The sequence below is a fragment of the Bradyrhizobium sp. IC4060 genome (genome assembly GCF_020193715.1).
Taxonomy (GTDB): Bacteria; Pseudomonadota; Alphaproteobacteria; order Rhizobiales; family Xanthobacteraceae; genus Bradyrhizobium; species Bradyrhizobium yuanmingense.
On sequence record NZ_JADYVJ010000007.1, the window covers coordinates 56,482 to 111,675 of the forward strand.

Genomic DNA, 55,194 nt, shown 5'->3' on the forward strand with positions numbered 1-55,194 from the left:
TTGAGCGTGCTCCATGCATTCCGTTGCCCTGCTGACTGCCAGCTACGCCAAGGATATCGAACGCTTTTCGCTGCTCAGCGAGAGCATCGACACCTGGCTGTCGGGATACACGCGCCATTATGTACTCGTTAACGATGAGGACGTGCCGCTGTTCGCGCGCTTCGCCTCCGACAAGCGGGTCATCGTTCCGGCCTCGCGCTATCTGCCGAAATGGCTGTTCGCGCTGCCGCCGGCACTCCAGTTCGGCAGCCGGCGCGTCTGGCTGTCGCTGCTGTCCTCGCCCGTGCACGGCTGGCACATCCAGCAGATCCTGAAGATCGCCGGCGTCCTCAACGCGCCCGAGCAGCGCGTCTGCATCCTGGATTCGGACAATCTGTTCTTCCGCGAGTTCGACGTCAGCCGATATGCCGGCGCCGAGACCACGCCGCTGTTCGTCACGCGCAAGGCGATCGCCGCCGACCACCCGTTGCACGGCCTGTGGCTGCGCACCGTCGATCAGCTTCTCGGCATCAAGGAGCGCTCATTCCCGGCCGACGATTATGTCGGCAACGCGCTGGTCTGGGACAGGGACACGGCGCGTGCGATGACGGACGCGATCAAGTCGGCGACCGGCCTGAGCTGGGCGCTGGCGCTGTGCCGGAAGAAGAAGTTTTCGGAGTATCTGCTTTACGGAAACTTCGTGGCGACCTCGCCGGAACATCTGGCGCGACATCGGCTCACCGAAGACAGCATCGCGGTCTCGCACTGGGACGACACGCCGCTCGACCGCCCGGCCATCGAAGCGATGATGCGCACGGCCTCGCCCGAGCAGGTCGCGCTTTGCATTCAGTCCTATTCGTCGACGTCGATCGCCGACATCCGCGACGTGTTCCGCCTGTCGTCGCGCGAGCGGCGCGCGCCGAGCCTGGCCCCCGATCATATCGGCAATGTGGCCGCGTTCGAAACGCCGAAGACACGCTGATTTCTAAAGCATGATCCGGAAAAGTGCATAGCGGTTTTCCGAAAAGATCATGCTCGAACAATAATCTAAAGCGCGATGACGATTCCCTAATCGCATCGCGCTTTAGCCGTCCTTCGTGAACTTGCTGATGACGTCCATGAACGGCTTCGGCTTGAACTCGCCGTCGAGCGGCAGGGGGCGGTTCGGCTGCTTGTCCTTGCGGGCAAAGGTGCCGTTGATCCAGCTGTAACGGTCCGAGATGCCCCAGGTCAGGATCGACTGCACCGGGCCGCTCGCGGCAACGGCCGTCAGCAGGTCGTCGACGCGCTTGGCGACGACGGCGTCGCGCTCCGCAGGACTTCCCGCCAGCTTCTGGTCGTCGACGTCGAGCTCGGTGATGAGAACCTCGAGCCCCCAGGAACGCAGCTCGGTGACGAATTCGGCGAGCCCGTGCGTGTCGATCTCAAGCTCGGCGTGAAGATGCGCCTGCAGCCCGACGGCGTGGAGCGGAACGCCCTGATCGAGCAGGTCCATGATGAGGGTGCGATAGGCCGCCCGCTTGGCGATGAACGAGTCCTTCGCCGACTCGATGTCATATTCGTTGATCGCGAGCTTGACGAAGGGGTCGGCCGCGGCCGCCGTGCGGAACGCCAGCGGAATCCAGCGATCGCCGAGATGTTGCGTCCAGAAGGTGTCGCGCCGGTCCTTCGGGCTGCGCGGATTGTCCGGGATCGGCTCGTTGACGACGTCCCACGACGTCAGCTTGTCCTTGTAGTAGGAAACGACGGTGCCGATGTGGTCGAGATAGGCGCGTTCGACGCCCTTGCTGCCCTTGATCTGCTTGGTCCAGTCCGGAATGTCGTGATACCAGGCGAGTGCGTGGCCGCGCATGGTCAGATCGTTGTCGCGCGCGAAATCCAGGATCGCGTCGGCGCGCTCGAAGGTGAACGTATGGGCGTCCGGCCGCAGCATCGGCCATTTCAGCTCGAGCACCGGCACCACCTGCGTGCAATAGGTGCTGATGGCCTCGCCGAGCCGCGGATCGGCTTGCAGGTCCCAGAGCGTGGCGGCTGCGCCGTAGCCCGGGCGGCGTTGGACGCGTTTCGAGGCCGGCACCGCGGACGCCGATGCGCCCGCCGCGAGCGTTGCGACACTGCCGAGCAGGAATTCGCGTCGGTCGAGCCCGGTCACGCGTGCCGCTGCATCGCGGCTTCCGCGATTTCGTAATAGTGAAGCGCGCCCTTCTCGAGCGTCAGGTGGTCCAGCACATAATCGCGCGGCGCGAAGCCTCCCGCCTCGACCTCTGACCAGAAACGGCCCCAGCCCGCCGCGAAGCTGCCCGCGTCAGTAAAGGTCATGCCGCAGCGTGCGTCGAAATAGGGCACCGAGGACACGTTACCCTCGTATCGCACCTTGTCCGGGAAATATTTCGGATCCTGCCAGGGCCCGCCGCGATCCCAGGCGAAGACGGGCACGCCGCTCGACAGTGCTTGCTGGCAGGCGATGCCCTGGCTCTCGTGCTCGCAGAGGAAGATCATGCTGCGGCAGCGCGCCAGCGCGGTCTTGTAATCCTCTTCCTTGTAGTGCCCGTAGCGGATCGTTTCGACCGTGCGTCCGCTGGCTTCGAGAAACTTTCGGATCGGCTCGATCAGCTCCGGTTGATACCGGTCGTAATCCCAGCGGACCTTGTCGTAGAGCAGCACGTCGATCTTCTTCTGCGCGGCCGGCGCCGGGACCCACAGATCCGTCTCGATGCCGACGGGCCAAGCACCGACATGGGGCCAGTGCGGACGGAACATGTCGGCATACCAGGCGCACGGCAACAGCACCTGCCTCACGTCGAGATCCTCTAGAGTTTCTGGTGCGTCGATTGGATGGTCATACATGGCGACGCCAAGCAGCAGTGGATTCTTCCACTTGAACCAGTCGAGCACGAACGGCCGGCCGATGATGCAGGCCAGTTCCTCCGGATGCTTCCGAATGTAGCGATAATTGTTGACGCGGTAGCGAATGCCAAGCCGATCGAGACCTGCGCACAGATTGAGCAGAACGCGCCGCTGTCCGCTGATGAAGGACTTGCCCAGCAGCAACCGGCGCAGCAGCGGCCGAAGGTGACGGTCGCCGGGAAACCAGCGGTCGTCTCGTTCCTCGAAGAAGAGGTTGAGGACCATCCTGTCGCGGCCCTTCGCGCCGGGATACGCCGGAGCCGCGGGAGCAGTGGCGGTTCGACGCGGGAGGGAGGTCGATCTCGCCCGTGTTCGTTCGACAACGTCCATATCAGTTACATCAGTGCGTCGGAGGAGTCGGGCGACGTTTCGCTATCATTGCTTCTTTTCTGTGATCGCGCCCGCTCCTTCAAGGACAGGGCAAATTTAACGCTAACGCGCGATAACCGCGTGCTCGCTCCATTAGCGATCCGATTTGCAGGGTTATCCGGCTATCCTTGACTTGTCCTTGACCTATCCTTGGCAATGCCAGCGGCGAGCCCCGATTGTCGCACCCAATCGTCTTAACGATCCGTTAATCCTGATGGCCGCCCACGGTCCCGTGCTCGCATGCTGAACCGCCATTTCTCGATCTATCTCGTCGCCTACATCCTGCCTGCGGCGGTGGGCTTCTTCGCCGTCACGGCCTATACGCGGCTCCTCAGCCCGGCGGAGTACGGCGTCTATGTCGTCGGCATCAGCCTTGCCGGGATTCTGGGCGCGATCTTCTTCGCCTGGATCAAGCTGTCGGTGTCGCGCTATCAGGCGATGTCGGCGGAGGTCGATTTTCGTGGCACGGCAATCGTCGCCTTCGCGCTCACGGCCGCGGTGCTCTGCGCCACCACTCCGCTGGTCGTCCTGTTCCGCAGCGATGTCAGCGTCGAGCTGCTGCTCGCCAGTATGTTCGTCGCGATCATGGCCAATGCGGTCGATGTCGGCCAGGAGTTCGAGCGCGCTAAATTGCGCCCCTACCGGTTCGCGGCGATCTCGATCGTGCGCAGCGTCTCCAGCGTCGGCTTCGGTCTTCTCGGAATCTGGCTCGGCTGGGGTGGATTGGGGCTGCTCGCCGCATTCGGCCTGGGGTCGCTCGCCGGCATCATCCTGAACCTCGTCGGCGACCGCACCGGGATCGCGCGATTCCAGCGCAGCCAGTTCATGCAGCTGGCGCGCTACGGCCTGCCGCTGACGCTGGCGGGATTGTCCGTGGCGGTCTATTCGGCCTGCGACCGCCTCATTGTCGCTTATCTGCTCGGCAAGGACGCTGCCGGCATCTTCGGCGTTGCCGCCGATCTGCCGCGCCAGTTCATGGTCATGATCGCATCCAGCGTCGCCGCGGCGACCGTGCCGCTGGTGTTCCGGTCGTTGTCCGAGAACAACGGCGAGACGACGCGGGAGCGGCTGACCGAAAGCCTCGAGCTGCTGCTCGTCGTGGTGGCGCCCGTTGCGGTCTGGCTTGCGCTTGCGGCGGACCAGGTGGCCGGAACGCTCGTCGGGATCGACTTCCGCGCCGGCGTCTCGGCCCTGTTGCCGACACTGGTGCTTGCGCGGCTTTTCGGCATCGCCAATCAGTTCTACGTGCAGATCAGCTTCCAGCTCGCCGAGCGGCCGTTCATGCTGGCGGCGCAATCTTTCCTCACGCTGGTGATCAGCGTGATCCTGATGTTCGCGCTAATCGGCGGCTACGGCCTTTACGGCGCGGCGCTGGCGACCCTGGCAACCGAGGCGATCGGCTTCCTGGTCGCACTCGTCCTGATGCATCGGGCCCATCCGGTCCCGTTCGAGCTCAATCGCCTCGCCGGCGTCGCTGCCTCCGCGGCATTGATGGCGGCGGCGATCCTTGTTGCGCGCGCGCAAGTGGGCGGCACCGGCCTCGCCTCGCTCGTCATCGTCAGCCTCGCCGGCGGCCTTGCCTATGCGGCCGCGGCCTGGCTGCTCAATGTTGCGAACGTGCGAACGTTGTCGCTGCGTTTCCTGCGAACGTTGAACCGCAAGGCTCTCGGCGTCTAGCGGAAGGGCTATTCGCGCGTCCGTACGGTCGCACCAAAAGGTGATCCGGACATTCTGCCGCAGCGATTGCGGCCAGCTCCGGCTGCCCTCGGCTGACGGCCGCCTTCCGCCTCCGCGAGGCGTCGTATATGAGAGATTTGTCGTCCGAACGTACCGAATCCCGCCACAGACGGAACGTAAGGCGACTGCAATTTCTTAATGCAACGATTCCAATCTGACACGTGAGCGATACCAGCCGACTGGCAGCTCGACCGAGGATGGCATGAAAAACCGATCGACGACGGCGCAATCCATCAGGGCGGTGGGGCGCCGGGGGCCTGCCGGAATCATGGCGCTCGTGGCGGCGGCGACCCTTGCGGCGGCCACCCCGGCGATTGCGGCCAAGCAGCAGCGCCAGGTGGCCGAGGCAGTCGCGCCGCGGGTGGCCGGCGATCCGGTCATGGCGATCGTGTCGATCAAGAGCCAGCAGGTCACTTTCTACGATGCCGACGGCTGGATCGTGCGCGCGCCGGTATCGACCGGCACCACCGGACGCGAGACGCCGGCTGGCGTCTTTGCCATCCTCGAGAAGAACCGGGAGCATCGCTCGAGCCTTTATGACGATGCCTGGATGCCGCACATGCAGCGCATTACCTGGAACGGCATCGCCCTGCATGGCGGACCGCTGCCCGGCTATGCCGCCTCGCACGGCTGCGTGCGAATGCCGTTCGGCTTCGCCGAGAATGTGTTCGACAAGACCTATATCGGGATGCGCGTGATCGTCTCGCCGCATGACACGGTCCCGACGGAATTCTCTCATCCCTCGCTGTTCGTGCCAAAGCCGGAGGCCATCGCGGCCGTGCCCGGCCGGGCCGACAAGCTCTCCGCCGAGGCGGAGGAGGCCACAAGGGCGGCCGACGAGGCCAAGAAGGCTGCGTCCGCCGCCGCGAAGGAAGCCGCCTCGCTCCCGGCCGCGTTGCGCAAGCTGGAACAGCAGAAGACCCGCGCCGATGCCGAGCTCGCCTTCGCCGACAAAATGCTCGCAAATGCCAAGACGGATCAGGCCCGCGCCAAGGCCGAGGAGCTGAAGCAGAAGGCAGCAACCAAGGCTGCCGACGCGGCGACGCAGCTCGAGGCCGCCAGGGCCGCCGCGCAGCCGAAACGCGATGCGGTGGCTGCGACCAAGGAAGCCGCGAAGACCGCTGCGGCCAGAAAGACCGAGGCCGTGAAGGCGGCGACCGACGCGAAGCTCGCGGGCGAGCCGGTCTCGGTCTACATCAGCCGGGCGACGCAGAAGCTCTATGTGCGTCGGAACACGCACAAGCCGGCGCCCGACGGCGGCGGCGAGGTGTTCGACACCAGCATCGAGGTCCCCGTCACGATCCGCAATCCCGAGCAGCCGATCGGCACGCATATCTTCACGGCGATGGCGAAGACTGGGACGGGCCTGCGCTGGAGCGTTGTCACGATCGAGAACGGCGATGAGGCCCGCAACGCACTCGACCGCATCACCATCCCGCAGGACGTATGGGACCGCATCGGGCCGACCGCGTTGCCGCGCTCCTCGATCGTCGTCTCGGACGAGCCGCTGAGCAGCGAGACCAATTACCGGACCGAGTTCGTCGCGGTGCTGAGCAACGAGCCGCAAGGCGGCTTCATCACGCGCAAGCCGACCGCGCCTGCCATGATCGCCAGCGATGACGGCTGGGACAACGGCTTCGGCTTCTTCTACCGCGATCCCTACGTCCAGCCGGCCAACCCGCGCCGGCGCAGCCAGTATCAGTATTATCAGCCGGCGCAACCGATGCAGCGGGGCTTCTGGTAAGGAAGCCGGGCTTGCCTGCGGCGCAGGCTTATGGCCGCGCCGTAATCACCAGCGCCTGGATCTTGGCTTCGACCGGTCCGGACCCGTGGCGCGCGCGGATTGCAGCGGCGACAGCGTCCGTCGCGGCCTGAAGATCGCCGCCGCTTCTCGCCTCGATTTCGCCGCGCAGCGGCGTACCCTGGCAATACGCTAACGCCACGAGGTCGGGCGAGGCGGCGCGGCTGGTGGCTGCCAGTATTTCGATCGAGACGTTGCCGAAACCTGCGCGTGCGAGATCGGCTCGTATGATCGCCTGGTCGAAATAGCCGTGCGGTGTCCGCGTTAGGAAGCGGGGCGGATCGTCGGGAAACAGTTTGCCCAGGGCGGTCGTTGCGTCATCGGCGAACACGTTCTCCTCGATGCTGTCCCAGACATTGAAGAGAAACGCGCCGCCGAGCTTCAGGACGCGCTTTGCTTCCGAATAGCCCTTGACGCGGTCCGGAAAGAACATCGCGCCGAACTGGCAGCAGACCACGTCGAACTCGGCGTCGCCGAACGGAAGCGCCAACGCATCCGCCTGGCGCCAGGAGATGCGGTCATCGCCCGCCTGATGCTGCGCCGCGACCGCGAGCATCGGCTCGTTGAGGTCGGTCGCAACGTAGCGGACGTTGCGCGGCAAAGCCGCCGCCACGGCGCGCGTCACGGCGCCGGTGCCGGCCGCGATCTCGAGCAGCGCGGAGGGCGAGAGCGCGGCGACGCGTCTTGCGATGTCGTCGGCGTATCCGGCGAAGATCATCGGGACGAGATGCTCATCGTAGAGTTTTGGGATGGAGCCGGCGAAAACCTTGTCAGTGTCTGACATGCCTGCCTCGCTGAAGGTTCGGAACGTGAGGCCCAACGTTACCACGGATGCGCCGGCAAGGCTGTGAAGGAGACCGGCTCAGCACGGCGTTGTGTGCTCAGCGAACATCGGCAAAACCGGTCAGCGAGCCTTACGATCTCCCGCCGTCGACCTCGCGGATCGGCCGCGTGCCGTCCCAGTTCAGTGCGGCGTGCCGCACCTTCTCGAAGAACGGGCCCTTGGTGCCGCTGATGTCGGAGATTTCGATCACCGTGCCCGGATGCGCCTGCGTGTCGAAATAGGCAAAGCGTCCCTTGTTGCCGCCGATCTGGCCCTCATGGCCGATCCGATAGCCGAGCCCGAGCGCCTTGTCGTAGAGCGCCTGATAGTCGTGGCTCCAATACGACATGTGCTGGAGCCCTTCGTGCCCAGCATCGAGGAATTCCCTGTAGAGCGAGCGCGCGTCGTTGCGCTGCTGGATCAGCTCGATCTGGAGATCGCCGGAATTCGCCAGCGCAATGCTCATCTCGACGGCCGAATCCCGGCCGCGATGCCGGAACCAGTCGGTCTTGACCCGGTCCATGTAGTACCAGGGGCCGACGCCCATCACCTCGATCCAGTGCTTCATCGCGGCGTGGATGTCCCGCACCACATATCCGTTCTGGCGCACCGCGCCGAAGATGCGGCTCATGTCCGCGCTCCTGTCGTCAGCTTGCTCACTTGACCTCGATGCCCGCGTCCTTGGCAACCTGCTTCCAGGCCGTGATGTCGCGCGCGTTGATGTCGCGTTGCTCCTCGCCGGGCACGAATTGCGGGGTGATGCCGAGCGCCAGCAGCTTCTGCTTCACCACCTCATCGCCAAGGGTCTCCTTCAGGGCCGCCGACAGCTTCTGCGCGATCGGCGGAGCCACGCCGGCGGGCGCATACATCGCCCATGACAGGCTGCGGTCGAACGCGACGCCCTGCTCCTTGTAGCTGGCGATTTCGGGCAGGCTCGGCGACCGCTCGCCGCAGGCCGCCAGCGCCTTGATCGAGCCCTCCTTCACCAGCGGCGTTGCGGTGGCGACGTCGAGCGTCGCCAGGGAAATGTGGCGGCCGAGCAAATCGCCGGCCAGCTTTGCGATGCCGTTGAACGGCACGTGGTCCATCTTGATGCCGGTCTGCTGCATCAGGATTTCCGCGCAGAATTGCCCGGTCGAGCCGACGCCCCAGCTGCCGTACTGGATCGGCTCGCCCTTCTTGGCCAGCGCGACCAGACCCTTGATGTCATTGGCGGCAAAGTCCTTGGTGGCCACCAGCATGATGGAGGAGACACCGACGCGCCCGATCGTCGTGAAGTCCTTGATCGGATCGTAGGGCAGTTTTGGATAGATCGCGGGCGCCAGCACATGCGTGGTCATGCCGCCGACGGTGATGGTGTAGCCGTCATTGGCGGATGTCGCGACCATCTGCGTGCCGATCGTGCCGGCGGCGCCGGTGTGGTTCTCGATATAGATGCTCTGCCCGAGCGTCTTGCCCATCCTGTCCGCAAGCAGCCGGCCGACCACGTCGCCACCGCCGCCGGCCGCGTAAGGCAGCAGCATTCTGATCTTGCGGGTGGGGTAGGCGGCAGCATCCTGGGCGCGGGCGGACGGCGCCGCTGACAAGATCAGCAGCAATGATGCGACGATGCGAAGCGCTGCGATGGTTTGCGCGGGCAAAAGGCGAGCGTGGCTTGCCATGGCGTTCTTCCCCAAATTGCTCTCGCTTATCGAGCGGAGTTGAAACGAACGATCGTTCGTACGGTTGACTAGCGAACGATCGTTCGTTAGTCAAGCATCATGGCTGTCCACACCTCAAGCGCGGCGGACGCGCCCACGACGCGCGAGCGCATCCTCGCCGAAGCGCTCAATTTGTTCGCGCAGAGCGGCTATGGCGGCGCCTCGATGCGCGAGCTCGCGCGCCGCGTCGGCATCCGCGAGAGCAGCCTCTACAACCATTTCCCCGGCAAGGCGGCGATCCTCGAGGCGATCGTCAGCGAGCATGGCCCGGCCAGCTCGGCGAGCCGGCTGGAGGAGCCGCGCTACAAGCAGCTGGCGCGGCAGCCGGCGGAGTTCTGCCGGCAGTTCGCGCTCGACCTCGTCGAGCAATGGTCCGATCCGCGCGAGCACCAGTTCCAGAAGGTCATCACCGCCGAGCGCAACCGCGTGCCAGGCATTCGCGCCAAATTCGCCGATCATTTCTACGCGCGCGAGCAGAGCCTGATGACGGATTATTTCCGCGGCTTCGCGCTCGCCGGCCTGATCTCGACCACTGATCCGCGCGAGACCGCGCGGCTGTTCGCCGCCGGACTGATCTACATCCGCCTCGAGCATTACGTGATGGGCGCGGTGCCGTCGCCGCGGCCGAAGGTGATCGAGGCGATCGACCGCTATCTCGCCTTCTTCCTGTCGCTGATCGCTGCAGGTCAAGACGCCGACAACAAGAAACGAAAGCCCAAGGGAGAAATGCGTGGCAAGGCTGCCCCTGATTGATCCGGAGACGACGAGCGGCGACATTCGCGCCTCGTTCGACCGCATGCCGGTCAAGCTCAACATCTTCCGCATGATGGCCCATGCCGAGGCCAACATGATTCCGGCGATGCGGCTCGGCAATTCCATCCTGCACAAGCAGAAGCTCAGCGCGGTCAACCGCGAGCTTCTGATCCTCCAGTCCGCCCAGCTCGAAGGCGGCGCCTACGAGTGGCGCCAGCACGTGCCGATCGCGCTCGGCGTCGGCTGCACGCAGGACCAGATCGACGCCGTCGAGCGTAGTGACTACGACGCCGCCGGCCTGAGCGAGGCCGAGCGCGCGCTGCTGAAGTTCGGCCGCGAAGTGGTCGAGAACGTCCGTGTCCCCGAGACCATCTTCGCGGCCGTGCGAAAACATTTCAGCGACCAGGAAATCGTCGAAGCCATCGTCGCGCTCGGCTTTTACATGATGATGGCGCGCCTGACCGAAGCAACGGAAACCGATCTCGATCCCGCCGCCGGCATGAAGGTCTATGACGGCGGCAAGAAGCCAGGCGGCTGAGATGGCGGACACCGAGAGCAAGCCGGAGCGTTACATTCGTCCGCCGAGCGCGGAATCATCCGGAGAAGCGCCGGGCAGGGGGCGCCTCAAAGGGCGCCGCATCCTGATCGTCGGCGGCGGCCAACGCGTGTTCGACGCAGCGAGCGATCCAATCGGCAACGGCCGTGCCATGAGCATCCTGTGCGCCCGCGAGGGCGCCAAGGTCGCGGTCGCCGATCTCAACCGCAGCTCCGCCGAACAGACGGTGAAGCGCATCACGGATGAAGGCGGCGAGGGTTTTGCCATCGCGGCCGACGTCACCTCGGAGGCCGACGTCGTCCGCATGATCGACGAGGCGCGCCGCGCCATGGGCGGGCTCGACGGCATGGTGCTGAACGTCGGCACATTCGGCAAGGTCGGGCTCGATGCCGTCAGCCCCGAGGAGTGGAACAAGATCTACGACGTCAATGTCCGCGGCCCCATGCTGTGCTGCCGCGCCGGCTTGCCGAAATTCGACGATGGCGGCGCCATCGTCTTCATCTCCTCCATCGCCGCGCTGAAGGCGGGCTCGCAGATGGCGGTGTACGATTCCTCGAAAGCCGCGCTCGGCGGTCTGATGCGCAACATCGCCCATCTCGGAGCCCGCCGCGGCATCCGCGCCAATCTCGTCTATCCCGGACTCGTCGACACCCCCAACGGCCGCGAAGCCGGCGCCGGCCGTCCCTCCCGCGGCAAGAGCCACATCCCGTTCGGCCGCCAGGCGACAGCCTGGGAGATTGCCTATGCCGTGCTGTTCTTCCTCTCCGACGAAAGCGTCTACGTCACCGCACAGACCCTCGCAGTCGATAGCGGCCTGAGCGGGATGTAAGTGCTCTTCTGTAGCCCGGATGGAGCGCAAGCGTAATCCGGGACCGATGCCTCACCGCGCAACCTGCCCCGGATTGCGCTGCGCTCCATCCGGGCTACGGATGCGACAGATCAGATGATCGAGCGAGATGTGCCCCGGCCCGTAAGCCATGACGGCAAGTGCCATCGCTGCCCAGGTGAGATGGATCGGCCAGCCGTCGGGCACCGTGAGCTCGACGATCACCGTCATCACTAGCAGTCCGAGCGCTGCGAACCGCGTGCCCAGCCCCAGCACCAGCAGGATCGGGAACATGATCTCGCCGGAGCCCGAGAGAAAGGCCATCACCGTCGGGGCCGGAAAGTGATAGGGACCGCCGGGCAGATGCAGCATGAATTCGTCGCTGAACAGCGTTACTGCCGTGTCGTTGAGCCTGAGGAAGCCGTCCCATTTGAGCAGGCCCGAGCGCCAGAACGGCACGGCCAGCGCGAGGCGCAGCACCAGCTGGACCAGCGATGGTATCGCGAGCGCCTGCACCAGATGATTGGCTCTGTCGATGAGTGCTCCGAGCGACGGCAGGCCGCTGGCGGGCGTCATGGGTTGCTCCGTGATCATGATGGGTCTCCGCAACAGAGCGAGGTGAAGGCGCCGGCTTCGATCAGCCCGGCGATGTTCGCGGCAATGTCGAATTCGCTTGCCGCCTCCAGCGCTGCCGCGGCGGCTTCGCCGAGCGGCCGGCCCGACATGAGATGGTGCGCGAAGACCGCACCGCCGGGTGGAAGGCGGCGCACGGCGACGTCGAATTCGCCTCGCGTGATCAGGGCATCTTCCGGCGTCGAGGCATCGATCCGCATGACCGGTGCGTCGTCGCGGTTGGCCGCAAAGATCGTCACGGCGGCATAGTCCGAACGCAGGCATCGCGCGGCCGGGTGCGGAATGAACACCACATCAGCCAGGCGGTCGGGTGTCACCGCCGAGAGCCGGGCCGGCGACAGCGGGACGGCGTCCGCGGCGTGATAGGCATCGAGCCAGGCCCGCTCGAGACGCGCGACGTCGGCGAGCCAGGGCATACCTTGCGCATGCTCGTAGGCTTCGATGAAATCCGGAAAATCGCGGCCGTATTGGAACAGCAGCGGCGATGTCGGCGGATTGCTGCGCACATGCAAGCGCGCCATGGCGCGGAAGAAGTCGGTGCCGGTGATGCGCTGCACCGCCGGATAGATCGCGGCGAGCGCGTCGATCAGGCTGACCGTGACGTTGTTGCGGTAGACGTCATAGCGCCGGCCAGCGGCCTTGCCGTTGGGGCCGGTCACGAATTCAGGCGTGCTGCGCTCCGGATCCAGCAACGCCGGCGCGAACGATGCGGCAAAACACAGGCCGGGTTCAGGCGGCATGACGCTCTCCTGCCGGTATGACGGACTGATGGCGGTCGAGGATCGCCTGGGCGGCCGCGGCTTCCGCTTGCAGCACCGGCCAGTCCGGAATCTTGCTGTCCCATTCGATCAGCGTCGGCACCGGCCCGCGGCGCCGGATCACGATCTCGTAGAGCTTCCAGACGGCGTCGGCCACCGGGCCATCGTGGCTGTCGATCAACAGCAGGTCACCTTCGTCGTCGGCCTGCGCGGCATGCCCGGCGAGATGAATTTCCTCGACGCGCGACAGCGGGAAATCAGCGAGGTAGTCGAGCGCCGAATATCCATGGTTGGCCGCGGAGACGAACACGTTGTTGACGTCGAGCAGCAGGCCGCAGCCGGTGCGCTCCGCAACAGCGCGGATGAACTCGGTCTCGCGCATCGAGGATTCGCGAAAGGCGAGATAGGTCGACGGGTTTTCCAACAGCAGCGGCCGCCGGATCGCCTCCTGCACCTGATCGATGTGATCGCAGACGCAAGTCAGCGTCGCCGCCGTGTAGGGCAGAGGCAACAGATCGTTGAAGAAGCTGGTCTCGTGCGTCGACCAGGCGAGATGCTCGGAGACCAGCGCCGGCTGATAGCGCGCGACCAGGCCGCGGAAGCGCGCCAGATGCGCCTTGTCGAGCGGCCGGGGTCCGCCGATCGACATGCAGACGCCGTGCAGCGAGAGCGGATGGTCGCGGCGGATCGCCTCCAGCGCGCGATGCGGCGGCCCTCCGGCGCCCATGTAGTTCTCGGCGTGGACCTCGAAGAAGCCGCGCTGATCCTTTGCCTCGAGGATTGCCGGGAGGTGCTCGGGCTTGAAGCTCGTCCCGGCAACGCCGCCGATCGGCGTTGCGAAGCGGAGCGGCAGCGCTGCTGGCGGGGCCGGCCTGATTGTGCTCATTGTGCTGCTCCGTTCGCGCCTGCCGTTGCGCCGGCGGTTACACCGGCTTCAGCGAACCCTTCTTGCCGCCCGGCAGCTCGATGCTGGTGCAGGTGCCGCCCTTGACGAATTTCCAGGCATTGCCCTGGTAGTCCACGGTCGAGGTGCCCTGGCAGGTGGTGCCCGGTCCCGCCGCGCAATCGTTCTGGCCTTTCAGTGCGACGCCGAAGCACTTCTCTTTTTTGGCGGCGACGGCGGCATCGGCTTCGGCCTTGCTCAGAGGGGCGGCGGAGGCAAGGGTCGCGAGGGCGGTCGACACCGCACCGGCGAGGACGAGGGAGGTGACGGTATGTTTGGCAGACATCGAGGTTCTCCTGTTCGAGGTGGCATCGCCTGGGCAGGGATGCGCGCATGGTCTCCTTCGCTCCGCGCGCCGCCCGCGTTACGGCGGGCTGCTCACAAATCCGTGAGACCGGTTGGGATCGGGCGCACGGACGGTGCGCTTGGGTGAGGAGTAGCGGGCAAGTGGGCAGCCAATCCAATGCCTTGGCGCTATCGACACGTTAGAGCGAGAGCATTGGATGCGTCCGACCAAACTTGGCAGAGGTAACGGACGGTAGGAAATCTGCGTAGAGCGATGACAGGAGTCGCGCCCACCCAAAGGCGGATAAAACCATGAACGTCGATCCCGGACGCCAGCTTCGCGCGATCGCTAGGATGACGGTGAGCATCCGCCTTGCGGTCTCCGCACTGGTCCTCGCCGCGATCCTGCTGACCGCGGCGCTCTGCAGCCTGCTGTGGTGGCGCACGGCGGAGGCGGCCAGCCGGCAGCTCGCCTCGACCATCAACGAGCAGATCGTCGCGGCGGTGCGCAAGGAGGTCGCGGCCATCGTCGACGAGGCGCGGGCCGCGCACACCGCGATCCGCACGCTGTTCCTCCAGAACGTGCTCGACACCCGCGAGGCCGACAAGCGTGAGTTCGTGTTCCTGTCACAATTGCAGTCGCAGGCGACGATTTCCTGGGTCGCGTTCGGCTGGCCCGACGGCTCCTTCTTCGCCGCGCACAAGCTCGGCGATCGGCGCCTGGAGATGATGGAGATCTCGCTGACGGATCATCCGGGCGAGCGCCGGGTCGACGAATATGACGTGGTGCCCGGCGACATCGAATTTGCCAACCGCCGCTTCGAGCCGACCGATTTCCGCGTCGCCGATCAGGCCTGGTTCAAGGCCGGCCTCGGCGCGGACGACCCGCAATGGTTCAGGGTCATGAACCACGCGACCGGCGAGCGGCCGTCGATCGCCTTCGCCGGCCCGATCGACGTCTACCAGGAGCGCCAAGGCGTGCTTGCCGTCATCATCGAATATACCAGGCTTGCGCGCTTCCTGTCGCAGCTGGAGGTCGGGCGCACCGGCACCGCCTTCATCGTTGACGGCAGCGGCGAGCTTGTCGCTGCGCCGGATAAGGACGCCGACGAGCTCCATCCGGCGCACGGCGACACCACGCTGCTGCCGCTGGCGCGCGCAGCGCTCGACCAGGCCGGGGAGGCCGGCCGCAAGGAGGCCTGGCGCAGCCGGCTCACCTCGGGCGGCGCGGCCTATGAGGTCGCGCTGACGCCGCTGCCGTTTCCCGGCTGGTCGCTCGCGACCGTGATCCCCGAGGCCGAATTTCTCGGGCCGGTCGAGACGACATTGCATCGCCTGATCCTCGGTCTCGCCGTCGGCGCCGTGCTCGCGGCGCTGGCCTCGGCAATGCTGGCGCGGTCCGTCATCGCCGCGCCGCTGTCGCGCGTCGTCGGCGAGCTGCGCCATGTCGAGGCTTTCGCGCTGGAGCAGGTCCGCCGTCATCCGTCGCGGCTCAAGGAGATCGCAAGCCTGTCGGGTGCGATCGCGGAGATGGCATCCGGCCTGTCCGCATTCCGCAAGTTCATCCCGGCCGATCTCGTCCGCGGCCTGCTGCGCCAGGGCGTCGAGGCGAAGCCCGGCGGCAGCGTTCAGGAGCTCAGCGTGATGTTCATCGACATCGCCGGCTTTACTGGATTGTCGGAGCGGCTCGGTGACCGCGTCGTGCCGCTGCTGTCGAGCTATCTCGACCTCACCTCGGAGATCATTGCCGCCAATGGCGGCACCATCGACAAGTTCATCGGCGATGCCGTGATGGCGTTCTGGGGCGCGCCGCAGCCGCAAGGCGATCACGCCGCGCGATGCTGCCGTGCCGCGCTCGCCTGCCACAAAGCGATCGACGAGTCGGGCCTCGTCGACGATCTCGGTCAGCCGCTCCAGATCCGCATCGGCATCAATTCCGGCCGCATGCTGGTCGGCAATATCGGTTCGGAGCTGCGGCTGAACTACACCGTGATCGGCGATGCCGTGAATGTCGCGAGCCGGCTCGAAGGCGCCAACAAATCTTACGGCACGCAGATCCTGGTCGGCGCGGCGACCGAACGTCTGGCGCGCGGCGCCGTCGTCACGCGCGAGGTCGACAGCATCGCGGTCTACGGACGCGAGGAGGGACTCTCCGTTCACGAGCTGATCGGGATGGCGAACGAGATGGCGGTTGGCAGCACCGGCTGGATCGCCGACTACGAGCGCGGACTCGCCACCTATCGCGCCCGCCGCTTTGCCGACGCGCTGGCCGATTTCGAGGCGGTGCTGAAGCAGCGCGGCGACGATCGCCCAGCCGAGCTGATGCGGGACCGCTGCCGTCGGCTCGCTGCAGCTGCGCCCGACGTCAGCTGGCGGCCTGTGGCGGCATTGGCGTCGAAATAGCGGCGGATTCCACGACGTCATGGCTGCCCGCGCAACCTGCAGGCCGAGCCCTTGAGCTCGCCGGGTCCCTATAGTATGGGACCGCTTGGGTCTGCAGTTCACCCAGGCGTCAGCGTCCCGCGAAGGTTCTGCGTCATCTCAAGGCCGGCGCACCCGAGGGCGCGGAAGGCGCGACATGACCGCAAATCCGGATGCATTGCCGCTCGCCGGGCCTGCACCGGTCTCGGTGCAGACCTCCCGCGGGATCATCCAATGCGCGGTCGCAGGCGAGGGGCCTGCGATCCTCGCCATCCATGGCGGCATGGGCGGCCACGACCAGTCGTGGCTGCTCGCGCGTGCGCTCACTTCGACGCTCGGCGGCAGGCGGGTGCTGGCCGTGTCTCGCCCGGGCTATCTCGGCTCGCGCCTGGAGCTGGGCGCCTCGCCTGATGAACAGGCTGATCTCTATCGCGAGCTGCTCGACGCGCTCGGGATTTCCAGCGCGGCGGTCGTCGCGGTCTCGGCCGGCGGCCCCTCGGCGCTGCAATTCGCCGCGCGGCATCCCTCGCGCTGCCGCTCGCTGGTGCTGATCTCGGCCTGCACGGGCCGGCTGCAAACACCGCCGGACATCGCCGCGCGCCTGCGCATGATGCGCCATCTTGCCCGTCTTCCCGGATTGCCAGGGGTCCTAAAGTGGCGGGCTGAACGCAATCCGCAATCTGGTGCGCGCCGCGCGATTCCCGATGACGCGATGCGCGAGCGAACCTTGCGCCATCCCGAGGCAGGCCTCTTGTTGCGCATCTTGCAGTCGAGCGTGTTCCAGCATCTAGCCGCCAGGATCCCCGGCACCGTCAACGACATCGCGCAATTTGCCGCGCTCGAGCAGCTGCCCGCAGGAACGGTCTCGGCGCCTGTTCTCGTCGTGCACGGCCGCGCCGATGATGTGGTGGCGTTCTCGCATGCCGCGAACGTCTGCCGGGCAATCCCGCAGGCGAAGCTGCTGGCGCTCCCCGATGGCGGTCACGTCTCGCTGTTCACGCATCTGGACACGGTGCGCAAGGAGGCTGAGCCGTTCCTGGACGGGCGCGCCGATGCTCCGCACCCTCATCGCATTAGGAATCTCCATGAAGACCACGCTGCTCAATCCTGAAAACTACACCCGCTCGCCGTGGAAGAACGGCGGCGGCGTCTTCACCGACATCGCGGATGCGCATCGGGCCGATGCGCCGCGGAAGGACTGGGACAGCCTGCTCTGGCGCTTTGCGTCGACGCCGATTCTTGCGTCCGGTCCGTTCTCCCACATGCCCGGCATCGACCGCTTGCAAATGGTCGTCGAGGGCCGCGGGCTGGTGCTGAAGTCGCCGACGCAGGAATTCGACGAACGTGAACCTTTTACGACGGTGCGTTTCACCGGCGAGCTCGAGATCGTGACCGAGCTCGAGGCCGGTCCCGTCGAGGTCGTGAACCTCATGGCGCGGCGCGGCGCGGCCGAGATCGATCTCCTCGCGTTGAAGCAGCCCGGCGACCGGCACCTCGCCGCCGGCACGCATCTGGTCTACGCCCCGCGCGGCGAATGCCGCATCCGCCTCGACAACGAGGAATTTGCGATTCCCCGCACCGGCACGTTGAAGGTCGAGCTGGCCGGGCCGTCGCAGCTTGCGCTCGTCGCGGGTCTGGCGGTGCTGGGGTCGATCCGGCTTCTGGTCTAGAACCTCGGACCGATGCGCACAATCCATGCAACTCGCTAGGTTGACGCCGCCGGGCCGGCGCACGATATCTGCTGGCTAAACCGCAGCTCGAGGGGCAGGATATGAATGCGCCACACACATACGCCCCCACGCAGGCCGACGGCGTCATCGACTGGCTGACCAACGGCACGCGCGACGAGCGCTACATCGATAATATCTTTGCGCAGATGTGCATCCGCCTGCAGCAGGCGGGCATTCCGCTCAAGCGGTCGACGCTTCACGTGATGATCCATCATCCGCAATGGCTGGGCGCCCGCATGATGTGGTCCGACGGCAAGCGCGAGGCGGAGATCACGCTGGCCGACTATGACGTTCGCGAGCGGTCCGAATATATCGGCAGCTCCGCCAACGAGATCCATGACGGTGCCGACGAGGTCCGCGAAAAGCTCGAGCAGGATACCTCGCTCGGTCGCAAGCATGCTCTCTATGACGACATGCGGTCGCTGGGCATGACCGACTATGTGGCCTGGCCGCTGCTGCACACGCTCGGCAAGCGCCACGTCGTGACCTTCGCCACTGATCGTCCCGGCGGTTTCGAGGATGTCCACATCGCCGGCCTGAAGAAGCTGTTGCCGGTGCTGGCGCTGGTCAGCGAGATCCGCATCAAGAATCGCCTGGCGCGCACGCTGCTGGAAACTTATGTCGGCTCCCATGCCGGCGAGCTGATCCTGGCCGGCGCCACCAGGCGCGGCACCGGCACGACGGTGCGCGCCGCGATCATGATCTGCGACCTCAGGGACTTCACCAAGATCTCCGACAACTGGCCGCGCGACGATGTCATCGACCTTCTCAACGACTATTTCGACGCGATGTCGGAGCCGATCGCGCGGCACGGCGGCGAGATCCTGAAGTTCATCGGCGACGGGCTGCTCGCCATCTTCCCGCTGCATCAGCCGAACGCCTGCGCCAATCTTCTGCATGCGGTGGCCGAGGCGAGGGGAGCCATGGCCGCGCTCAACGATCGGAACAGCGCGACCGGCCGCGCGCCGCTGAACTACGGCATCGGCGTCCACGTCGGTGATGTCATGTACGGCAATATCGGATCTGCCCAGCGGCTGGATTTCACGGTGATCGGCCCGGCCGTCAACATGGCCTCCCGCCTGGAGGCGCTGACCAAGACGCTCGGCAGGAATGTGCTGCTGTCACGCGATTTCGCCGAGCTTGTCGAGAAGGAGTTCGCATTGGAGCATGTCGGCCGGCACGAGGTGCGCGGCTTCAACGCCCCGATCGAGCTCTATGCCTATCCGGCTCGCGCTATTTCCGGTTAGTTCCGGGGGCGTTCGGCAGGGCCTGTTGGCCCCCCTGGGTCTGCCTGGCCGGATCGTTGTCGCCCGGCCTCACCGTTGACGACTTCGCCGGTGCATTGGCGCCGCCGTTGTTGGCGTCCGATGACGTATTGAGGCTGGAGGCGCCCGCGCCGGTCGTGCCGCCGGTGCCGGTCGAATTGATGCCGGAGCCCGTCCTCGACGGCCCCGCGCCGCTTTGCGCGAAGGCGGAAGGGGACGAGGCGAGCGCCGCGATGAGCCCTGCTATGACGAGTGCTTTCATGTCCGCTCCTGTGCTCGGCCTGGTGCATGATCCGGACCCGGAGGGCCGCACAGCGCAAAGTGCGCAGCGGTTTTCCGAAAAGATCATGCTCAAACAATAACCTGGAGCGCGATGACGGTTCATCCTAATCGCATCGCGCTCTAGGCGGCCCCGGCCCGGCATCCGGGGGCGGGCTTGAGCCGGGGCCGCCATTTGCCGGAATGGTGAGACGCCGGCGAAGGGCCAATGCGCAGGAACGCGTGGTCGTTCCAAATCCGATGGTGCGGCCGCAAACCCGCTGAACTACGCCGACCAGCGATCCTGCTCTTCCTGGTGGGCCTGCTCGTTCAGCCGGTCGGCGATCTCGTCCGCGATCTGCTCGGTCTCGGCCGAGGCCACCGGCTCGCCCTTGTGTGTCTTCAGCTTGTCCTTGTCGGCTTCGATCGGAAAATCGTCGGGTCTCAGTCCGTTCGTCTTGTTCATGGTGCGCCTCACTGTCTCCAGTTGGGGAAAACACACGTGAAGGGCCGATCGTTGCTTTGAGGGTGAAGCCGCTGGACCAGGCGGCGTCAGGCGCCGCCGACTGCCCGCGTGATGGTGCCGCTCCCGCCGCAGGTGGCGCAAGGCGCGCCGTCGATGCGTCCCTTGCCGTGACAATCGGGACAGACGTCGTCGCCGGTGCCCTTGGTTCCGGGCGGAGCTTCGTCACCGGGATTGAGCGCTGCTTGCGTGGGAATCTTGGCGTCTTGTGCGTGGGCAGCCTTGGTCTTGGTCATCTGCGCCTCCTCGACAACACCGCAACGCGCCTTGCCGCAGAAAGTGCCAATCGGAGTTCGCAGCGCAGTCAACGGAACCGCGCCGCTGTTCTCGCTACTTCTCGACTGCGCCCGTCCAGTCCTTGAAGCCGCCGACGTTGTAGACGTTCTCGTAACCCATATCCTTCAAGAGCTTGCCGGCCAGCGCCGACCTGCCGCCGGATGCGCAATAGAGGATGACGGTCTTGCCCTTGTCGAACGCCTTGTCGTGATAGGGCGACTCCGGGTCGGCGCGAAACTCCAGCATCCCGCGCGAGACGTTCACGGCGCCGGCGATCTTGCCGCTGGCGGCGACTTCCGGCGCATCGCGAACGTCCACGACCAGCGTGTTGCCCTTGTTGATCATCTCGGCCGCCTGCTCCGAGGTGATCTTCGGGACCGCCGCGTTCGCAGCTTCCAGCATTTGCTTGACACTCGTTGCCATAAATTCTCTCCGGATTTTCTTCTGCCGCCCCATAGGAGGATAGCACATCGATCTGGACATCGCTCCTGGATAAGCTTGTCCCGCCGGAGTCAGAGGCCGGAGGTCCGGTTGCCAAGGCCGGATTGTCCGACTAGCCTTGCCGAAGCTACGCCCAAACGGTCTCTGGCCGCACCTTCATGCCCAAATTTCTCCGCATCGGTGTCCATCAGTCCAACGTCTCCGGATACACCTCGAAGGCGTGGTGCGTCAGACGCGTCGGCGCGGCGGTCTTCCTGAAATGGGGCGCGGTGGAGGTGCAGGGCGCCGGCGCCGGGCGCAAGGTCTACTGGTCGCGGTCGCCGCAGGAGAAGACGATCCGTTGCGGCACCGCGCAGCGCGCGCAGGAGTACACGAAAGCCGCGATCGCGCGGCGCCGCAATCACCGCTATGAGCCGCTGACCGGACCCATCGCGAACCGGCGCCGGTCGGCTGCCCGCGCCGCCGAGCTCAAGCAGGCGCTCGCCACCATCCTCATCGTGGACATCGTCGGCTCCACGGCGAAGGCAGCCAAGCTCGGCGATGCGCGCTGGACCAAGGTGATAGGCCATTATTACGCGGCGGTCCGCAAGGAGCTGAAGACGTGCCGCGGCAAGGAGGTCGTGACCACGGGGGACGGCGTGCTGGCGACCTTCAGGAAACCCGCTGCCGGCATCGCCTGCGCGGCCGCGATTCAGAAAGCCGTGCGCACGCTCGGCCTCGAGATCAGGGTGGGTCTCCACGCGGGCGAATACACCATCAGCGGCGGCGAAATGGTCGGCCTCGCGTTCCACATCTGCACCCGGGTTGCAGCGAAAGCACGCGCGGGCGAGGTGCTGGTTTCGAGCGCGGTAAAGGAACTGATGGCGGCGCAGTCCGCAATCAACCTGAGGGAGCATGGCCAGCACCGGCTCAAGGGGGTGCCCGAAAGGTGGCGGCTGTACCGGGTGGAGGGCTGAGGGCATCGCGGCGCAATAAGCCTTGCGAGGCTGCGCCTCAGTCACAGCCCCTGGATTCAAGCTTCCGCCTTCATGTTTGCGAAACGGTCCCGCAAATAGGCGGCGAAGGGACGCCTTCCCTCATCCTGGCTCCAACTGTCGATCGCAAGGCGAAAAGCTCCGATTGAGACCATCGCGACTATGCGGAGTGCCGTTCGCCGCTTGGGCTGCGGCCACATCGTGCAGAGCGCGTCGAAGACCGCCTGTTCCTGTTGGGCGTATTTGGTGGCCTCGCGGGCGCGAAGCGTCTCGTTGGTGCGGATGAACCGGTCGATCTCCATCATTTGTTTCCGGGCCTGGACGTCCTCGTAGGACGCCGTGAGTCTGACCAGTGCATTCTTCACCGCTTCGAGCGGCGGCTGCTTGGTCGATTGCTCCAGAACGGCGCGCCCTATGGCTTCGGCGAGACCGCCCTGCCAGGCCAGGATGATGTCTTCCTTCGACTTGAAATAATAGAAGAAGGTCCGACGCGAAATTCCCGCTGCCTCCGCGATGGCATCGAGCGTCGTCGCCTCATAGCCGTTCCGAAGGAAGAGCCTCAGACCGGTGTCGGTGATCCGTCGCAACGTTTCGCGGCGCTTTTGCTCCCTCAGTCCCTCGCTTTTCGGTGATGGGTCGTCTCCGTCCTGTTTCGACACACAACGGCCTCATTCAAAATTACACTCAGTGCGATAAAATTCCGCATCAAGTGCGAAATTACTGCATGTGAGGCCGGCCAGCAAGGCTCGGGCCGATTCGAGGCGTCCAAGACCAGCGAACTGGATCAAGATGACTGCAGACAGGGACGGCCCGGCGAACGACCGGGATGCCGATGCTTCGCGTTGCGATTTCCACGATGCCGAGGCCGGCTTGCTGCAAGCGGCGGCCGGGAAGGACCAGCGCACGCGCAGCTCCGGCAACATCGAGCTTCTACGCCGCAATCCTGCCGGTTACGTCGCCTCCAGCCATCGCCAGGGCGCGCCGCACCGGCCTCGCCGTGCAATCAGCAGACCTCGCAGGAGCCTGCAATCCGTCCCCCGGACGATACATGACGCGCGAGCCCGTCATGCCGGCGAGCAGCGCCTCGACGGCGCCGTGCAAGGCTCGCCAAGGGAACGTGACCAGCGTCGATTTGTCGCTCGGACCCTCGCGCGCGCGGTGAAGGCCATACGTTCGCCGTATCTCGGCAATTTCGGCGTTCTCATCCTGCTGTGCGCCATCTCGTTCCATCCCTGCTTCGATCTGGCGAACGTCGTTTCGAACAGCTTCCTCTGTCTCGGTGCGAAGGCGGCGTTCGCCGCGACCGTCAATCTCGTGGTGGACGACTGGACCCCGACGATCCAGGCCTTTCTGGCCGGCCGCCTTCTGCGCTGGATTGGCCTCAGCCTTCTGCTCGCGCTGCTCCCCGTGCTGACCGTCATCCGCGCCGGGACGCTGGCCAAGCTGCGGGCGCTAGCCGCCCTCTTGCTTGTCCGGCTGCGCGGGATCCTCAGAGCTTCGCTGCGGCCACTGAATCGCGCAGCGCGGGAGGGCCGCGGCGCAGGTGTCGTTCACGAGAAGGTCAACAGGCTCGGGCGGCACAACGCTTGAAAATTACACTAGGTGTAATTTAACTGGCCCGATGTGATGTTGTGCCGTGGGAGATGGCCCGATGCCTGGTTGGAGTGCGAGCGATATTCCGTCCCAGCGGGGGCGTTGCGCCGTTGTCACGGGCACGGGTGGCCTGGGTTACCAAGATGCGCTGGCGTTGGCGCGTGCGGACGGCGAAGTGATCATTGCCGGTCGCAATGCCTCGAAGGGAGCAGACGCCGTCGCGCGGATCCGATCCCGTCAGCCCAACGCGAACGTCCGGTTCGAACGGCTCGACCTTGCGGATATTCATTCGGTGCGGGCCTTCGGCTCCCGTTTGCGTGGCCAACGGGACAGTCTCGACCTGCTCGTCAACAATGCCGCGGTCATGATGCCCCCTGTCCGGCAAGTAACGGCCGACGGGTTCGAAATGCAGTTCGGCACGAACCACCTCGGCCATTTCGCGCTGACGGCCGAGCTTCTGCCGCTGCTGCACAAGGGCGTCGAGCCGCGCGTCGTCACCGTGTCCAGCCTGGCAGCGCGCAGCGGAGCGATCGAGTTCGACAATCTGCAGGCTGAGCGTCGCTACCAGCCGATGCCGATCTACAGCCAGTCCAAGCTTGCGAACCTGATGTTTGCGTTCGAGCTGCAGCGACGCAGCCGGAGGTTCGGCTGGGGCATCACCAGCGTTGCGGCCCATCCCGGCGTATCGCGGACCGACCTCATTCCGAATGGCGCCGGCCGGATGAGCCTTCCCGGCCTGGCGCGGACCGCCCTCTGGTTCCTGTTTCAGCCGGCGGCGCAAGGTGCGCTGCCGACGCTGTTCGCGGCGACGTCGCCGGACATCGTCCCCGGCGGCTATTACGGTCCGGACAAGTTCGGCGAAATCCGCGGTTCGCCGTCCGTGGCCCGCGTGCCGCCGCAGGCCGATGACGATGCGGTGGCGTCTCATCTGTGGGATGTCTCGGCAAGACTGACCGGCGCTCGCTTAGCGACGGAGTCGTCCCGCACCCAGGCGAGGACGGATCTGTGCACTTGAAGCGGCCTCGCGCAGGTCCGCCATTCCGAGGCCCGGCGGCCGCGTAGAAAGACGAAGCAGAGGACTCCAACATGACCCGTCGAAATCTGGTGATGATCGCTTTGGGAGTTTGCCTGATGAGTGCTCCAGTCCACGCTACGCCGCCGAACAAGGTGCTCGGCACCTGGAGAATGGTCTCCGCTCAGATCGATCCGGAAGGAAAGAACCTGCCGGCCTATGGCGCGCGGCCGAACGGGCTGCTGACCTTCACGCCGGACATGCACTTCATCGAGGTGCTGACCGACTCGGACGTCCCGCGCTTTGCCTCCAGCGTGCGGGGCGAGGGCACGGACGCGGAAAACCGCGCGGCCATGGCCGGCAGCATCGGCTTTTTCGGCACCTACACGGTGGATGAGAACGGCGAGTTCAGCGGCAACAAGGTCGAGGGCTGCACCTTTCCGAACTGGATCGGCAGCGTTCGGACGCGGAAGGAATTGCGTCTGGTGGTCGACGGCGACGTCATGACCGAGAATTTTGAACGACCTGACGGCACGAAGATCCGCATCACGTTCGAGCGGGTCCGCTAGCGCCGTTCACGCCGACGGCGTTACCTTCGGCTCCGGAAAGGGGCAGGGCGATCGCATATGGGAGCGATCTCGCCTGTGGCCATTCTTCGAGACGCCCGCCGTTAGCGGGGCGTTGAAGGACGAGGCGCGCGCTCAGCTCGCGCAAAGCACCATATGCAATAGTCCTGGGAGAGGGGCTCGGCCCGACCGTCGCCGCCTTGATGTTGACATTCAGCTTCAACCTGCTGACGAGTCTGGGGCTTGGCGAATCCGCCAAGCTGATGCTGCAGGGTGCGATCATCGGCCTTGCAGCGGCCGCATATTCGGCAAGGCGCCAGTCATGATTGCCTCGATATCGGAACGAGAACGGATGCGGCCGCAGCCGCGATGACAACAGGAGAGATGACATGACCGATGTGATGGCTGGAGCCGAACCATTCTTCATGCAGGGCAAGGGGCCTGCGGTCCTCGTGCTCCACGGCTTCACGGGAACGACGCAAAGCATGCGGTATCTCGGCGAAGAGCTTCACCGGCGCTTCGGCTTCACCGTCAGCGGGCCTCGCCTGCGGGGCCACGGCACCTCACCGGACGACATGGAAACGACCGGCTATCTCGATTGGCTCGCGTCGGCGGAGCAGGCGCTTCACGAGCTGGCTGGCCAGGGCACCAAGGTCTTCGTCACCGGCCTGTCCATGGGAGGCACGCTGACGCTCAACCTAGCCGCACGTTTTCCGAACATCGTCGCAGGCGCCGTGCCGATCAACGGTGCCGCCGGAATCTTCGATGGCGCGATGGCCGAGCTCGTATCGGACGGCGCGGCGCCGAAGCGCGTTCCCGGCATCGGATCGGACATCAAGGCCGCCGGCGTCAAGGAGCTGGCCTATCAGGAGGTGCCAGTCGCTTGCCTCCGGCAGGTCCACGTCCTGATTGCTGCGACCGAAAGCCTGCTGCGCAAGGTCAGCTGTCCCACGCTCGCCATTCATTCCAGAGAGGACCACGTCGTGCCGGCGGCCAATGGCAAGCGAATCGCGCAGGAGGTCAGTTCCAACGACGTGCGCCTGCTTTGGCTCGACAATTCCTATCATGTCGCCACGCTCGATAACGACAAGGATCTGATCGTAGAGCGCTGCGGACGATTCATCTCGGAAATCGCCGGGGCGGCGCCTGGATAGAACAGCGCTTCTGCATACGGCGGTCGTAGAATGATGGGCTTGAGATCCTACGATAGCCGCTTTCGCATCTTCGGGCTGGCTCAGCCTTCGAACCGCCAGTTCGCCGGCACCCAGCGATAGCCGTCGTCCGTCTTCCTGATGTTGCCGATGCCCGGAAACGGGAAATGGAATCCAAGCACCGGGATGCGGTCCGTCGCAGCGCGGTCGAACAAGCGCCTGCGCGACTGCAACGCGGTATCGGGATCGAGATCCGGCCCGGGCCGCCAGGCATTGTCGATGTTGAGTAGGGGGCTATAGGCGGCATCGGACGTGATCAGCAATGCTTGCGCGCCGGAATGCACCAGGATCGCCGACATGCCCGGCGTGTGGCCGCCGGCGGCGATCGTCGTTATGCCCGGCAACAACTCGCTGCCCGGCCGGTACAGCACGGCAGACTTGGCGACGGGCGCCACGCTTCGCTTGATATTGGCGATGAAGGCGCGCCGGAAATCTTCCGGCATGGGCAGCCGCGACAGGTCAGGCTCGTTACGGATGAAGAACGCAAAATCGTCCTCGGGAAGATGGACCGTCGCCTTCGGAAAAGCGCTCGATCCGTCGGCGCGGCTGAGATTGCCGACGTGATCGGGATGGGTATGCGTGATCACGATGGCGTCGATGTGCTCGGGCTCCACGCCGATCGCCGCAAGATTGCGGAATAGATGTCCGCCATCGGGGCCGAGCGTTTGCGCTGCACCTGCCTCGATCAGGATTCTCCTGCCACCGGTTTCCAGCAGAAGCGTGTTCAGGTTGAGCGTGAAGGTGTCGGTCGGCAGGAACGCATCGCTCAGCGTCCTGCCGAGTTCCTCCGCCTGGGCGGTGTGGGCATAGATGCGCGGATTGCCGCTCAGCGTGCCGTCGCTGACGACGGTTGTCTTGATATCGCCGATCCGAAAACTGTAGTGGCCGGAATTGGCCCTGCCAGCAGGCGTTTGCGCGATCGCGGCCGGCATGCCCAGCAGCGGCGTCATCGCTCCGGCCGCGCCGCCTGCGAGCATTATGCGGCGGCTGATGTTCAGAGGTGATGGCATACGGCTTCTCCGGCCTATCGCGGTGGGGTCTGTGTACGATGATCTGGCATCATCCACAAATGTCATGATAGAATTTACATTATGCGTTCGATGGATTTGGCGAAAGTCGACCTCAACCTGCTGGTGGTGTTGCATGCGCTGCTCGAGACCGGCAGCGTCACGCGCGCCGCTGAGCGTCTCGGCAGCAGCCAACCCGCGATCAGCCGTGCGCTGGCAAAGCTGCGGCGCCTGTTCGGTGACCGGCTGATGGTGAAGGCGGCAAGCGGCATGACGCCGACGCTGCGCGCCGAGGCGATGCGCGAGCCGCTGGCGACCTTGCTCGGCGGCGTCGAGACATTTCTCCACAAGCCGAAATTCGATCCTTCCGCCACCGACCGCGTCTTTCGCATCGCGACGACCGATTATGGGGCGCTCGCCATCCTGCCCAATGTCGCCGCCCACTTTGCGCGCGAGGCACCCGGGGCGGCGGTCGAGGTCGTCAGCTTCTCGCGTGATGTGTTCCGCATGCTCGCTGACGGTCAGGTCGATTTCGTGCTGTATGCCGATAATCCGGTATCCGGCTCGTTTCGGGCGCGCGAGCTGTTCCGCGAAAATTTCGTGACGCTGGTCCGGCAAGGGCATCCTTTGCTCAAGCAGATGCGCGGGGCAAAGGACGTGCTGCCGATCAAGCTGTTCACGGCCTGCCCGCACATCGTGGTCAGCATTTTTGGCGGGCAGGGCGGGCCGATCGATACCGCATTGGCCGAGCGCGGCTACAAGCGGCACGTCGCGCTGCGTGTTCCATATTTCGCAACGGCCGCGGTGATCACGGCTGCGTCGGATTACCTGGTGACCATGCCCTCGCGGGCGGCCCGGCAGCTTGCGCCGCGGCTCGGTCTCGTGATGCTGAAACCGCCGGCGCAGGTGACGCCCTACGGCTATCGCCTGCTCTGGCACGAACGAAGTCACGACGATCCCGGCGCGGTCTGGTTGCGCCGGCTGGTGGTCGATTCTGTCAAGTCGGGCGCCGCCTAAACCAAAACATGGAGCAAGACGCCGCAAAGCGTGCTCGTCATGAATGTTGCTCCCGATGTCGGAACCCGGGCCGGCCGTTCGTCTTGAATCCAAGCCGCCTCGAACCGGAGTTCTGCGTAAATGGCCCCGCGCGCCAATTGGAAAGGCTTCCTGAGACTGTCCCTCGTCACCTGTCCCGTGGCGCTCTATCCCGCCACCTCCGAGAGCGAGAAGATCTCGTTCAACCAGCTCAACCGGCAGACCGGCCACCGCATCAAATACGTGAAGGTGGACGCGGAGACCGGCGACGAGGTGACGAACGAGGACATCGTCAAGGGCTATGAGCTCGAGAAGGGCCAATACATCGAGGTCTCCAAGGAAGAGCTCGAGGAGATCGCGCTGGAGTCCACGCGCACCATCGAGATCGACGAGTTCGTCGACAAATCGGACATCGACGCGCGCTATCTGATCCGCCCCTATTACATCCGGCCCGACGGCAAGATCGGCCACGACGCCTTCGCGGTGATCCGCGAGACCATTCGCGAGATGAACAAGGTCGCGATCGGGCGCGTGGTGCTGACCAACCGCGAGCACATCATCGCGCTGGAGCCGATGGACAAGGGCCTCGTCGGCACCCTCTTGCGCTACCCCTACGAGGTGCGCAGCGAGGCCGAATATTTCGACGACATCCAGGACGTGAAGGTCACCAAGGACATGCTCGATCTCGCCCGGCACATCGTCAACCAGAAGGCCGGACGCTTCGCGCCCGAAAAGTTCGAGGACCATTACGAGACCGCGCTGATCGACCTGATCAACGAAAAGCGCGCCGGCAAGGTGATCCGGCCGAAGGAGCGGCCGAAGGGCGAGAACGTCGTCGACCTCATGGAGGCGCTGCGGCGGAGCGTCGGCAAGGAAGTCGGGAAGCAGGCCGCGCCCGCGAAGGCGGACAAGCCGGCGAAGAAGCCGAGGAAGGCGGCGGCCGGCCAGAAGGAGATGCTGATGCCGATCGCCGGCAAGAAGGCGGCCGCCAGGGAGACGTCCGCGAAAAAGCCGGCCGCAGGGGCGCGGCGGAAATCGGCATGAAGCATCCCGTGACGCCGGACTTAAATCGAAAACACGCCCTATGCCGCTTGGTACGCGAAGGTCCTAGTCGCAGGCCTCAAAGGCCCTCGTCAGGGCACTCCGGACATGTATCGCCGATCGAATCGAGGACATCGTTGATCTCTGCGACGGCCTGATCGGCAGAGACGCCGTCCGGCGGATCCTGGCGCGCAAGCACGACCGCGCGATGGCGCGCGTGCGGGTCGGCGCGGTCCCTGGCCCAGCCGTGCTCCTCGCATTCGCAGATCGCGCCGGCCTCGTGCAGCACGTGGGTGGCCCATCCCCGTAAGGTCCGGATCGCCGGCCGTCTTTCCCTGGTCATCAGCATGCGAGATTGCTCCTGCGGGACGAATCCGTGCCGCCGCCACATCGTTCCGGGCTGTTAACACGGGTCAGAGATTCCCAAACGGCAGGGCTGGGCTTGTCCACGTGTTCCGGATGAAGGGGAGCGCGCGTTGTGACGCAGCGTCTGTATGCGTTGCAAGCACCCAGCAGAGCCAGGCAGGTTTCCTCCTGAGGAACCCTGGTGCTGAGAGGCGGCTTAGTCGTCATCGGTTTCGGAGGAAAAGCCATGGTCATTGATGCGTTCGCTGGCACCACGCCGGTGTTTCTCCCTGAGCAGTTCTTCGTTGGTCGCTTGGAAGGATGGGCGGTGGTCGAGAGTCTCGTCGGCGGGCTGTTGAAGCGGGCGACGATCACGGCGCATGGCGAATTGGACGCGGACACCGACACTGTCGTTCTGACTGAAACCTACACCTTTGATGACGGCCATAGCGACACGTTGCGCTGGACGATCCACAAGCTGGGCGAAGGCCAATACACCGGCCATGAGAACCGCCTGGAAGGCGAAGCCACCGGCGAGCAGGCCGGTTGTGCATTCCATTGGATGTACACGCGCGACACGCCCCAAGGCGATGGAAAGTCGTTCAAGCTGAACTTCGATGATTGGTTCTATGCGATCGATGACCGCGCCTGCATCGTGCGCGGATCCGCCGGGCGCGCGGGCATTCCGTTCGCGACGGCGCATGTGACGTATCGGAAGCTTTAGGTTCGCCCGACGCGGGCTGCAGCCCCGCTCTCCGGTGCGCACTTCTTTCTCGAACTTAACATTTTTGAATCGCGAAGGCACCGAAGCAAAGTACGGTGGGCGTTTTCGCGGCAGTGAATCTTCTGGCGCTGATTGAGCCAGAGCGGGGGCCGGGGCGTGAATTTCCAGGTTACGGTCTTGAAGATCCTGGTGAGCTATCCGGATGGCTTTGCCGTCATGGAAGACCTCAAGCGCGACATGGCGATCCTGGCGACCAGCGGCCGCGATTGGGCCGACCGGACGAGGCGTCTTGCCAGCTGGGTGCCGGACCTCGACATCTTTTCACAGGGGCTGGTCGAGCGCATCAGCGGTGGCTGGAGACTGACGTCGAAGGGGCGAGACATCTTGGCGTTCATGGAAGCCCGACCGGTACCAAGCGAGCCCAGCCTGGCGGCCCCGGTCGATGAGACGTCCCAGCCGGTATTGGAGATTGCTCCGCTTTCCCCGCTGCCGCAGCCAGCCGACCGGGCCAAGCGTCGGCGCGAGCGCCGAGAGCGCCGCCGCGAAGCCCGCGAACGGGCGCGGGCGAACGCCTACTGAACCGGGATTGAGGTCGGCAACGAACTAGCGGTCCATCGCCGCGCTCGAAGGGGCGCCAAGCCGGCGGCGACGCGGAGGCGACGGGGTGCTAACCACCCCATCTCTCGTAAGGATTATGACCTGGCTCTGGTTGATCATCATAGTGCGGGGCCGGTTGACGGCGGTCCGGCCGTGCCGGTGAATAAGCCCAGGCCGCAGTACTCCCAGTCGTCAGAACACGAGGATGCGCTTTTGCATGGTGCCGATGGACCTGGCCTGCCACCGCGGCGCTGACGGGGGCCCACAGGATAATCAAAAGGCTCAAAACGAGACCCGATCGCATGGGAGTTTCTCCGATAGACCTACGATGATGAGTTAGATGAGCCTCGGTCCACGCCCTCGCAATCGGTGACGCCTGCAAGACTGGTAACGTCCTCGGCATCACGCGCGGGTTGGCGGTCGAATTCGTGCGAATCTGTAAACCCCGCACTCGGCTTCATGCTGGCAGTTGCGTCACGGTTTGGAGTCTTTCGTCTCCGGGGTGCGTCACGCGATGATGAGCACACCGATTTGCCATTCGCGCAGGCGTGATTGTTCACCCACGTGTTTTTCCCGAGCGCATACCCACCTAATGCTCAACCAAGAAATTCGAAGGAAGCGCATTTCAACAGAGCAGCCGGTTCGAGTCAGCGCGAATGCTCCGCACGAAAACAACAGCCGTTCGGAGCACGACCATGACTGGATTCAGGACCTTTGTTATTGCAGCGATGATGTCGATTGGCGCGATAAGCTCTGCAAGCGCCCAGTGCCCATTGTGGGCGACTCAACATCCAGATTTGTTTCAGGCGCAATATCCCGATCGGGATGTGTTGAACGACTGCGAATTGACGCCAGCAGGCAGAATGGGCCTGGAACGCCCTGGCGGCGCGGCTCCCTTGTTTGGGCCCAACAGGGCCTACCAGACAACGCCTGGCGTTGCCCAGCACCGCGGCTTTCACCACCGATCGCGGTGAGTATCTGAAAATGGATCCGGATGGTCGGATTCCGGCGGAGAAACCGTAGCGCGCCAAGTCGAAATGATCAGAAATCAATCCGCGCACCTTCGGTACGCGACCGTTTTCAGCGATTCCTGAGTGCTGTCGGGACCAATCAAATGCGAGTCGATTAAGTCATTGGTTTCGCGTCCGTCGCCAAAAGATCGCGAGTCGTTTTAGGTCAATTCCAAAGATCTGCTAGTCGAATGGGTGATGACGCTAGATCTTGGGTTGGATGCCGCGATTTGTTGTCCAGATGTCGTGGTCTTGTGGAGCTGGGTGCTGCGAGCGCGGCCCGCAATGAACAACCTGCTCGAGGAAAACCGTCGGGGCCAATTTAGTACAAGTCGTCTGAAGCGGTGGAACGCTATCGAGAGACCGATGTGCGATCGTCGAGCGCCGCGCCGGTCGAGGCTTTATAGTCGGGACGGGCCCAGGGGAGCGCAACAGCCTCCTCGATCGCGAGAGATGAGCGGGGCTCCGCCTTAGCTATTCTGCGGTCGCGCAGACCGCATCGCAGCGATTAGGCCGCCTTGCAGAAGTGCACGGAAGCACAGCGCGGGCAGCGCACCTCGGAAGAAGGAGGCGATGCTCACGAACTTACCGCAGGGCGTGCCTGACGTGGCCACGCGCATAGAACGACGCACTTCATCGACTCTATCCTCGAGGCGAACGGCAATGCGCCCCCGCTGCTCCAGACCAATGGTTGCAGAGTGCGGCGGTTAGCTGCAGCTCAGCGGTAACGGCAGGTCGGGATGCAACTCGTACCAGTCGTAGCAATCTGGATAGGCGCCGTAGAATCCATAGCCGCCTCGGCGGAAGTGGTGAAACGCGTGCTGGCGCAGGCCTACGTCATGACCACCGAAGCCAAGGTGCTCGCCGCCGAACCGGGCGCCGCCGGCAGAATCTCCCTCATGGCCCATGCCGCCGAAATGCGCGCCGCCGCCGAAGGCCGCATGTCCACCGCCGAAGCCTGCATGTCCGCCGCCAAAGCCGCCACCGCCAAAACCACCGCCGTGGCCACCGCCACCACCGCCGCCATGGGCATTGGCCGCGCCAACGGCGAGCGTCGAGGCGAGTGCTGCTGTCGCCAGAATCATGATTGCACGTTTCATGGATGACTCCTCTTGTTGCGCTGTCCGGCCATGTTCCGCGCGAGGTTGCCGATGGCCGGGTCAGTGATGAGGGAGAGGTAGGTCCGGTACGAGGCGATCCAACTGAATTCGATGTCAGAATATCAGGCAAGCCGCTCGCGAAGAGCGTCTCGCGGATCGGCGCGACGCACGCGTAGGAGCGGGCCGACCAGCGCGGTCCGCTCCTCGTTATTGCAAAACGCGGCGAAGCTATAGGGCAGGCCGCGTCACCCAATCAGTACTAGCTGCCTGTGCCCGGCTCGCACGGTACGTTGTTGCCGGTCCACGGCGCGGTTGCAAAGGCGCCGACGCGCGGCGCCGGAACGCAGGCGCGCTCGCCCGGATAATGGAACGGCGTGGTCGCCGCGACTGTATCGGCGGCCACGTCGGGCCGCTGCGCGGCGCGCTGGTGCTCGCGCGCCATGACTGGGCCACCCAGCATTGCGGCCGCGATCAATCCTATCGACAATAGTTTGGACGTGGTCATTCGCTCTCTCCTCTGACGACATCAGGCCGATCAAGCCGGCTCAGCGACGATGTGTGAACGATCGGCCACGTTTCCAACGCACGTTTTGCTCACTGCATTTCAACCGCCCGAGAGCCGCTGCGGTGTCGCAACCACGATCGTGCGAATGCATAACATCCGTGGTCCCTGAGACGACGGCACGTGTGTTGACGGCATATGTTCGATCCAGTCGGTTGGCAGCGGAGCGCGGAAGATGATCATTGCATTTGTAACACGCGTGGTGCGGGTCCCCGTGCCGTTGGCGGCACGCACAGCCGACAACATGAACCGCAATTTAGTGGCGCGGTGCGCGCGGCAGAGCTACCTCATAGCGCAGCGGGCGACCGGCAACAGGCGGCATCAGCGACGCGCGTCCGACGTACGCGGGCACTGAGCATGACACGGCCCGACGCCGTACCCGTGCTGCCCAACCGCGCGTCGAGACGCCGTGGGAATTATGGTACGAGGCTCATGACCCGGATTCTCCTGATTGAGGACGACACTGAAACCGCCGAGGCGATCCTCGCCGAACTCGGCGATCGCGGCTTCGAGGTGCAGTGGGCCGGCAACGGCGTCGACGGTCTCGAGCGCGCGCGTGCGTCGAGCCCCGATGCCATGATCGTCGATCGCATGCTCCCGGGAGTTGACGGGCTGACCGTCATCGAGGTGCTGCGCAAGGAGCAGGTGAGGACGCCCGTGCTGGTGTTGAGTGCGCTTGGCGCCGTGAATGACCGGGTGCGCGGGTTGCGCATGGGCGGGGACGACTATCTCACAAAGCCGTTCGCGCTCATCGAACTGGTTGCGCGAATCGAGGCGCTGCTGCGCCGGCCGAGCGACAGCCGCGAAACCATCCTGCATGTCGGGCCCCTCGAGCTCGATCTGATCGAGCGCACCGCGCGACGCGGCGAGCGCAGGCTCGACCTGTTGCCGCGCGAATTCCGCTTGCTCGAGTACATGATGCGCCGGAGCGATCAGCTCTTGACGCGCGCGATGCTGCTCGAGGAGGTCTGGAACTACAAGTTCGTTCCGGCGACCACCAACTTGATCGACGTGCATATGGGCCGGCTTCGTCACAAGGTGGACGGTCCCGGGGAGACACAGCTCATCCACAATGTCCGAGGCTCCGGCTTCGTCCTTCGCTCGCGGTAGGAGAGACGGGCGATGCAGCAGACACAGTTGATCCGCTCCAGCACATTTCTCTGGGCTCTGGCCGTGGCGGCGTCCTTTGCGCTGTTCGTGGTCGCCTTGTTCGCCTTCATCTACTGGAAGCTCGATGCCTATCTGGTCGCGCGGTCCGATCGCATGATCACCACGCAGATCCACTTCGTCGCGAAATTGTCCCCGGCCCGCCGCGTCAACGCCATCGCGGATCACCTCGCGCAGGATTCCAGGGGCGTTCAGTACGCGGGACTGTTCGATGCTGCCGGCAAAAGGCTGGCCGGGAATATCGACCGCCTGCCGCGCGAACTCGGGCTCGATGGGGCGGCGCAGGGCGTGCAACTCGATCTGCTGGAGAAGCCGACGGCGCATGGTCCCGTCGTCAGGGTGGTCGGCAGCCGTCTCGAGGACGGCGATGTCTTGGTGATGGGACGGAACGTCGACGAGACGCGCGAGATATCGAGCGTGGTGGGCCAGGCCCTGGCCCTGGGTCTGCTGCCGGCCTTCAGCCTCTGCCTGCTTGCGGGTGCCTGGCTGAGCTTGCGCGCCCAGCGACGCGTAGAGGAGGTCAACCAGCGGGTCCAGCGCATCGTGGCCGGCGAGCTGCGCGAGCGGCTTCCGGAGGGCGGGACGGACGACCCGTTTGCGCGGCTGGCCAGGATCGTCAACGGCATGCTCGACGAGATGGAGACGATGATCAATGCGCTCGCCGGCGTCGGCAACGACATCGCTCATGATCTCAGGACGCCGCTGACCCGCGTCCGTCTGGCGCTGGAGCGCGGCCGGACCCATGCGGCGACGCTGGAACAGCTGCAGGACGTTGCGGACAAGGCCATCGCCGGCATCGATCAGTCGCTCGCGATCGTCACGGCCTTGCTGCGCCTGACAGAGATCGAGAACAACCGCCGTATGGCCGGGTTTGGCGACGTCGCGCTCGACGAGATTCTGCGGGAGGTGTGCGACGTCTACGACCCGATCGCCGAGGACAAGCATGTCGGGCTCGGCGTCGTCACCGAGTGCAATGTGCAGGTGTGGGGTGACCGCGACCTGCTGTTCGAGGCAGTCGCCAACCTCGTCGACAACGCCATCAAGTTCACGCCGTCCGGCGGGCGGGTGGACCTCGCCCTGCAGGCGGAGGACGAGACCGCGCTGGTGCGCGTTAGCGATACCGGGCCCGGCATCAGCGAGCAGGAGCGCGAAGCAGTGCTGCGGCGGTTCTACCGCTCCGACAAGATGCGCAATACGCCGGGCGTCGGGCTTGGACTGAGCCTGGTGGCGGCGATCGTCAAGCTGCACGGCTTCCGGCTGATCATTGGCCCGGCTCCCGGTGGGCGGATCGAGATCCTCGCCTGGACCGGGAGTGCGGGCAGGCCCATCGCGCGCCGGTCACGCGCATTGCTGCACGCAGACGCCGGCCAGATGGGATGAGCCAAATGACGTGTGGTGCCTCCGAGATCAATCAGCCGGCCCGGACTATAGGAGTGACAAATGCAGACGAGCCATGAGGTGGTGTGCCGCGATCCTGTTGCCGTGCCGATCGCAGCGGTGTCGACGCCGTTCCTCACCGCCTATTCCGCCGCAATCCGGCGCTACGAGCTACTTGAATCAGGTCAGGAGCAGCAGCTGGCGCGTCGCTGGCAGGAAACGCGGGACCGGCGCGCCGCGGATGCGCTCGTCACCAGCCATCTTCGGCTCGCCGCCAAGTTGGCGAGGGGTTACAGGGGATACGGTCTGCCGCTGGTCGATCTGATCGCGGAAGCGAACCTCGGCCTCGTGATCGCGGCGTCGCGCTTCGAGCCCGGGCACGGCGCCCGATTCTCCAGCTATGCGATCTGGTGGATCAAGGCCACCATTCACGACTACATCCTGCGATCGTGGTCCCTGGTCAAGATCGGGACGACGGCTGCGCAGAAGAAGCTGTTTTTCAAACTCAGCGGCGAGATCAGGAAAGCCACCAGCAGTGCGATGGCCGGGCTCACACCCGACGTCGCCGAATTGATCGCCGGGAAGCTCGAGGTGACGGCGCGCGAGGTGATCGAGATGGACGCGCGACTCCACCGCGACATGTCGCTGAACGCGCGCGTCGGTGACGAGGACGGTGGAACCGAGCTGGAGGCCCTGCTGGTCGATGGTGCGGTCGACGCCGAGACGATGCTTGCCGATCACGACCAGACGGAGCAGCGCAGCAGGGCTTTGCGCGCTGCACTGGACGGGCTCGCGCCGCGGGAGCGTCATATCTTCGAGGCGCGGCGCCTGAAGGAATGTCCTGTTACGCGCGATCAGCTCGCCCGAGAGCTGTCCATATCCAGCGAGCGGGTTCGGCAGATCGAGATCCGTACCTTCGCCAAAGTCAAACGGGCCGTCGTGAACGCCGCGCATGATGTGTCACACGCCGCCGCGTGCAGCGACTGAATTCGTTTTCATTTGAACGGAGGCGCGGCCGCCCTCACTTGTCCGACGATCCTGCGTAACCCTGTTTCAGGCAGACCAATCATGGGAATTGTTCGCTTCGCGCTGCGGCTTCCGCATACTTTCTACGTGCTTGCGGCGTTGATCCTGTTCCTCGGCGGCATCGCAATTCGCTCGATGCCGACAGACATCTTTCCGGAGATCCGGATTCCCGTCGTCACTGTCATCTGGAGCTACACCGGCCTTTCCACGCCGGAGATGGAACAGCGCGTCAGCACCTACAGCCAGTATTCGATCAGCGCCAATGTCAGCGGTATCAAGAATATCGAGGCGCAGACCCTCAACGGCTTGTCGGTTCAGAAGATCTACTTTCAGCCGGACGTCAATCTCGATCTCGCGATCTCGCAGATCGTCTCGGCGACCAACGCCATCCGCGCTCTGATGCCTCCCGGCATCCAGCCGCCGATCATCGTGCAGTTCAATGCCTCAAGCGTGCCGGTGCTCCAGCTCAGCCTCGAATCGAACAACCTGAATGAGCAGCAGCTCTACGATTTCGGCATCTACCGGGTCCGCCAGCAACTGGCTCCCGTTCCAGGCGTGACCCTGCCCACGCCTACCGGCGGCAAATACCGCCAGATCATGGTTGACCTCGATCCGAACAAGCTGCTGGCGCGCGGATTGACACCGCTCGACATCGTCAACGCAGTGAACACGCAGAACCTGACGCTGCCGACCGGCACGACCAAGATCGGCGACACCCAGTACACCGTTCGTACCAACGCGACGCCGGCGACGATCCAGGATCTCAACATGATCCCGGTGAAGTTCGCGAACGGGGCCACCATCTTCCTGAAGGACGTCGCCCAGGTCCGCGACGGCGCCCAGGTTCAGCAGAACATTGTGCGCGAGGACGGCCACCGCGCCGTCCTGCTCAGCGTCATCAAGAACGGCAATGCCTCCACGCTGGCCGTCGTCAACGGCGTGAAAGCGGCCTTGACGTCGATCCGCGCGTCGGCGCCCGCGGGGCTGAAGGTGAACGAGCTGTTCGACCAGTCAATCTTCGTCACACACTCGGTCGATGGTGTGCTGCGCGAAGGCGCGATCGCGGCGGGCCTGACGGCATTGATGATTCTGGTGTTCCTGGGATCGTGGCGATCGACGCTCGTCGTCCTGATCTCGATCCCGCTGGCGATGCTGTCCTCGCTGATCGTCCTCTATTTCCTCGGCGAGACCCTCAACACCATGACGCTCGGCGGCCTTGCTCTTGCCGTCGGTATTCTCGTCGACGATTCGACGGTGACGATCGAGAACACGCACCGGCTCTGGACCGAGGAAGGCATGCCGCTGCCGGACGCGACTCTGCACGGAGCCGCCGAAATCGCCATTCCGACGCTGGTCTCGACGCTCGCGATCAGTTGCGTGTTCATCTCGGTCGTATTCCTCGAGGGCCCGGCCAAATATCTGTTCACGCCACTTGGCCTTGCCGTGGTGTTCGCGATGCTGGCGTCTTATGGCCTGTCGCGGACGCTGACGCCGATCACCATTGGCCTGCTCCTGAAGGGCGAGCAACGTCATGGCGAGGGCAATCGGCCGTCAAACATCCTCGCACGCGCCTCCGCGGCATTCGAGCGCGGTTTCGAACGCCTGCGCGACGGCTATTCCGATCTGCTGCTGAAATTGCTGCGGCACCGCGCAGTGATACCCGTCGTCGCCCTGCTGGTGCTGGCGCTCGGTGCCACGATGTTCGCCTATGTCGGCCAGGACTTCTATCCCCTGATCGACGGCGGCCAGATCCAGCTCCATGTTCGCGCCCCCGCGGGCACGCGGATCGAGCGGACGGAAGCGATCTTCCAGGCAGTTGAGGACAAGATCCGCGAGGTCATTCCCGAGCACGACCGGGCGCTGATCGTCGATAATATCGGCCTGCCGGCGCGGCCCTATAACCTTGCTTTCACGGACGGTTCCACCATCGGGGTGAACGACGGCACCATTCTCGTGTCGTTGAAGGAAGGGCACCAGCCGACGGCGGATTACATCAGGAGGCTGCGGCAGGTGCTGCCGAGGGCATTCCCGGAGGACACGTTCTATTTCCAGGCGGCCGATATCGTCACGCAGATCCTGAACTTCGGTCTCCCGGCGCAGATCGATGTCCGCACGGTCGGTTACGGCAACAACAATCTCGCCGTCGCCAAGGAACTGCAAAAGAGTCTCGCCGCGATCCCCGGCGTGGTCGATGCACATCTGCAGCAGGAGGTCGATGCTCCCGCATTCTACGCCGACATCGACCGCACCCGCGCCGCGCAACTCGGTCTCAATGCGAGCACGGTGGTAACCAACATCAATGTCAGCCTCTCATCGTCCGCGCAGGTCTCGCCGAACTTCTGGACGGATCCGACTTCCGGCATTCCCTATTACCTGGCTGTGCAGACGCCAGAGTACAGGACCAATTCGCTGAACGCGCTGGGCAATACGCCGGTTTCGGCCTCGCTTGCCGCAAGCGGGCAGACGGTGCCGGGCCTGCTCAGCAATGTTGCGACCTTCAAGCGGGGCACCGTTCCGACCAACTCGAACCAAGCCAATGTGCAGCCGGTTTACGATGTCTATGCGAGCGTGCAGGGCCGTGATCTCGGCAGCGTCGCGGCTGACATCGAGAAGGTGACGTCCACGCTGCAGAAGCAACTCCAGCCGGGCAACTCGATCCAAGTTCTCGGCCAGATCCAGAGCATGCACCAATCGTTCCGCGATCTCTCCCTTGGACTGCTGTTCGCGGCCATCCTCGTCTACCTGCTGATGGTCGTGAACTACCAGAATTTTGGCGATCCCTTTGTCGTCATCCTGGCACTGCCGGCGACATTCTGCGGCATCGTGACGATGCTGTTTATCACCGGGACGACGCTGAACGTGCCTTCGCTGATGGGAGCCATCATGGCGATCGGCGTAGCCTCCGCGAACTCCATCCTGCTCGTGACATTCGCACGCGACGAGCAATTGAAGGGGCATTCGGCATTCCAGGCGGCGCTGAGCGCAGGCCGGACGCGAATCCGGCCCGTGCTGATGACCGCGGCGGCGATGATCGTCGGCATGATCCCGATGGCGATCGGCGGGCCCGGCGAGGAGCAGAATGCAGCGCTCGCGCGGGCGGTCATCGGCGGTCTGCTGTTTGCAACACCGACTACTCTGCTGATCGTGCCTTATCTCTTCGCCATGCTGCGCAAAGGCAACGACGGCAAGCCTCATCATGGGGTATTCGAGGAGCAACCGGAATGAGTGACGTTCGCGCAAGGACCGATGACGACGGGGCGACACACCGCCCGGGGGCGGAGAGCCTCCGGATTGTGGAATTGCCGGGAAAGGGCCCTCGATCCGGACGCCGTTACGGCGGCGCGCTGCTCGGCGGAGGCGTGCTCCTCATGCTTGCGTGCGGTCTCGGCATCGGCGGCTGGCGGCACTATGAGGCCATGCGTGGCGTTGCCGCTGTGGCAGAACAGGCTCGAACCAACCTTCCCGAGGTTCGGGTCGCGACGGTGAAGCCCGGAGGCGACATCATGAAGGTGAGCCTGCCGGCAACGACGACCGCGTTCGAGGCGGCCAACATCTTCGCGCGGACCAGCGGCTACATCGAGAAGCGCTACGTCGATATCGGCGATCGGGTCAAGAAGGGCGAGCTGCTCGTGGAAATCACTGCGCCCGAGCTCGACCAGCAGATCGCGCAGGCGCAAGCGACGCTCGCGCAGGACCAGGCCGCGCTTCAGCAGGCGGAGGCAAGCCGGGAACTGGCCGACGTGACCAACTCGCGCGACAGCAATCTCGTCAAGCAGGGCTGGTTGACGGCACAACAGGGCGACAACGATCGTCTCACCCTGCGCGCGCAGCAAGGCGCGGTGGGTGTCGCCCAGTCGAATATCACGGCGCAGGAAGCGCAGATCCGAGTTCTTCAGCAGGAGAAGTCCTATCAGCGTGTAGTGGCGCCATTCGACGGTGTGGTCACGCAGCGTAACGTGGACAACGGCAGCCTGGTATCAGCCGGGTCCACCTTCATGTTCACGCTGATGCATTCCGACGTGATCCGAACCCAGGTGTTCGTGCCACAGGACGAAGCGTTCGGCGTTGGCCCAGGCGTCGATGCGGATATCCGCGTCCCCGAGATTCCGGGGCGGACGTTTGCGGGCAAGGTCACGCGGATCGCAACCGCGCTGCAGCCGGGAAGCCGGACGCTGCTAACCGAGATCGACGTGCCCAATCCGGATGGCCTGCTCAGTCCGGGCATATATTGCACGGTCGAACTATCGATCCCGCGCAGGACAGCATCGACGACGATCCCATCCGATGCGCTCGTCTTCGACCAGAACGGCCTCCATGTCGTGGTTGTGCGCAACAACACGGTCCATTTTCAGCAGGTCTCGATCACCCGGGATTTCGGCACCACGGTGGAAGTGCGCGACGGCGTGCAGCCCGGCGACCAGGTCGTGCTCAATCCCGCGGTCAATCTGGCGGAGGGAAGCAAGGTCACCGTTCGCAAGAGCGAGGCGAGCTAGGACGCGAAAGATGATGCGAATTGTACTCGCAGCGGCGACGGCGTTGCTGCTCGGAAGCTCTGCTGGTCAGGCACAGGTCGCAACGACCGGCACTACTGCAATGGATCTGCCGACGGTGCCGGGCGCGATCGTGGTCTCACCGCTCAACAGTCCCGGGCCGTTTTCCGCAACGACCGTGTCAGGTGCTCCGGACACGACGCTGGCGCCGGTTCCGCTCGCGTCGGATCCGACGACGCCGGGGACGGTGGTCGTCTGCGCTCCGCCGTCGTCATCGCCGACGCCGGTGCCGGCGACGCCGACCGTATCGCCGACAGGCCTTGCACCACCGGGCATCGCGGCGCCGTTGCTGCCGGTGATAAGGCAGAACAGCAGCGCCACCGGTACGATCTCCTCAGCTGCGCCCTCAGGAACAGGTACGACGGTCGGATGCAGCTCGACGCCGGGGGGAGAGGTGACGAGCGCTGCGTCCCTCCCATTGTCGATCCCGCAAGTGGCTACAAGCCCCGCACCTGGTACGATTCAGGCGGAAGCCAGTGGTGCCGGTGGGACGGGCATAGACCCGAACGCTGCGGTTGTGCCCAGCCCGAACAGCTCGGCTTGCATGGAAGGCGTCTCGATGAATCTCGCCTCGCCTGCGACTGTGCTGCCGGCGAACGCTTCAGGCGCAGCACCAACGCCCGGCGTGTCGCCGGTGCTGCCGCCCGGATGCTGAAGTCGGACGCAGATCGAACCCCTAGTGGCAGGTGCAAGACGCAGCAAGCATCGCACTGAAATTCATCAAGAAGGCTCGGCGCGATCCGGCCCGTGTGTGGCCTATTGTTCGATGAGTGCTGTTTATGCATCGAGAAGGCTCCACCTGATTGCATTGACATTAGAAACCTGCGCTCGGGCGGGTATTTCCAGAACGCACGTCCTGCTCCCACGGCTGCACGACCGCGTTGCGCGCATCGCCTTGCCTTCGACCCTTGAGCGGCATTTGCTATCTCAGGACGGCCCGCGCGCGTGCGATCTCCCGGCTGCACGCGTCGATGTCGCCGCTGCGATCGGCGGCGCGGGCGCGGTCGAGCGAATCAAGCGCGTCCGTGAAGCCGATGCCGTTGTCGCCCTCGGCTTTTGCGAGTGAGCGGGGGATGCCCACTTCCTGGCCGGGTATACGGGTGCGGACCTCGATCTGAAGTCCGCGATGGACGAGCAGCGGCTGCTTCCGTTGCCCGGCACCAACGCCGTCCTGGAAAGATCAGGTGGCTCGTCGTGATTGATGTGACTGTCTAGGACCGCCTCGCATTGCTGGATATGCCGCCGGCCTACTGGAATAACCGAGGGCAGCGCCGATGGTTCGGGCTGCCTCCATCACGTGAACCGAATATTCTTTTATCTGCTTGCGCTTGATGCGGCTGTCGGGCCCGGACATGCCAATCGCTCCCACGAGTTCGCCGGAACGACCGAGGATGGCACAAGCGCAGGCGGCGATGCCCTCGCGCCACTCGCCGTGCAGGACGGAGGAGTAGCCCTGCGCGCGTGCCAGCTCGATGTCCTCCCGCAGCTCCTCGATCGTCGTTCGCGTCGCTTCCGTGTAGCGCCTCAGATGCGGCCGGAACCGTTCCAGGTAGTCATCAGGCATATGTGCGAGCATCGCTTTGCCTGTCGCCATGGTGAAAGCGGGTGCGCGCATACCCACGCTTGTATGGGCGCGGATATGGTGAGCGCTTTCGATCTTGTCGACATAGACCACGTCGGTGTCCTCGAGCACCGACAGGTGAATGGTTTCGCCGGTGATCTCGGCAAGCTTCGTCATTGCCGGTCGCGCGACGTTGATGAGATCCATCCGGTGGATGACATGGCTGCCGAGCGCCCAGATCTTGGTCGTGAGCTCGTAGGTGCTGTGCGGGGGGATCTGGCGCACATAGCCTTGAGACTGCAAAGTCATCAGCAGCCGATGCACGTTGCTCTTGGTGAGCTTCAGCTCGCTCGCGAGGTCAGTGACGCCGCGGGGCTGCTCGCTCAGAGCAAGTGCTTCCAGGAGACGCAGTCCCTTGGTAAAAGCCTTATCCATCCACCAGCCAAAATAGAATGATATTTCACTCGATCTAGCGTGGCCGCGCGAACGGCAATAGCCCGGGTGTGGAATTAACCCCGATCCTTTCGGATCGGGGCTGATCAGCCTGCTTACTGCGCCAGCAAGGCGTTGAGCTTCTCCTGCCCGTACTCTTCATTCGTGGAATTTCCAGCCGGCGAAGTCGCGCCCCAATAATCCGGGCTCCATTCGATCGCTTTCGAGACGTTGTCCGGGTTGTTGGCCCAGTAGCGCGCGAGCTTCTTGTCGGTTGCGGCCTCGAACACGACCTGGGAGGGAAGGGCGACCGGGAAGGTCGAGGTGAGCTGCGCCGCGCGCTTGGGCTCGAGCCGCCAGGACAGCAGTTTCAGCGCGTTGTCGTAGTTCGGCGCTCCCTTGGGAATCGAGAAGAAGTCGTAGTAGATGAAGCCCTGATTGAAAGTCAGCTCGATCGGGGCGCCCTCCAGCGCGAGCTTGCTCATCGAACCGGTGTAGGCCATGCACATGTCGGCCTCGCCGTCGAGCAGGAGCTGCGGCGGCTGTGCGGATGTCGTCCACCATTTGGCAATGTGTGGCTTGATCTCCTTGACCTTCTTCAGCGCCCGCTCCATGTCGATCGGGTAGAGCTTGCTCTTCTCTAGGCCGTCGGCCATCAGCGCCGCCTCGAAGACGAAACGCGGCCAGGCGGGCATGCAGCGCCGGCCAGGGAATTTCTTCACGTCCCAGAAGTCGGCCCAGCTGGTCGGCACGTTCTCGCCCTTGTACTTGTCCTTGTTGTAGACGAGGCCGACGCCGATCACCTGCAGCGCCACGCCCTTCTTGCGCTTAAGATTGTCCGGCATGGCCGCCAGCGTCTGCTTGGCCGCGTCGGACAGCTTGGAATAGTCGATGTCGGCGAGACAACAGTCGCCGAGCAGCTTGGTCTCCTGGTCGAAGATGAACGTCAGGTCCCATTGAGCTTTGCCGGCCTCGGCCTGAGCCTTGATGCGTGGGCCGCTACGCGCCTCCTGGACGGTGACCACCTTGATGCCGGTCGCCTTCTCGAACGGATCGTACATGACCTTGCGCAATGCATCGCCATATCCGCCGCCCGGGTCCTGCATGATCACGACGTTGCTCTGAGCCTGAGCCGGGCCCGTCCCCATCGCGATGCACAGGGCCGAGGCCAATACGGAAACCGACAGTCGCCAGCGTTTCATTCCCAGCATTTTCTCTTTCCTCCAGTTGAAATTGATCTGTGTCACGTTGCCTTCCGCGACGTGGCGAGAACGGGCCGTGCAAGGACGAGCCCTGCGACCACCAGCAGCACCTCCAGCGTCGAGACCACGGCCAGCACCGGATTGAGCCGGTAATTGATGTCGCCCCACAGCATGAGCGGGAGCGTCTTCAGCTCCGCGCTCGACAGGAACAGCGTCAGCACCAGCTCGTCGAACGAGTGCAGGAAGGCGAAGAATGTCGCTGCAGCGAGGCCCGGCATGATGGCCGGCAGCGTCACCAGGCGGAACACCGTCAGGGACGATGCGCCATGGACGGCAGCCGCCTGTTCGAGCCTTGTATCGACGCCTTGAAGCGATGCGGACAGGATCACCACGACGAGGGGAAGGCCGCCGATCGCATGCGCCGCGGCAAGGCCGAAGACGGAGCCGACCAGGTCGAAACGCAGGAACAGGCTGTAGAGCGACAGGCCGAGCACGACCGGAGGCACGATGATCGGACTTACGAGCAGCAGCATGATGGTGGACTTGCCGCGAATGCTGCTCCTGACGATGCCGAGGGCGGCCGACGCGCCCAGCACGATCGCGATTCCGGCCGACATCGCCGCGACGACCAAGGATGTCCAGAACGCCCGCATCCAGTTCGAATCGGAGAAGAACTGCTCATACCAGCGAAATGAGAAGCCCGGCGGCGGGAAGGTCAGATAGCTTGCGCTGCTGAAGGAAATGATCATCACCACGATGATCGGCAGGATGAGAACGGTAATGACCAGTCCGCCCAGAAGGCGAACTGTCCAGGTCCCGAAGCTCGCCGGCAGCCGCCCGAAAAGTCTCAGAAGCGGCCAGCCTATCAAGTCGGCAGCTGAGGCGCCGAAACTACGGCGGCCGTCATCGGCGGCGTAGCGGTTAGTCGTCGTCGGTGCGGCCTCGGTCAGCTTGCGGCCGCCCCAAATGAACTCGAAGCCGAGGAAGCGTCCGGCCACCGCGACCACCGCCAGCGTGATCGTCAGCAGCACCACGCCCAAGGCCTGCAGGAATCCCTCCGATGTGACCGAGTCCGCCTGCTGCGTGATATGCATGGCAAACATCTGGTCGCCGGGTCCCCCGAGCAGCGTGGGCGTAATGAAGAACCCGATCGCTGCGACGAAGACCAGCAGGAAGCCGGCGCCCATCCCGGGTAGGGTCAGCGGCAGCAACACGCGCCAGAACGCCGCAATGGGCCCGGCGCCGCTGGCCAGCGCCGCGCGCGTCAGGCTTTGATCGAGGCGCGCCACGCTGGAATAGATCGTCAGCACCATCAGCGGCAGAAGCACCGCGGTCATGCCGAGAAGCACTGTGCCGCGATTGAAGAGGAGCTGCACCGGCTCGCTCAATATTCCGACCGAAACCAGCAGCTTGTTGACCGGCCCGTTGCGGCCGAGCAGGACCATCCAGGCGTAGGTTCGGATCAGGATGGCGATGAAATAGGGCAGCACGATCGCGGTCGCGATCAGGGCCTGGGTCATGCCGCGGCTGCGGTGAATGAGCAGCGCCGTCGGATATCCGAACAGCAGGCACAGTCCGGCGACGGTGACCGAGATCTGCATCGTGCGGACGAGCGAATCCCAATAGAGCGGTATGGCGAATACCCGCTCGAAATAGGTCGACCACGACGGCCCGCTCACGCTGATGCGGATGAGATCGATCAGCGGGAGCAGATAGATGAAGGCCAGAAACGCGAGCGCGGGCAGGAGCAGCAGCGCCGGATCCTTCAACCTCCTGACGAGATCGAGATCCGCAGGACGGCCTGCCTGGACGCCGATCGATGCCGCGGTCATGCAAGCACCCAGCAGTCCGCGGCGCCCCAGCTCACGTGCAGACGATCGCCGACGGCCGGCAGCGGCCGGTCGGCCATGTCGGTGCAGCGGATCAGGAGCGGATCTCCGCCCTCCATTTGCGCCTCGATCCGCAAGATCTCGCCGAGGAAGATCGCAGACGTGACGCTGACGGGCGTGGAATTCGCAGCCGGCTCGTTCGACACGGCGATGCGTTCCGGACGCACGAGCACAGTTGCGCGTCCGACGTCGATCGTGTCCCGGCTTTCGGCGCTGAACACGTATCCTGCACGGTTCTTCATCGTCAGTGTCGATCCGCGCTTCTGCAGGATCTCGGCCTCGATCAGATTGCTCTCGCCGACGAACGAGGCGACGAAGCGATCTGTCGGATGCCGGTAGATGTCCAGGGGGCGGCCGATCTGAACGATCTTGCCGGCGTTGAGTACCGCGATGCGGTCGCTCATCGTCAGGGCTTCGCCCTGGTCATGGGTGACGAACAGGATCGTGCTGCCGATAGTCTGGTGAAGGTCGCGGATCTCGATCTGGATCTGCTCGCGCAACCGCCGGTCGAGGGCGCTGAGGGGCTCGTCCATCAGCACGACCTTGGGCTTCCTGACGATGGCGCGGGCAATCGCGACGCGCTGCTGCTGTCCACCCGACATTTGCGAGGGAGACTTCGTCGCATGCTCCGTCAGCCGCATGATCTCCAGCGTTTCGGCGACGCGCCGCTCCGCGGTCGCCCGGTCGACCCCCGCCATCCGAAGCGGAAACGCGACGTTCTGGCTGACCGTCATGTTCGGAAACAGCGCGTAGCTCTGGAACACCATGCCGAAGCCGCGCTTGTGCGTGGGTACGTTGTGGACCGGCTTGCCGTCGACGAGGATCTCGCCGCTGTCGAGGCTCTGGAATCCGGCGACAAGGTTGAGCAGCGTCGTTTTTCCGCTGCCGGATGGGCCAAGAAGCGTGATGAACTCGCCGGGCTCGATGTCGATGCTGATCCGGTCGACCGCATGAAAGTTGCCGTAAGCTTTCACCGCTTCGCGGACGGCAATGCTCGATCCGATCGCGTCGCGGTCCCGGAGGCTGCCGGTTGGCAATGTCCGAACGTTCGCATTGCCAGAGCGCATCGCACGCTGAGCCGAAGGCTCGCCCATTCTATCCTCCCAGTATGTTCTATATTATAGAACGTCATTCCAATTATTGTTGGAGCAGCGCGTCGTCTTGTCAAGTCGCGCCGCCTGATCGCGGCGCAAAGGTGCGCTGCTGCGGCCGGCTGCGCGCGAAAGTCCTGGAAATGAAGGCTCCGCCGGCGAAGCCAGATTGACAGCATCGTCCAAATCCGCCTAACATAATTTGGAATTGCGTTCTACAATATAGAACAAGGCTGGGGAGGATGATGGTGTTGAGCGAGCCTCGCGTCATGGCGAAGCACATCGAGCCGGGCATGCGAGTCGCACTGCCCGTCGATTACGCCGGCGTCTCCATGGCCATGACGCGTCCAATGATCGAGCACGGCGCGGGCGATCTCGATCTGGTCTGCGTGCCAACCGGCGGATTGCAGCTCGACCAGCTTGTCGGCGCAGGTCTGGTCCGGACGGTGGAGACCAGTGCGGCCTCGCTGGGCGAAGCAGGTGGAGCGCCCCGGTTCAACGCGGCGGTCAAGGAAGGCGCGGTTCGACTGAAGGACGCGACCTGTCCTGCCATCCATGCGGGCCTGATGGCGGCGCAGAAGGGCAGCCCCTTCATGCCCCTTCGCGGGCTGATCGGAACGGATCTGCTGCGCCACCGCGACGATTGGCGTGTCGTCGACAATCCGCTGGCGGATGGAGGCGATCCGATCGTGCTGATTCCCGCCATCAAGCCCGACGTCACGATCTTCCATGTGCCGATGGCTGATCGCTTCGGCAATGTCTGGATCGGGCGACGCCGCGAGCTTGCCGCAATGGCCTACGCTTCGCAGACAGTTCTCGTCACGGTGGAGCGCATCGTCGAGGAAAATCTGCTCGCCGACGAGATGAGCGCGGCCGGCGTGCTGCCGGCACTCTACGTCACGGCAGTCGCGCGCGCACCGAAGGGCGCATGGCCATACGGTTTATGGGGCGAGTATCCCGCCGATAGCGCGGAGATCGCGCGTTATGCGAAGGCCGCGCGAACGGCCGATGGCTTCTCGGCCTATATGGCGCAGGCGCAGATGGAGCCCGCGTGATGTCGGACGTTCTCCCTCGCGAAGTGCTGATTTGCACGATCGCGCGGTTGCTCGATGGCGTCAGGCATGTTGCCGTAGGCGCCTCCTCTCCGATTCCTGCCGCTGGCGCGATGCTGCTGCGTGCAATGAAGGAGGCGCGTGGCGCCGTTGGTCCACGCCTCTCCATCCTCGGTTCTGTCGAGCATAATTTCTTCACCAACGGTTCGGCGGAGCTGTTCGATTGTGCAGGTCAGGGCCGGATCGACGCGTTCTTCCTCGGCGGCGGCCAGATCGACGGCCTTGGCAACGTGAACCTCGTCGGCACCGGTGACTATCCGCGCTCCAGCGTGCGCTGGCCCGGCTCGTTCGGGTCGGCCTATCTCTATTTCGTCGTGCCGCGGGTCATCCTGTTCCGCGAGGAGCATACGCCGCGCGTCTTCGTCGAGAAGGTCGACTTCATCAGTGCCCCCGGCGTCAGTCCCGAGGGAGTCTTCCGGAGCGGCGGCCCCGTGGCTCTCTTGACCGGCAAGGGACTCTTTCGATTCGACAAGACGCGGCCGGGGTTCGAGCTGGAGAGTGTTCACCCCGGGCACGATCTTGCGGAGATCAAGCAAGCGACCGGCTTTCGATTCGAGCATGACGCCGAGCCGCGGCAGACCGCGCTGCCCGATCGATCGACACTCGATCTGCTCCGCGGCCGCGTGTTCGACGAACTCGCCGAGACCTATCCCGAATTCGCCGCGCAGATGCGGCGCGAACTTGGAGCGGTGGACGCATGAGCAGGATCAAACGGATCCCGCATTGCAGCCATTGGGGTGCGTACACGATCCTCGTCGAGGATAATCGCATCGTGGGCATCGAGCCGTTCCAGCACGATCCGGCGCCGTCCCCGATCATCCATTCTATTGCCGAATGGGCAAATCCCGAGCGGCGCGTGCTGCGGCCGATGGTCCGTTCCGGCTGGCTGGACAAGCGCGAAAAGAGCGATCGCCGCGGGCGTGGCCGAGAGAAGTTCGTTCCGGTCAGCTGGGACGAGGCGACGACGCTGGTTGCCGACGAAGTGCGCCGCGTCGCCGACGCGTTCGGGAACGCATCGATCTTTGCGGGCTCCTATGGTTGGACGAATTCGGGGCGCCTGCATCATGCCTCTTCGCTTCTGAAGCGCATGCTCAATCTGGTTGGCGGCTTCACCCGGCACGTCGATACCTATTCCATCGCGGCGGGTCCGGTGATCCTGCGCCACACGCTGGGCAACGACGACGCGTGTGGCGGCCGCGCCAATACGCTCGACACGATCGCGCAGCACACCGAGACGCTGGTGGTGTTCGGCGCTCTGTCGCCACGAACCGCGCAAAACGAGGCCGGAGGAATTGGCAGCCACCGCCTCGAGAATTATCTCAGGAAAATCGTCGAGCGTGGCGTCAAGGTCATCCACGTCTCGCCGCTGAAGGACGATCTGCCGGACTGGGTCGATGCCGAATGGTGGCCGATCCGGCCGAACGCCGACACTGCGCTGATGCTCGGCCTCGCCGGCGAGATCGTGAAGGCCGGCCGGCACGACACGGATTTCCTTGCGCGCTGCACCAGCGGCGCGGATCGTCTTCTTCGCTATCTCGAAGGCAAGGCGGATGGCGGACGAAAGGACGCCTTGTGGGCCGCCGGCATCTGCGGGCTCGGTGCAGGCCAGATTGCCGAGCTCGCAAGGCGCCTGGTCGACACGCGGAGCATGTTGACGGTGAGCTGGAGTCTGCAGCGTGCCCATCACGGCGAACAGCCGTTCTGGGCGGCGCTCGGACTGGCCTCGATAATCGGCCAGATCGGGCTGCCGGGCGGCGGTGTCGGCTACGGCTATGCTTCGCTGGGAGGTGTCGGGGCCCCGCTCAATCTCGGCAAGTCTCCAGCCATTTCACAGCTGAAGAGGCCGATCGACAGCTTCATCCCGGTGGCGCGCATCAGCGACATGCTGCTCAATCCCGGTCGGCCATTCAGCTATGAAGGCGAGATCCGCTCCTATCCGGATACGAGGCTGGTCTATTGGGCGGGCGGCAATCCTTACCACCATCATCAGGATCTCAACCGCCTGTCGGAAGCCTGGACGAGGCCCGAAACGATCATCGTGCAGGACCCGATGTTCACCGCGACAGCCCAACGGGCCGACATCGTGCTGCCGGCAACCACGTCGATCGAGCGTAACGATCTTGCCGGCAACAGGCGCTCCGACTTCATCCTGGCCATGAAGAAGGCCATCGAGCCGCTGGGCGAAGCCCGCTCCGACTTCGATATCTTCAACGCGATTGCAGGCAAGCTCGGTGTGGCCGAGCGCTTCAACGAAGGCCGCGACGAAATGGGTTGGGTCCGGCATCTCTACGAAGCCTGCCGCGACGACGCCTCGAAGCGCTTCGGCTTTGAGATGCCGGATTTCGACGCATTCTGGGAAGCCGGCTATGCCCACTGCCCGGTCAAGGCAGACCACACGTTCCTGGCCGACTTCCGCAACGAGCCCGAGGAACACCCGCTCAACACCGAAAGCGGAAAGATCGTGCTCGGCAGCGAGACGCTTGCCAGGCTCGACTATCCCGACTGCCGCTCGCATCCTGCCTGGATCGAGCCCGCCGAATGGCTCGGCACTGCAGAAGCTGGCCAAATGCACCTCATCTCGCATCAGCCGGCCGGTCGTCTTCACAGCCAGCTTGAAACCGGCCCATCGAGCCGCGTCATGAAACGCAATGGCCGTGAACAGGCCCGTCTTCATCCTGACGACGCGGCTGCTCTCGGCATCGTCGACGGCCAGACGATCCGCATCTGGAACGACCGCGGGGAATGCCTTGCGACTGCTGAGGTCAGCGACGAGGTCCGCCGGTGCGTGCTTGTGCTCCCGACCGGCGCCTGGTTCACACCGACCGGCAATAGCGGCCTCGAGGTCGCCGGCAATCCGAACGTGCTCACGCTCGACATCGGCACGTCTCAATTCGGCCAGGGCTGCTCGGCCCATACCTGCCTGGTGCGGGTCGAGCCCTACGCCGCCGATCGGCGCGATGCGTTCGAGGCCTATCAGGAAACGCTCGTCGCGCTTGCGGCAGTCTAACAGGAGCTTGCAACATGTCTGCGCCCGCCATCAGCCGCTTTCCCGTTCCCGATATCGCGACGCTGCCGGAGGATATCCGCGCACGGATCGAGGCCGTTCAGGAGAAGTCTGGATTCGTCCCGAACGTCTTCCTGACACTCGCGCACCGTCCGGACGAGTTCCGGGCGTTCTTCGCCTATCACGACGCTCTCATGGACAAGCCCGGGCCGATCACCAAGGCCGAGCGCGAGATGATCGTCGTTGCGACCAGCAGCGCCAATCAATGCCAGTACTGCGTGGTCGCGCACGGCGCCATCTTGCGCGTGCGGGCGAAGAATCCGCTGATTGCGGACCAGGTCGCCGTCAACTACCGCAAGGCCGATATCACCGCGCGGCAAAGGGCGATGCTCGATTTCGCGATGAAAGTCTCGGTGCGCGCCTATGAGGTGGACGATTCCGACCTCGTGGATCTCAAGGGACATGGATTCACCGAGGAGGACGTCTGGGACATCGCAGCCATCGCTGCATTCTTCGGCATGTCGAACCGCCTCGCCAACGTCACCAGCATGCGTCCGAACGACGAGTTCTTCGCGATGGGACGCTAAACGCCGCGAACGAGAGCTGCAATGGTATCGCTGGTCATCGACAGGCGCTTCCGGGGCCCACCCAACTCCGGCAACGGCGGTTATGTATGCGGATGTCTCGCAAGGCACGTCAGTGGAGACGCCGAAGTGACGTTGCGCGCCCCGCCGCCGCTGGAGCGGTCGCTCGACGTGCTGACGGGGGCCGACGGCGGGATCGAGTTGCGCGAGAACGACAGGCTGCTCGCGACGGTGCGTGCAACAGACATCGATGTGCCGGACGTTCCCAGGGTAAGCTACGAGGCGGCTGAAGAGGCGGCCGGCCGAACACCCTACGAAGAGCAGACCCATAACCTTCCGACTTGTTTTGTCTGTGGCCCCGCGCGTGGTCACGGCGATGGTCTGCGCATCTTCGCAGGCCCGCTGCAGGCGGGCGCTGTCCCAGGCAAGCCCGTCGTGTTCGCGGCCTCCTGGGTACCTCATGGCAGTCTGGCGGGTGAGGACGGCTATGTTGCGCCCGAATTCGTCTGGGCCGCTCTCGATTGCCCGACCGGCTATTGCAGCGTTGGCGCCCGTCACCTGGGATTGAAGGGCGACGAAACGGTCCTGCTCGGACGCATGGCCGCACGGATCGAACGCCGGCCGCGTCCCGGAGATCGATGTGCGGTGGTGGCGTGGCCGACCGGGCGGGAAGGCCGCAAGCTCTTTGCCGAGAGTGCTTTGCTCGATGCCGAGCAGGAGGTGCTGGCGACCGCGCGAGCCACCTGGCTGTTGGTCGACCGTCAGGTCCAGCTCGGAGCAAGTGCATGAACCAGGGTGGAAGCAAGGTATGACCGGCCGCGAAGCAGAGCTCGAACTTCGTCAATCCATCATCGACGCGTGCCGCGAGATGGCGGCGCAAGGCATCAACCAGGGAACGTCCGGAAACATCAGCGTTCGAACCGACGACGGCATCCTGCTGACGCCGTCCGGTCTTCCCTACGACCGCATGAAGCCCGAAGACATCGTGGCCATGAAGTGGGACGGCTCATGGACTGCGTCGGCCGGCAATGTTCCGTCGACCGAATGGCGTTTTCACCTCGACATCCTCAAGTCGAAGCCGGAGGTCGGCGCCGTCGTTCACGCCCATCCGGTCTTTTGCACCATCATCGCGATCATGAATCGCTCGATCCCTGCGATTCACTACATGATTGCCGCGGCCGGCGGCAACGACATCCCCTGCGCACCTTACGCGCAATACGGTACGGCCGAACTGTCGCAGGCGGCCCTGAACGCGCTTCGCTATCGCCGCGCCTGCCTCCTCGCACATCACGGGCTGATCGCCATCGGTCCCAATTTGCGCAAAGCCTTGTGGCTCGCGGTGGAGGTCGAGGTGCTCGCCAAGCAGTATCACGGCTGTCTTCAACTCGGCTCTCCTCCGCTGCTACCGGACGAAGAGATCGACAGCATCCTGAAGCGATGGGGGCATTACGGCCTGCGCGATAACGAAGGCGCTCCCAAGATTACCCAGCTGTCGAGCTAGATCACGAATAATCCCCTGCCTTGCGAGAACTCATGGCCTACACTCACGACGTCAGCGTCTGCGGCACTTACATCCTGGATATTCTCGGGGTCCCCGTTACCGAGATCCCACCCGGAGGTGGCCGGTTGTTGATCGAGGAAATCCGGCTCGCGGTCGCCGGCACGGCCGGCGGAACGGTCGTTCCTTGCGCGCGGCTCGGCTTGAGGGCGCTCGCGGTTGGTGCCGTCGGCTCCGACGAGAAGGCTGATTGGATGCTGAACGCGCTGGAGCGCGAAGGCATCGATATCGCTCTGATGGAGCGAATGACCGGCGCTCCAACCTCTGCAACGATTTTGCCGATCCGGCCCGACGGCTCGCGTCCGGTCATGCATGCGAGGGGCGCCTCAGCCCGATGGCGGATCGCGCCCGAAACGCAAGTAGCCGCATGCCGGAGCAAAATTCTCCATCTCGGCGGGGTCGGCTCTCTACTTGCGATGGATGGAGCGCCTTCCGTCGCATTGCTGCAGGACGCGAAAGCCGCTGGTTGCACGACGACGCTCGATCTCATCCAGGCGCGGCGTGAGACGCTGGCGCTGGTCGAGCCTCTGCTGCCTTACGTTGACTTCTTCATGCCGAGTATCGACGAGACCAGTGCCATGGTGGGAACCGACGATCCCGCCGCATGCGCGCGGTTCTTCATCGACAAGGGGGCGGGGGCCTGCGCCATCTCTCTCGGCGCCGACGGCTCGTTCGTGATGACCCGCGACGGACGCCAGTTCACGGTGCCGGCGTTCGACGTTGCCGTTCGCGATACGTCGGGATGCGGCGATTCCTATACGGGCGGCTTCATCGCGGGGCTGGCTCGCGACTGGGACCTGCTCGATTGCGCCAAGCTTGCGACCGCGACGGCCGCGATCGTCGCGACGGGGCTGGGTTCGGGCGCCAATCTCGTATCCTT

56 protein-coding genes (1 of these 56 only partly in view) are annotated in these 55,194 nt (G+C 64.6%); 34 read left to right on the forward strand and 22 right to left on the reverse strand.

Annotated features, from left to right (window positions below; translation table 11 throughout):
• The first annotated feature begins 13 nt into the window (after positions 1-13).
• On the forward strand, positions 14-961 hold the full coding sequence (locus tag I6F16_RS22640) for a DUF6492 family protein (protein ID WP_225114015.1): 948 nt from the start codon (positions 14-16) through the stop codon (positions 959-961).
• A 102-nt stretch (positions 962-1,063) separates the two neighbouring features.
• Here the strand turns inward: I6F16_RS22640 and I6F16_RS22645 are convergent, their stop codons facing one another.
• Both I6F16_RS22645 and I6F16_RS22650 read right to left on the reverse strand, forming a co-directional pair.
• Positions 1,064-2,131, reverse strand: coding sequence for an endo-1,4-beta-xylanase (locus tag I6F16_RS22645; RefSeq protein ID WP_225174002.1), 1,068 nt, complete (start codon positions 2,129-2,131; stop codon positions 1,064-1,066).
• A complete protein-coding gene (locus I6F16_RS22650) occupies positions 2,128-3,216 on the reverse strand; it encodes a glycosyltransferase family 1 protein (protein ID WP_225114016.1) in 1,089 nt (362 codons plus the stop codon). Before I6F16_RS22650 ends, I6F16_RS22645 begins: the two co-directional genes overlap by 4 nt.
• Before the next feature lie 279 nt (positions 3,217-3,495).
• Between I6F16_RS22650 and I6F16_RS22655 the strand changes: the two genes are divergently transcribed.
• The gene (locus I6F16_RS22655; protein ID WP_109145177.1) at positions 3,496-4,932 is read left to right on the forward strand and encodes an oligosaccharide flippase family protein; all 1,437 of its coding nucleotides are present in this window, start codon (positions 3,496-3,498) and stop codon (positions 4,930-4,932) included.
• A 262-nt stretch (positions 4,933-5,194) separates the two neighbouring features.
• The gene (locus I6F16_RS22660) at positions 5,195-6,736 is read left to right on the forward strand and encodes a L,D-transpeptidase (RefSeq protein ID WP_225114017.1); all 1,542 of its coding nucleotides are present in this window, start codon (positions 5,195-5,197) and stop codon (positions 6,734-6,736) included.
• A 28-nt stretch (positions 6,737-6,764) separates the two neighbouring features.
• Here the strand turns inward: I6F16_RS22660 and I6F16_RS22665 are convergent, their stop codons facing one another.
• The 3 genes from I6F16_RS22665 to I6F16_RS22675 all read right to left on the reverse strand — a co-directional run bounded on the left by I6F16_RS22665 (position 6,765) and on the right by I6F16_RS22675 (position 9,277).
• On the reverse strand, positions 6,765-7,577 hold the full coding sequence (locus I6F16_RS22665; RefSeq protein WP_225114018.1) for a class I SAM-dependent methyltransferase: 813 nt from the start codon (positions 7,575-7,577) through the stop codon (positions 6,765-6,767).
• A 130-nt stretch (positions 7,578-7,707) separates the two neighbouring features.
• Positions 7,708-8,247: a VOC family protein gene (locus I6F16_RS22670; RefSeq protein WP_225114019.1), complete on the reverse strand. Its 540-nt coding sequence runs from the start codon at positions 8,245-8,247 to the stop codon at positions 7,708-7,710.
• Positions 8,248-8,272: 25 nt separating this feature from the next.
• Positions 8,273-9,277: a tripartite tricarboxylate transporter substrate binding protein gene (locus I6F16_RS22675; RefSeq protein ID WP_225114020.1), complete on the reverse strand. Its 1,005-nt coding sequence runs from the start codon at positions 9,275-9,277 to the stop codon at positions 8,273-8,275.
• 99 nt (positions 9,278-9,376) lie between these two features.
• Between I6F16_RS22675 and I6F16_RS22680 the strand changes: the two genes are divergently transcribed.
• The 3 genes from I6F16_RS22680 to I6F16_RS22690 are packed head-to-tail and all read left to right on the forward strand — an operon-like array spanning position 9,377 to position 11,454.
• Positions 9,377-10,069, forward strand: coding sequence for a TetR/AcrR family transcriptional regulator (locus tag I6F16_RS22680; protein ID WP_225114021.1), 693 nt, complete (start codon positions 9,377-9,379; stop codon positions 10,067-10,069).
• The gene (locus tag I6F16_RS22685; protein ID WP_036011690.1) at positions 10,047-10,607 is read left to right on the forward strand and encodes a carboxymuconolactone decarboxylase family protein; all 561 of its coding nucleotides are present in this window, start codon (positions 10,047-10,049) and stop codon (positions 10,605-10,607) included. The genes I6F16_RS22680 and I6F16_RS22685 overlap by 23 nt, the downstream gene beginning before the upstream one ends.
• Position 10,608: 1 nt before the next feature.
• Entirely contained in the window at positions 10,609-11,454 is an 846-nt protein-coding gene (locus tag I6F16_RS22690; protein WP_225114022.1) for an SDR family oxidoreductase, read from the forward strand.
• A 51-nt stretch (positions 11,455-11,505) separates the two neighbouring features.
• On the opposite strand, the gene I6F16_RS22695 is transcribed toward I6F16_RS22690, so the two are convergent.
• Genes I6F16_RS22695 through I6F16_RS22710 form a run of 4 tightly spaced genes read right to left on the reverse strand, consistent with a single transcriptional unit; the run spans position 11,506 to position 14,071 of the window.
• Positions 11,506-12,045 carry a DoxX family protein gene (locus I6F16_RS22695; protein WP_225114023.1) on the reverse strand — a complete coding sequence of 180 codons (540 nt, stop codon included), beginning with the start codon at positions 12,043-12,045 and terminating at the stop codon, positions 11,506-11,508.
• Positions 12,042-12,824 carry a DNA-binding domain-containing protein gene (locus I6F16_RS22700; RefSeq protein ID WP_225114024.1) on the reverse strand — a complete coding sequence of 261 codons (783 nt, stop codon included), beginning with the start codon at positions 12,822-12,824 and terminating at the stop codon, positions 12,042-12,044. The genes I6F16_RS22695 and I6F16_RS22700 overlap by 4 nt, the downstream gene beginning before the upstream one ends.
• Positions 12,814-13,728 carry a DUF692 domain-containing protein gene (locus tag I6F16_RS22705; RefSeq protein ID WP_225114025.1) on the reverse strand — a complete coding sequence of 305 codons (915 nt, stop codon included), beginning with the start codon at positions 13,726-13,728 and terminating at the stop codon, positions 12,814-12,816. The genes I6F16_RS22700 and I6F16_RS22705 overlap by 11 nt, the downstream gene beginning before the upstream one ends.
• 37 nt (positions 13,729-13,765) lie before the next feature.
• Positions 13,766-14,071, reverse strand: coding sequence for a DUF2282 domain-containing protein (locus I6F16_RS22710; protein ID WP_036035872.1), 306 nt, complete (start codon positions 14,069-14,071; stop codon positions 13,766-13,768).
• A 311-nt stretch (positions 14,072-14,382) separates the two neighbouring features.
• Between I6F16_RS22710 and I6F16_RS22715 the strand changes: the two genes are divergently transcribed.
• The 5 genes from I6F16_RS22715 to I6F16_RS22735 all read left to right on the forward strand — a co-directional run bounded on the left by I6F16_RS22715 (position 14,383) and on the right by I6F16_RS22735 (position 19,848).
• Entirely contained in the window at positions 14,383-16,473 is a 2,091-nt protein-coding gene (locus I6F16_RS22715) for an adenylate/guanylate cyclase domain-containing protein (protein ID WP_225114026.1), read from the forward strand.
• Between the two features lie 175 nt (positions 16,474-16,648).
• Positions 16,649-17,602: an alpha/beta hydrolase gene (locus I6F16_RS22720; RefSeq protein WP_225114027.1), complete on the forward strand. Its 954-nt coding sequence runs from the start codon at positions 16,649-16,651 to the stop codon at positions 17,600-17,602.
• Positions 17,577-18,161: a HutD family protein gene (locus tag I6F16_RS22725; RefSeq protein WP_225114028.1), complete on the forward strand. Its 585-nt coding sequence runs from the start codon at positions 17,577-17,579 to the stop codon at positions 18,159-18,161. Before I6F16_RS22720 ends, I6F16_RS22725 begins: the two co-directional genes overlap by 26 nt.
• Before the next feature lie 101 nt (positions 18,162-18,262).
• On the forward strand, positions 18,263-19,468 hold the full coding sequence (locus I6F16_RS22730; RefSeq protein WP_225114029.1) for an adenylate/guanylate cyclase domain-containing protein: 1,206 nt from the start codon (positions 18,263-18,265) through the stop codon (positions 19,466-19,468).
• Between the two features lie 56 nt (positions 19,469-19,524).
• The gene (locus tag I6F16_RS22735) at positions 19,525-19,848 is read left to right on the forward strand and encodes a hypothetical protein (RefSeq protein WP_225114030.1); all 324 of its coding nucleotides are present in this window, start codon (positions 19,525-19,527) and stop codon (positions 19,846-19,848) included.
• A 182-nt stretch (positions 19,849-20,030) separates the two neighbouring features.
• Here the strand turns inward: I6F16_RS22735 and I6F16_RS22740 are convergent, their stop codons facing one another.
• From I6F16_RS22740 to I6F16_RS22750, 3 genes are all read right to left on the reverse strand, one after another.
• Entirely contained in the window at positions 20,031-20,210 is a 180-nt protein-coding gene (locus tag I6F16_RS22740; RefSeq protein ID WP_225114031.1) for a hypothetical protein, read from the reverse strand.
• An 86-nt stretch (positions 20,211-20,296) separates the two neighbouring features.
• Complete coding sequence (locus I6F16_RS22745; RefSeq protein WP_050991724.1) at positions 20,297-20,503, reverse strand: hypothetical protein; 207 nt, start codon at positions 20,501-20,503, stop codon at positions 20,297-20,299.
• 94 nt (positions 20,504-20,597) lie between these two features.
• Positions 20,598-20,966: a rhodanese-like domain-containing protein gene (locus I6F16_RS22750; RefSeq protein ID WP_036011668.1), complete on the reverse strand. Its 369-nt coding sequence runs from the start codon at positions 20,964-20,966 to the stop codon at positions 20,598-20,600.
• A 176-nt stretch (positions 20,967-21,142) separates the two neighbouring features.
• Here I6F16_RS22750 and I6F16_RS22755 point away from each other — a divergent pair, with 176 nt between their 5' ends.
• On the forward strand, positions 21,143-21,940 hold the full coding sequence (locus tag I6F16_RS22755) for an adenylate/guanylate cyclase domain-containing protein (protein ID WP_225114032.1): 798 nt from the start codon (positions 21,143-21,145) through the stop codon (positions 21,938-21,940).
• A gap of 56 nt (positions 21,941-21,996) precedes the next feature.
• Here the strand turns inward: I6F16_RS22755 and I6F16_RS22760 are convergent, their stop codons facing one another.
• Complete coding sequence (locus tag I6F16_RS22760; protein WP_225114033.1) at positions 21,997-22,545, reverse strand: TetR/AcrR family transcriptional regulator; 549 nt, start codon at positions 22,543-22,545, stop codon at positions 21,997-21,999.
• A gap of 283 nt (positions 22,546-22,828) precedes the next feature.
• Here I6F16_RS22760 and I6F16_RS22765 point away from each other — a divergent pair, with 283 nt between their 5' ends.
• The 5 genes from I6F16_RS22765 (at position 22,829) to I6F16_RS22780 (ending at position 26,283) form a co-directional block, all read left to right on the forward strand.
• Positions 22,829-23,548 (forward strand): hypothetical protein, encoded by a 720-nt coding sequence (locus I6F16_RS22765; protein ID WP_225114034.1) that lies wholly within the window; start codon positions 22,829-22,831, stop codon positions 23,546-23,548.
• A 61-nt stretch (positions 23,549-23,609) separates the two neighbouring features.
• Entirely contained in the window at positions 23,610-24,566 is a 957-nt protein-coding gene (locus I6F16_RS22770; protein WP_036011654.1) for an oxidoreductase, read from the forward strand.
• 116 nt (positions 24,567-24,682) lie between these two features.
• Positions 24,683-25,132: a lipocalin-like domain-containing protein gene (locus I6F16_RS22775; RefSeq protein ID WP_225114035.1), complete on the forward strand. Its 450-nt coding sequence runs from the start codon at positions 24,683-24,685 to the stop codon at positions 25,130-25,132.
• A 200-nt stretch (positions 25,133-25,332) separates the two neighbouring features.
• Entirely contained in the window at positions 25,333-25,455 is a 123-nt protein-coding gene (locus tag I6F16_RS38050; RefSeq protein ID WP_260345905.1) for a hypothetical protein, read from the forward strand.
• A gap of 63 nt (positions 25,456-25,518) precedes the next feature.
• Positions 25,519-26,283, forward strand: a complete 765-nt coding sequence (locus tag I6F16_RS22780; protein WP_036026712.1) for an alpha/beta fold hydrolase — start codon at positions 25,519-25,521, stop codon at positions 26,281-26,283.
• A gap of 80 nt (positions 26,284-26,363) precedes the next feature.
• Here I6F16_RS22780 and I6F16_RS22785 read toward each other — a convergent pair whose 3' ends face one another.
• On the reverse strand, positions 26,364-27,290 hold the full coding sequence (locus tag I6F16_RS22785) for an MBL fold metallo-hydrolase (RefSeq protein ID WP_225114058.1): 927 nt from the start codon (positions 27,288-27,290) through the stop codon (positions 26,364-26,366).
• Positions 27,291-27,440: 150 nt separating this feature from the next.
• Here I6F16_RS22785 and I6F16_RS22790 point away from each other — a divergent pair, with 150 nt between their 5' ends.
• Together I6F16_RS22790 and I6F16_RS22795 are read left to right on the forward strand one after the other, a co-directional pair.
• Entirely contained in the window at positions 27,441-28,364 is a 924-nt protein-coding gene (locus I6F16_RS22790; RefSeq protein WP_158284441.1) for a LysR family transcriptional regulator, read from the forward strand.
• 120 nt (positions 28,365-28,484) lie between these two features.
• Complete coding sequence (locus I6F16_RS22795) at positions 28,485-29,426, forward strand: Ku protein (protein ID WP_225114036.1); 942 nt, start codon at positions 28,485-28,487, stop codon at positions 29,424-29,426.
• A 76-nt stretch (positions 29,427-29,502) separates the two neighbouring features.
• Here I6F16_RS22795 and I6F16_RS22800 read toward each other — a convergent pair whose 3' ends face one another.
• Positions 29,503-29,772, reverse strand: a complete 270-nt coding sequence (locus tag I6F16_RS22800; protein ID WP_109145159.1) for a hypothetical protein — start codon at positions 29,770-29,772, stop codon at positions 29,503-29,505.
• A 243-nt stretch (positions 29,773-30,015) separates the two neighbouring features.
• Here I6F16_RS22800 and I6F16_RS22805 point away from each other — a divergent pair, with 243 nt between their 5' ends.
• Positions 30,016-30,492, forward strand: coding sequence for a DUF3833 family protein (locus I6F16_RS22805; protein WP_225128733.1), 477 nt, complete (start codon positions 30,016-30,018; stop codon positions 30,490-30,492).
• A gap of 156 nt (positions 30,493-30,648) precedes the next feature.
• The gene (locus tag I6F16_RS22810) at positions 30,649-31,071 is read left to right on the forward strand and encodes a hypothetical protein (RefSeq protein ID WP_225114038.1); all 423 of its coding nucleotides are present in this window, start codon (positions 30,649-30,651) and stop codon (positions 31,069-31,071) included.
• Between the two features lie 1,735 nt (positions 31,072-32,806).
• Here I6F16_RS22810 and I6F16_RS22815 read toward each other — a convergent pair.
• On the reverse strand, positions 32,807-33,199 hold the full coding sequence (locus I6F16_RS22815; protein WP_225114039.1) for a hypothetical protein: 393 nt from the start codon (positions 33,197-33,199) through the stop codon (positions 32,807-32,809).
• A 259-nt stretch (positions 33,200-33,458) separates the two neighbouring features.
• Positions 33,459-33,704, reverse strand: coding sequence for a hypothetical protein (locus I6F16_RS22820; protein ID WP_036035837.1), 246 nt, complete (start codon positions 33,702-33,704; stop codon positions 33,459-33,461).
• A gap of 489 nt (positions 33,705-34,193) precedes the next feature.
• Here I6F16_RS22820 and I6F16_RS22825 point away from each other — a divergent pair, with 489 nt between their 5' ends.
• The 5 genes from I6F16_RS22825 to I6F16_RS22845 all read left to right on the forward strand — a co-directional run bounded on the left by I6F16_RS22825 (position 34,194) and on the right by I6F16_RS22845 (position 41,824).
• Entirely contained in the window at positions 34,194-34,871 is a 678-nt protein-coding gene (locus I6F16_RS22825; protein ID WP_192893334.1) for a response regulator transcription factor, read from the forward strand.
• Between the two features lie 12 nt (positions 34,872-34,883).
• Positions 34,884-36,308 (forward strand): ATP-binding protein, encoded by a 1,425-nt coding sequence (locus I6F16_RS22830; RefSeq protein WP_225114040.1) that lies wholly within the window; start codon positions 34,884-34,886, stop codon positions 36,306-36,308.
• A 60-nt stretch (positions 36,309-36,368) separates the two neighbouring features.
• Positions 36,369-37,292: an RNA polymerase sigma factor RpoH gene (rpoH, locus tag I6F16_RS22835; RefSeq protein ID WP_225114041.1), complete on the forward strand. Its 924-nt coding sequence runs from the start codon at positions 36,369-36,371 to the stop codon at positions 37,290-37,292.
• Positions 37,293-37,373: 81 nt separating this feature from the next.
• Entirely contained in the window at positions 37,374-40,556 is a 3,183-nt protein-coding gene (locus I6F16_RS22840; protein WP_225114042.1) for an efflux RND transporter permease subunit, read from the forward strand.
• On the forward strand, positions 40,553-41,824 hold the full coding sequence (locus tag I6F16_RS22845; RefSeq protein WP_036026697.1) for an efflux RND transporter periplasmic adaptor subunit: 1,272 nt from the start codon (positions 40,553-40,555) through the stop codon (positions 41,822-41,824). The genes I6F16_RS22840 and I6F16_RS22845 overlap by 4 nt, the downstream gene beginning before the upstream one ends.
• Before the next feature lie 66 nt (positions 41,825-41,890).
• Here the strand turns inward: I6F16_RS22845 and I6F16_RS22850 are convergent, their stop codons facing one another.
• Positions 41,891-42,202 (reverse strand): hypothetical protein, encoded by a 312-nt coding sequence (locus I6F16_RS22850; protein WP_225114043.1) that lies wholly within the window; start codon positions 42,200-42,202, stop codon positions 41,891-41,893.
• Between the two features lie 445 nt (positions 42,203-42,647).
• Here I6F16_RS22850 and I6F16_RS22855 point away from each other — a divergent pair, with 445 nt between their 5' ends.
• Complete coding sequence (locus I6F16_RS22855; RefSeq protein WP_225114044.1) at positions 42,648-42,947, forward strand: hypothetical protein; 300 nt, start codon at positions 42,648-42,650, stop codon at positions 42,945-42,947.
• 114 nt (positions 42,948-43,061) lie between these two features.
• Here the strand turns inward: I6F16_RS22855 and I6F16_RS22860 are convergent, their stop codons facing one another.
• The 4 genes from I6F16_RS22860 to I6F16_RS22875 form a co-directional block, all read right to left on the reverse strand.
• Positions 43,062-43,877, reverse strand: coding sequence for an IclR family transcriptional regulator (locus tag I6F16_RS22860; protein ID WP_036026695.1), 816 nt, complete (start codon positions 43,875-43,877; stop codon positions 43,062-43,064).
• Between the two features lie 113 nt (positions 43,878-43,990).
• A complete protein-coding gene (locus I6F16_RS22865; RefSeq protein WP_225114045.1) occupies positions 43,991-45,085 on the reverse strand; it encodes an extracellular solute-binding protein in 1,095 nt (364 codons plus the stop codon).
• 32 nt (positions 45,086-45,117) lie between these two features.
• Positions 45,118-46,908: an ABC transporter permease subunit gene (locus tag I6F16_RS22870; RefSeq protein WP_225114046.1), complete on the reverse strand. Its 1,791-nt coding sequence runs from the start codon at positions 46,906-46,908 to the stop codon at positions 45,118-45,120.
• Positions 46,905-48,059: an ABC transporter ATP-binding protein gene (locus I6F16_RS22875; protein WP_225114047.1), complete on the reverse strand. Its 1,155-nt coding sequence runs from the start codon at positions 48,057-48,059 to the stop codon at positions 46,905-46,907. Before I6F16_RS22875 ends, I6F16_RS22870 begins: the two co-directional genes overlap by 4 nt.
• 242 nt (positions 48,060-48,301) lie before the next feature.
• On the opposite strand from I6F16_RS22875, the gene I6F16_RS22880 reads away from it, so the two are divergent.
• The 7 genes from I6F16_RS22880 to I6F16_RS22910 all read left to right on the forward strand — a co-directional run.
• Positions 48,302-49,111: a CoA transferase gene (locus I6F16_RS22880; RefSeq protein WP_036026693.1), complete on the forward strand. Its 810-nt coding sequence runs from the start codon at positions 48,302-48,304 to the stop codon at positions 49,109-49,111.
• Positions 49,111-49,869, forward strand: a complete 759-nt coding sequence (locus I6F16_RS22885; protein ID WP_225114048.1) for a CoA transferase — start codon at positions 49,111-49,113, stop codon at positions 49,867-49,869. Before I6F16_RS22880 ends, I6F16_RS22885 begins: the two co-directional genes overlap by 1 nt.
• The gene (locus tag I6F16_RS22890) at positions 49,866-52,175 is read left to right on the forward strand and encodes a molybdopterin-dependent oxidoreductase (protein ID WP_225114049.1); all 2,310 of its coding nucleotides are present in this window, start codon (positions 49,866-49,868) and stop codon (positions 52,173-52,175) included. Before I6F16_RS22885 ends, I6F16_RS22890 begins: the two co-directional genes overlap by 4 nt.
• Before the next feature lie 14 nt (positions 52,176-52,189).
• Positions 52,190-52,759: a peroxidase-related enzyme gene (locus tag I6F16_RS22895; protein WP_225114050.1), complete on the forward strand. Its 570-nt coding sequence runs from the start codon at positions 52,190-52,192 to the stop codon at positions 52,757-52,759.
• A gap of 126 nt (positions 52,760-52,885) precedes the next feature.
• Positions 52,886-53,545, forward strand: a complete 660-nt coding sequence (locus I6F16_RS22900) for a hypothetical protein (protein WP_346656600.1) — start codon at positions 52,886-52,888, stop codon at positions 53,543-53,545.
• Positions 53,546-53,564: 19 nt separating this feature from the next.
• On the forward strand, positions 53,565-54,257 hold the full coding sequence (locus I6F16_RS22905; protein ID WP_225114052.1) for an L-fuculose-phosphate aldolase: 693 nt from the start codon (positions 53,565-53,567) through the stop codon (positions 54,255-54,257).
• 32 nt (positions 54,258-54,289) lie between these two features.
• Positions 54,290-55,194: the 5' portion of a sugar kinase gene (locus tag I6F16_RS22910; protein WP_109145145.1), read on the forward strand. Its footprint extends 58 nt past the window's final position; only the first 905 of its 963 coding nucleotides appear in the window; it begins with the start codon at positions 54,290-54,292; the stop codon falls past the right edge of the window.

Excerpts from the sequence above, each read along its gene's own strand:
- I6F16_RS22680 (WP_225114021.1), top strand. The coding sequence starts at position 9,377 with ATGGCTGTCCACACCTCAAGCGCGGCGGACGCGCCCACGACGCGCGAG.
- I6F16_RS22860 (WP_036026695.1), bottom strand. The coding sequence starts at position 43,877 with ATGGATAAGGCTTTTACCAAGGGACTGCGTCTCCTGGAAGCACTTGCT.
- I6F16_RS22795 (WP_225114036.1), top strand. The coding sequence starts at position 28,485 with ATGGCCCCGCGCGCCAATTGGAAAGGCTTCCTGAGACTGTCCCTCGTC.
- I6F16_RS22670 (WP_225114019.1), bottom strand. The coding sequence starts at position 8,247 with ATGAGCCGCATCTTCGGCGCGGTGCGCCAGAACGGATATGTGGTGCGG.
- I6F16_RS38050 (WP_260345905.1), top strand. The coding sequence starts at position 25,333 with ATGTTGACATTCAGCTTCAACCTGCTGACGAGTCTGGGGCTTGGCGAA.
- I6F16_RS22845 (WP_036026697.1), top strand. The coding sequence starts at position 40,553 with ATGAGTGACGTTCGCGCAAGGACCGATGACGACGGGGCGACACACCGC.
- I6F16_RS22750 (WP_036011668.1), bottom strand. The coding sequence starts at position 20,966 with ATGGCAACGAGTGTCAAGCAAATGCTGGAAGCTGCGAACGCGGCGGTC.
- I6F16_RS22865 (WP_225114045.1), bottom strand. The coding sequence starts at position 45,085 with ATGCTGGGAATGAAACGCTGGCGACTGTCGGTTTCCGTATTGGCCTCG.
- rpoH (WP_225114041.1), top strand. The coding sequence starts at position 36,369 with ATGCAGACGAGCCATGAGGTGGTGTGCCGCGATCCTGTTGCCGTGCCG.
- I6F16_RS22770 (WP_036011654.1), top strand. The coding sequence starts at position 23,610 with ATGCCTGGTTGGAGTGCGAGCGATATTCCGTCCCAGCGGGGGCGTTGC.
- I6F16_RS22650 (WP_225114016.1), bottom strand. The coding sequence starts at position 3,216 with ATGGACGTTGTCGAACGAACACGGGCGAGATCGACCTCCCTCCCGCGT.
- I6F16_RS22690 (WP_225114022.1), top strand. The coding sequence starts at position 10,609 with ATGGCGGACACCGAGAGCAAGCCGGAGCGTTACATTCGTCCGCCGAGC.
- I6F16_RS22855 (WP_225114044.1), top strand. The coding sequence starts at position 42,648 with ATGAGTGCTGTTTATGCATCGAGAAGGCTCCACCTGATTGCATTGACA.
- I6F16_RS22740 (WP_225114031.1), bottom strand. The coding sequence starts at position 20,210 with ATGAACAAGACGAACGGACTGAGACCCGACGATTTTCCGATCGAAGCC.
- I6F16_RS22905 (WP_225114052.1), top strand. The coding sequence starts at position 53,565 with ATGACCGGCCGCGAAGCAGAGCTCGAACTTCGTCAATCCATCATCGAC.
- I6F16_RS22660 (WP_225114017.1), top strand. The coding sequence starts at position 5,195 with ATGAAAAACCGATCGACGACGGCGCAATCCATCAGGGCGGTGGGGCGC.
- I6F16_RS22725 (WP_225114028.1), top strand. The coding sequence starts at position 17,577 with ATGAAGACCACGCTGCTCAATCCTGAAAACTACACCCGCTCGCCGTGG.
- I6F16_RS22885 (WP_225114048.1), top strand. The coding sequence starts at position 49,111 with ATGTCGGACGTTCTCCCTCGCGAAGTGCTGATTTGCACGATCGCGCGG.
- I6F16_RS22880 (WP_036026693.1), top strand. The coding sequence starts at position 48,302 with ATGGTGTTGAGCGAGCCTCGCGTCATGGCGAAGCACATCGAGCCGGGC.
- I6F16_RS22665 (WP_225114018.1), bottom strand. The coding sequence starts at position 7,577 with ATGTCAGACACTGACAAGGTTTTCGCCGGCTCCATCCCAAAACTCTAC.
- I6F16_RS22675 (WP_225114020.1), bottom strand. The coding sequence starts at position 9,277 with ATGGCAAGCCACGCTCGCCTTTTGCCCGCGCAAACCATCGCAGCGCTT.
- I6F16_RS22710 (WP_036035872.1), bottom strand. The coding sequence starts at position 14,071 with ATGTCTGCCAAACATACCGTCACCTCCCTCGTCCTCGCCGGTGCGGTG.
- I6F16_RS22775 (WP_225114035.1), top strand. The coding sequence starts at position 24,683 with ATGAGTGCTCCAGTCCACGCTACGCCGCCGAACAAGGTGCTCGGCACC.
- I6F16_RS22695 (WP_225114023.1), bottom strand. The coding sequence starts at position 12,045 with ATGATCACGGAGCAACCCATGACGCCCGCCAGCGGCCTGCCGTCGCTC.
- I6F16_RS22705 (WP_225114025.1), bottom strand. The coding sequence starts at position 13,728 with ATGAGCACAATCAGGCCGGCCCCGCCAGCAGCGCTGCCGCTCCGCTTC.
- I6F16_RS22820 (WP_036035837.1), bottom strand. The coding sequence starts at position 33,704 with ATGACCACGTCCAAACTATTGTCGATAGGATTGATCGCGGCCGCAATG.
- I6F16_RS22815 (WP_225114039.1), bottom strand. The coding sequence starts at position 33,199 with ATGAAACGTGCAATCATGATTCTGGCGACAGCAGCACTCGCCTCGACG.
- I6F16_RS22790 (WP_158284441.1), top strand. The coding sequence starts at position 27,441 with ATGGATTTGGCGAAAGTCGACCTCAACCTGCTGGTGGTGTTGCATGCG.
- I6F16_RS22805 (WP_225128733.1), top strand. The coding sequence starts at position 30,016 with ATGGTCATTGATGCGTTCGCTGGCACCACGCCGGTGTTTCTCCCTGAG.
- I6F16_RS22755 (WP_225114032.1), top strand. The coding sequence starts at position 21,143 with ATGCCCAAATTTCTCCGCATCGGTGTCCATCAGTCCAACGTCTCCGGA.
- I6F16_RS22720 (WP_225114027.1), top strand. The coding sequence starts at position 16,649 with ATGACCGCAAATCCGGATGCATTGCCGCTCGCCGGGCCTGCACCGGTC.
- I6F16_RS22830 (WP_225114040.1), top strand. The coding sequence starts at position 34,884 with ATGCAGCAGACACAGTTGATCCGCTCCAGCACATTTCTCTGGGCTCTG.
- I6F16_RS22715 (WP_225114026.1), top strand. The coding sequence starts at position 14,383 with ATGAACGTCGATCCCGGACGCCAGCTTCGCGCGATCGCTAGGATGACG.
- I6F16_RS22825 (WP_192893334.1), top strand. The coding sequence starts at position 34,194 with ATGACCCGGATTCTCCTGATTGAGGACGACACTGAAACCGCCGAGGCG.
- I6F16_RS22875 (WP_225114047.1), bottom strand. The coding sequence starts at position 48,059 with ATGGGCGAGCCTTCGGCTCAGCGTGCGATGCGCTCTGGCAATGCGAAC.
- I6F16_RS22640 (WP_225114015.1), top strand. The coding sequence starts at position 14 with ATGCATTCCGTTGCCCTGCTGACTGCCAGCTACGCCAAGGATATCGAA.
- I6F16_RS22655 (WP_109145177.1), top strand. The coding sequence starts at position 3,496 with ATGCTGAACCGCCATTTCTCGATCTATCTCGTCGCCTACATCCTGCCT.
- I6F16_RS22745 (WP_050991724.1), bottom strand. The coding sequence starts at position 20,503 with ATGACCAAGACCAAGGCTGCCCACGCACAAGACGCCAAGATTCCCACG.
- I6F16_RS22840 (WP_225114042.1), top strand. The coding sequence starts at position 37,374 with ATGGGAATTGTTCGCTTCGCGCTGCGGCTTCCGCATACTTTCTACGTG.
- I6F16_RS22730 (WP_225114029.1), top strand. The coding sequence starts at position 18,263 with ATGAATGCGCCACACACATACGCCCCCACGCAGGCCGACGGCGTCATC.
- I6F16_RS22785 (WP_225114058.1), bottom strand. The coding sequence starts at position 27,290 with ATGACGCCGCTGCTGGGCATGCCGGCCGCGATCGCGCAAACGCCTGCT.
- I6F16_RS22700 (WP_225114024.1), bottom strand. The coding sequence starts at position 12,824 with ATGCCGCCTGAACCCGGCCTGTGTTTTGCCGCATCGTTCGCGCCGGCG.
- I6F16_RS22800 (WP_109145159.1), bottom strand. The coding sequence starts at position 29,772 with ATGCTGATGACCAGGGAAAGACGGCCGGCGATCCGGACCTTACGGGGA.
- I6F16_RS22890 (WP_225114049.1), top strand. The coding sequence starts at position 49,866 with ATGAGCAGGATCAAACGGATCCCGCATTGCAGCCATTGGGGTGCGTAC.
- I6F16_RS22895 (WP_225114050.1), top strand. The coding sequence starts at position 52,190 with ATGTCTGCGCCCGCCATCAGCCGCTTTCCCGTTCCCGATATCGCGACG.
- I6F16_RS22780 (WP_036026712.1), top strand. The coding sequence starts at position 25,519 with ATGACCGATGTGATGGCTGGAGCCGAACCATTCTTCATGCAGGGCAAG.
- I6F16_RS22870 (WP_225114046.1), bottom strand. The coding sequence starts at position 46,908 with ATGACCGCGGCATCGATCGGCGTCCAGGCAGGCCGTCCTGCGGATCTC.